Origin of the sequence: Caulobacter sp. DWR1-3-2b1 (genome assembly GCF_049895765.1) — a bacterium.
In the GTDB taxonomy this organism is placed as follows: Bacteria; Pseudomonadota; Alphaproteobacteria; order Caulobacterales; family Caulobacteraceae; genus Caulobacter.
The window spans coordinates 1-57671 of record NZ_JAFCSZ010000018.1 but is presented as its reverse complement, the minus strand read 5'-3'; the positions used below and the strand labels follow the sequence as shown (position 1 = coordinate 57671).

Annotated in this window: 44 protein-coding genes, 1 tRNA gene and 1 pseudogene; 20 read left to right on the top strand and 26 right to left on the bottom strand. The window is 65.9% G+C overall.

Going from position 1 to position 57671, the window contains the following annotated elements:
* Positions 1–730 precede the first annotated feature (730 nt).
* Both ACP69S_RS15340 and ybaK read right to left on the bottom strand, forming a co-directional pair.
* A tRNA-Met gene (locus ACP69S_RS15340) sits at positions 731–807 on the bottom strand.
* 60 nt (positions 808–867) lie between these two features.
* Positions 868–1341: a Cys-tRNA(Pro) deacylase gene (ybaK, locus tag ACP69S_RS15335; RefSeq protein ID WP_425998634.1), complete on the bottom strand. Its 474-nt coding sequence runs from the start codon at positions 1339–1341 to the stop codon at positions 868–870.
* Between the two features lie 48 nt (positions 1342–1389).
* Here ybaK and ACP69S_RS15330 point away from each other — a divergent pair, with 48 nt between their 5' ends.
* Both ACP69S_RS15330 and ACP69S_RS15325 read left to right on the top strand, forming a co-directional pair.
* Complete coding sequence (locus tag ACP69S_RS15330) at positions 1390–3108, top strand: copper resistance system multicopper oxidase (protein WP_425998632.1); 1719 nt, start codon at positions 1390–1392, stop codon at positions 3106–3108.
* A complete protein-coding gene (locus tag ACP69S_RS15325; protein WP_425998630.1) occupies positions 3105–3989 on the top strand; it encodes a copper resistance protein B in 885 nt (294 codons plus the stop codon). Before ACP69S_RS15330 ends, ACP69S_RS15325 begins: the two co-directional genes overlap by 4 nt.
* A 24-nt stretch (positions 3990–4013) precedes the next feature.
* Here the strand turns inward: ACP69S_RS15325 and ACP69S_RS15320 are convergent, their stop codons facing one another.
* From ACP69S_RS15320 to ACP69S_RS15305, 4 genes are all read right to left on the bottom strand, one after another.
* On the bottom strand, positions 4014–4934 hold the full coding sequence (locus ACP69S_RS15320) for a Gfo/Idh/MocA family protein (protein ID WP_425998688.1): 921 nt from the start codon (positions 4932–4934) through the stop codon (positions 4014–4016).
* Positions 4935–5187: 253 nt separating this feature from the next.
* Positions 5188–6048, bottom strand: coding sequence for a fumarylacetoacetate hydrolase family protein (locus ACP69S_RS15315; protein ID WP_425998628.1), 861 nt, complete (start codon positions 6046–6048; stop codon positions 5188–5190).
* 152 nt (positions 6049–6200) lie between these two features.
* Entirely contained in the window at positions 6201–8465 is a 2265-nt protein-coding gene (locus tag ACP69S_RS15310; RefSeq protein ID WP_425998627.1) for a beta-glucosidase, read from the bottom strand.
* Between the two features lie 58 nt (positions 8466–8523).
* Positions 8524–9564, bottom strand: a complete 1041-nt coding sequence (locus ACP69S_RS15305) for a LacI family DNA-binding transcriptional regulator (protein WP_425998625.1) — start codon at positions 9562–9564, stop codon at positions 8524–8526.
* 682 nt (positions 9565–10246) lie between these two features.
* Here ACP69S_RS15305 and ACP69S_RS15300 point away from each other — a divergent pair.
* From ACP69S_RS15300 to ACP69S_RS15290, 3 genes are all read left to right on the top strand, one after another.
* A complete protein-coding gene (locus tag ACP69S_RS15300; protein WP_425998623.1) occupies positions 10247–13360 on the top strand; it encodes a TonB-dependent receptor in 3114 nt (1037 codons plus the stop codon).
* Positions 13361–13500: 140 nt separating this feature from the next.
* Positions 13501–15078, top strand: a complete 1578-nt coding sequence (locus ACP69S_RS15295; protein WP_425998621.1) for a tryptophan halogenase family protein — start codon at positions 13501–13503, stop codon at positions 15076–15078.
* A 156-nt stretch (positions 15079–15234) separates the two neighbouring features.
* On the top strand, positions 15235–16767 hold the full coding sequence (locus tag ACP69S_RS15290; RefSeq protein WP_425998619.1) for a tryptophan halogenase family protein: 1533 nt from the start codon (positions 15235–15237) through the stop codon (positions 16765–16767).
* Positions 16768–16812: 45 nt separating this feature from the next.
* On the opposite strand, the gene ACP69S_RS15285 is transcribed toward ACP69S_RS15290, so the two are convergent.
* Both ACP69S_RS15285 and ACP69S_RS15280 read right to left on the bottom strand, forming a co-directional pair.
* Positions 16813–19629, bottom strand: a complete 2817-nt coding sequence (locus ACP69S_RS15285) for a M14 family metallopeptidase (protein WP_425998686.1) — start codon at positions 19627–19629, stop codon at positions 16813–16815.
* A gap of 136 nt (positions 19630–19765) precedes the next feature.
* Entirely contained in the window at positions 19766–22705 is a 2940-nt protein-coding gene (locus ACP69S_RS15280) for a TonB-dependent receptor domain-containing protein (protein ID WP_425998617.1), read from the bottom strand.
* Between the two features lie 599 nt (positions 22706–23304).
* Here ACP69S_RS15280 and ACP69S_RS15275 point away from each other — a divergent pair.
* The 3 genes from ACP69S_RS15275 (at position 23305) to ACP69S_RS15265 (ending at position 27241) form a co-directional block, all read left to right on the top strand.
* On the top strand, positions 23305–24039 hold the full coding sequence (locus ACP69S_RS15275; RefSeq protein ID WP_425998615.1) for a 2OG-Fe(II) oxygenase family protein: 735 nt from the start codon (positions 23305–23307) through the stop codon (positions 24037–24039).
* A gap of 69 nt (positions 24040–24108) precedes the next feature.
* The gene (locus ACP69S_RS15270) at positions 24109–24642 is read left to right on the top strand and encodes a hypothetical protein (RefSeq protein ID WP_425998613.1); all 534 of its coding nucleotides are present in this window, start codon (positions 24109–24111) and stop codon (positions 24640–24642) included.
* Positions 24643–24799: 157 nt separating this feature from the next.
* On the top strand, positions 24800–27241 hold the full coding sequence (locus ACP69S_RS15265; protein ID WP_425998612.1) for a zinc-dependent metalloprotease: 2442 nt from the start codon (positions 24800–24802) through the stop codon (positions 27239–27241).
* On the opposite strand, the gene ACP69S_RS15260 is transcribed toward ACP69S_RS15265, so the two are convergent.
* Complete coding sequence (locus ACP69S_RS15260) at positions 27238–27840, bottom strand: helix-turn-helix domain-containing protein (protein WP_425998610.1); 603 nt, start codon at positions 27838–27840, stop codon at positions 27238–27240. The genes ACP69S_RS15265 and ACP69S_RS15260 overlap by 4 nt on opposite strands.
* Positions 27841–27986: 146 nt before the next feature.
* On the opposite strand from ACP69S_RS15260, the gene ACP69S_RS15255 reads away from it, so the two are divergent.
* Together ACP69S_RS15255 and ACP69S_RS15250 are read left to right on the top strand one after the other, a co-directional pair.
* Positions 27987–29231, top strand: a complete 1245-nt coding sequence (locus ACP69S_RS15255) for a pentapeptide repeat-containing protein (protein WP_425998608.1) — start codon at positions 27987–27989, stop codon at positions 29229–29231.
* Between the two features lie 127 nt (positions 29232–29358).
* On the top strand, positions 29359–30246 hold the full coding sequence (locus ACP69S_RS15250) for a TauD/TfdA dioxygenase family protein (RefSeq protein WP_425998606.1): 888 nt from the start codon (positions 29359–29361) through the stop codon (positions 30244–30246).
* A 110-nt stretch (positions 30247–30356) separates the two neighbouring features.
* Here the strand turns inward: ACP69S_RS15250 and ACP69S_RS15245 are convergent, their stop codons facing one another.
* The 6 genes and pseudogenes from ACP69S_RS15245 to ACP69S_RS15220 all read right to left on the bottom strand — a co-directional run bounded on the left by ACP69S_RS15245 (position 30357) and on the right by ACP69S_RS15220 (position 36011).
* Positions 30357–32015, bottom strand: a complete 1659-nt coding sequence (locus ACP69S_RS15245; RefSeq protein ID WP_425998604.1) for a M10 family metallopeptidase — start codon at positions 32013–32015, stop codon at positions 30357–30359.
* Between the two features lie 155 nt (positions 32016–32170).
* Positions 32171–33400 (bottom strand): efflux transporter outer membrane subunit, encoded by a 1230-nt coding sequence (locus ACP69S_RS15240; protein WP_425998684.1) that lies wholly within the window; start codon positions 33398–33400, stop codon positions 32171–32173.
* Between the two features lie 27 nt (positions 33401–33427).
* A pseudogene (locus ACP69S_RS15235) lies at positions 33428–34446 on the bottom strand (efflux RND transporter permease subunit); the annotation flags it as partial.
* Positions 34447–34582: 136 nt separating this feature from the next.
* On the bottom strand, positions 34583–35410 hold the full coding sequence (locus tag ACP69S_RS15230) for an efflux RND transporter periplasmic adaptor subunit (protein WP_425998682.1): 828 nt from the start codon (positions 35408–35410) through the stop codon (positions 34583–34585).
* Positions 35411–35422: 12 nt separating this feature from the next.
* On the bottom strand, positions 35423–35764 hold the full coding sequence (locus tag ACP69S_RS15225) for a biotin/lipoyl-binding protein (protein ID WP_425998602.1): 342 nt from the start codon (positions 35762–35764) through the stop codon (positions 35423–35425).
* 64 nt (positions 35765–35828) lie between these two features.
* The gene (locus ACP69S_RS15220) at positions 35829–36011 is read right to left on the bottom strand and encodes a hypothetical protein (protein ID WP_425998600.1); all 183 of its coding nucleotides are present in this window, start codon (positions 36009–36011) and stop codon (positions 35829–35831) included.
* A 165-nt stretch (positions 36012–36176) separates the two neighbouring features.
* Between ACP69S_RS15220 and ACP69S_RS15215 the strand changes: the two genes are divergently transcribed.
* The 6 genes from ACP69S_RS15215 to ACP69S_RS15190 all read left to right on the top strand — a co-directional run bounded on the left by ACP69S_RS15215 (position 36177) and on the right by ACP69S_RS15190 (position 40276).
* Positions 36177–36821 carry a TetR/AcrR family transcriptional regulator gene (locus ACP69S_RS15215; RefSeq protein ID WP_425998599.1) on the top strand — a complete coding sequence of 215 codons (645 nt, stop codon included), beginning with the start codon at positions 36177–36179 and terminating at the stop codon, positions 36819–36821.
* A gap of 314 nt (positions 36822–37135) precedes the next feature.
* Positions 37136–37357, top strand: coding sequence for a hypothetical protein (locus ACP69S_RS15210; RefSeq protein WP_425998598.1), 222 nt, complete (start codon positions 37136–37138; stop codon positions 37355–37357).
* A gap of 101 nt (positions 37358–37458) precedes the next feature.
* Positions 37459–37749 (top strand): PepSY domain-containing protein, encoded by a 291-nt coding sequence (locus ACP69S_RS15205; protein WP_425998680.1) that lies wholly within the window; start codon positions 37459–37461, stop codon positions 37747–37749.
* On the top strand, positions 37750–38415 hold the full coding sequence (locus ACP69S_RS15200; protein ID WP_425998597.1) for a response regulator transcription factor: 666 nt from the start codon (positions 37750–37752) through the stop codon (positions 38413–38415).
* Positions 38416–38426: 11 nt separating this feature from the next.
* Positions 38427–39806: an ATP-binding protein gene (locus ACP69S_RS15195; protein ID WP_425998596.1), complete on the top strand. Its 1380-nt coding sequence runs from the start codon at positions 38427–38429 to the stop codon at positions 39804–39806.
* Positions 39807–40027: 221 nt separating this feature from the next.
* Positions 40028–40276, top strand: coding sequence for a hypothetical protein (locus ACP69S_RS15190; RefSeq protein ID WP_425998595.1), 249 nt, complete (start codon positions 40028–40030; stop codon positions 40274–40276).
* Positions 40277–40416: 140 nt separating this feature from the next.
* Here ACP69S_RS15190 and ACP69S_RS15185 read toward each other — a convergent pair whose 3' ends face one another.
* The 6 genes from ACP69S_RS15185 to ACP69S_RS15160 form a co-directional block, all read right to left on the bottom strand.
* On the bottom strand, positions 40417–41742 hold the full coding sequence (locus ACP69S_RS15185; protein ID WP_425998594.1) for a GntP family permease: 1326 nt from the start codon (positions 41740–41742) through the stop codon (positions 40417–40419).
* Positions 41743–41756: 14 nt separating this feature from the next.
* Complete coding sequence (gene bglX / locus ACP69S_RS15180; RefSeq protein ID WP_425998593.1) at positions 41757–44060, bottom strand: beta-glucosidase BglX; 2304 nt, start codon at positions 44058–44060, stop codon at positions 41757–41759.
* Positions 44061–44223: 163 nt separating this feature from the next.
* Complete coding sequence (locus tag ACP69S_RS15175) at positions 44224–44583, bottom strand: DUF6481 family protein (RefSeq protein WP_425998592.1); 360 nt, start codon at positions 44581–44583, stop codon at positions 44224–44226.
* 104 nt (positions 44584–44687) lie between these two features.
* The gene (locus ACP69S_RS15170; protein WP_062148160.1) at positions 44688–44897 is read right to left on the bottom strand and encodes a cold-shock protein; all 210 of its coding nucleotides are present in this window, start codon (positions 44895–44897) and stop codon (positions 44688–44690) included.
* A 310-nt stretch (positions 44898–45207) separates the two neighbouring features.
* Positions 45208–45543, bottom strand: coding sequence for a hypothetical protein (locus ACP69S_RS15165; protein ID WP_425998590.1), 336 nt, complete (start codon positions 45541–45543; stop codon positions 45208–45210).
* Positions 45544–45911: 368 nt separating this feature from the next.
* Positions 45912–47138, bottom strand: a complete 1227-nt coding sequence (locus ACP69S_RS15160; protein ID WP_425998588.1) for a PQQ-dependent sugar dehydrogenase — start codon at positions 47136–47138, stop codon at positions 45912–45914.
* A gap of 161 nt (positions 47139–47299) precedes the next feature.
* On the opposite strand from ACP69S_RS15160, the gene ACP69S_RS15155 reads away from it, so the two are divergent.
* A complete protein-coding gene (locus tag ACP69S_RS15155; RefSeq protein ID WP_425998586.1) occupies positions 47300–49414 on the top strand; it encodes a PAS domain S-box protein in 2115 nt (704 codons plus the stop codon).
* 44 nt (positions 49415–49458) lie between these two features.
* On the opposite strand, the gene ACP69S_RS15150 is transcribed toward ACP69S_RS15155, so the two are convergent.
* Entirely contained in the window at positions 49459–49791 is a 333-nt protein-coding gene (locus ACP69S_RS15150; protein WP_425998584.1) for a hypothetical protein, read from the bottom strand.
* Positions 49792–49918: 127 nt separating this feature from the next.
* Between ACP69S_RS15150 and ACP69S_RS15145 the strand changes: the two genes are divergently transcribed.
* The gene (locus ACP69S_RS15145; RefSeq protein WP_425998582.1) at positions 49919–50578 is read left to right on the top strand and encodes a TetR/AcrR family transcriptional regulator; all 660 of its coding nucleotides are present in this window, start codon (positions 49919–49921) and stop codon (positions 50576–50578) included.
* A 7-nt stretch (positions 50579–50585) separates the two neighbouring features.
* On the opposite strand, the gene araD1 is transcribed toward ACP69S_RS15145, so the two are convergent.
* A complete protein-coding gene (gene araD1 / locus ACP69S_RS15140; RefSeq protein ID WP_425998678.1) occupies positions 50586–51581 on the bottom strand; it encodes an AraD1 family protein in 996 nt (331 codons plus the stop codon).
* Positions 51582–51874: 293 nt separating this feature from the next.
* Here araD1 and ACP69S_RS15135 point away from each other — a divergent pair, with 293 nt between their 5' ends.
* Together ACP69S_RS15135 and lldD are read left to right on the top strand one after the other, a co-directional pair.
* Positions 51875–53677 (top strand): IlvD/Edd family dehydratase, encoded by a 1803-nt coding sequence (locus tag ACP69S_RS15135; RefSeq protein WP_425998580.1) that lies wholly within the window; start codon positions 51875–51877, stop codon positions 53675–53677.
* 189 nt (positions 53678–53866) lie between these two features.
* Entirely contained in the window at positions 53867–55012 is a 1146-nt protein-coding gene (lldD, locus tag ACP69S_RS15130; RefSeq protein ID WP_425998578.1) for an FMN-dependent L-lactate dehydrogenase LldD, read from the top strand.
* 4 nt (positions 55013–55016) lie between these two features.
* Here the strand turns inward: lldD and folE are convergent, their stop codons facing one another.
* From folE to mmsA, 3 genes are all read right to left on the bottom strand, one after another.
* On the bottom strand, positions 55017–55607 hold the full coding sequence (folE, locus tag ACP69S_RS15125) for a GTP cyclohydrolase I FolE (protein WP_425998576.1): 591 nt from the start codon (positions 55605–55607) through the stop codon (positions 55017–55019).
* Positions 55608–55761: 154 nt separating this feature from the next.
* Positions 55762–56664 (bottom strand): 3-hydroxyisobutyrate dehydrogenase, encoded by a 903-nt coding sequence (mmsB, locus tag ACP69S_RS15120; RefSeq protein WP_425998574.1) that lies wholly within the window; start codon positions 56662–56664, stop codon positions 55762–55764.
* An 11-nt stretch (positions 56665–56675) separates the two neighbouring features.
* The coding region (mmsA, locus tag ACP69S_RS15115) for a CoA-acylating methylmalonate-semialdehyde dehydrogenase (protein WP_425998572.1) at positions 56676–57671 on the bottom strand (996 nt) is incomplete at its 5' end.

The window sequence follows — 57671 nt, the reverse complement described above, 5'->3', positions numbered from 1 at the left end:
CGCGGCGTTCAGGCGTCGGTCCCGGATCTTCGCGCTGCGCGCTCGTCCGGGATGACAACCGCTTTTGGTCTTGTGCGGTAGCACAGCCCTTCAATGAGGATTTCGCGCTCTATCCTCTGCGTTCAGCGAATCGAAATCAGCGAAATCAATGACTTGAAGATTTCTCGCCCTTCTGTATCCCCCGCTCCAAAACCTGATGGATACTGCTTCTTGTCCCCGTCGCAGGGGGAGGGCGCTTGGTACCGGCCTGATGCGGCGACGGGTGATGAAGCTGAGCGGGGCCGCGACGCCCTGGACGGTGGGTCGAGGTGTGCGGGCTGTCTCAGAAGGACGGACCGGATGCTGAGTGGCTTGTCGGCCGAGCGAGCGCGGGTTGAAGAGGGCGGGGGTCAGAAGCCGCCTATCGCACATCGTCGGCGTCGAGACGGATAGCCGATCGACGAGATGCGCGCCCGTCCGGGGGTTAATTGGGAATCAGAGCTGAAACTCACGCTCGTGTGCCCCGATCCTCACGGTCAAGAACAGCTTGGCGAAGCGGACAGGTCGAACCGAAACGCAAAAAACACATCACGGTCATCCGGGGTCGCCCCGGCCGCTTCGCGCCTCCCCGACTAACTCAGCGGTTTTCCGCGTGAGGCTGAGAAGTTATGTCTGCGCCACCGCCGAGCAGACAGCCGCCCGCATTCATCGGCGGAACGACGGCTAAGTCAGGAGCTTGGGAAATCCGTCCTGGTGGTTGGAGGCGGGATCGAACCGCCGACCTGTGGGTTATGAATCCACCGCTCTAACCATCTGAGCTACCCAACCGCACCAGGACGGGAGCGGGGCTTATAGGCGAGAAGCGCGCGGGATTTCAAGCGACCCTGTTCAAGCCACAATAGACGCCGCGTTCGCGTCCAGGGCCGCGACCAGGTCGGCGGGCGTCAGGCGCATCTGCAGGCCGCGCTGGCCGCCGTTCACGAACACGTAGGGCAGGGCGAGGGCGGCTCCCTCGACCGCCGTCGGCATCCGCTTCTTCTGGCCGAACGGGCTGACGCCGCCGACCTTGTAGCCGGTGATCCGCTCGGCGTCGGGCACGGGCATCATCGCCGCCGACTTGCCGCCCAAAGCCGCTGCCAGCTTCTTCATGCTGACCTCCTTGTCCGAGGGCAGCACCACGCAGGCCGGCTTGCCGTCGAGCAGAACGACCAGGGTTTTCAGCACCCGCGCCGGATCCTCGCCCATCGCCTCGGCCGCCTGCAGCCCGACACGTTCCGACCCCGGATCATAGTCATAGGTGCGGAGTTCGAAGGCGACCCCGGCCTTGGCCAGGGCGATTGTAGCGGGCGTGCTTCTGGACATGGGCAGGGTGATATCCCAGATGTACCAAGGTGTGGAGCCGGGCGCGTGATGTTCAGGGTCCGAACCGGAGACGTGACCGTTATGCAGGCCCTCGACCGCCGTCAGATGCTCGCCGCCGCGACGGGACTGGGCCTTTGCGCGCTGCTGCCCGCCTGGGCGCGCGCGGGAACCGGCAAGGCGCCCGAGGTGCTGAGCGGCGAGGACATCCGCCTGTCCATCGGCCATGCGCCGATGACGGTCGATGGCAAGGCGGGCCACGCCATCGCGCTCAATGGAACCGTGCCCGGTCCGCTTATCCGCCTGAAGGAGGGCCAGAACGTTCGCCTGTCGGTGACCAATACGCTGGACGAGGATACCTCGATCCACTGGCACGGCCTGCTGGTGCCGTTCCAGATGGACGGCGTGCCGGGCGTCAGCTTTCCGGGTATCAAGCCGGGCGAGACCTTCGTCTACGAGTTCAAGGTCCGGCAGGCCGGGACCTACTGGTACCACAGCCACTCGGGCATGCAGGAGCAGGAGGGGGTCTATGGCCCCATCGTCATCGACCCAGCGACGCCCGATCCTGTCGCCTATGACCGCGAGCATGTGGTGGTGCTGTCGGACTACAGCTTCCTGCATCCGCACCAGTTGATGCGTAAGCTGAAGGCTCAGGCCGGCTATTTCAATGACCAGAAGCAGACGGTTGCCGGGCTGCTGGCCGGTCGCGACCAGTCGCTGAAGGATCGCGTCGAATGGTCGAAGATGCGGATGGACCCGACCGACATCCTCGATGTCACGGGCTCGACCTATCGCTACCTGATCAACGGCCAGGGTTCGGGCGACAACTGGACGGGCCTGTTCACGCCCGGCGAGCGGGTGCGGCTGCGCTTCGTCAACGCCGGCGGCATGACGATCTTCAATGTCCGCATCCCGGGCCTGACGATGAGCGTGGTCCAGGCCGATGGTCAGAACGTCCGGCCGGTGAGCGTCGAGGAATTCCAGATCGCGCCGGCCGAGACCTATGACGTCATCGTCAAGCCGGCCGAGGACCGCGCCTTCACTCTGGTCGCCGAGGCCTCCGATCGTTCGGGGATGGCGCGCGGAACCTTGGCCCCGCGCCTGGGCATGAGCGCGCCGGTTCCGGCTTTGCGCGCTCGTCCGCTGGCGACGATGAAGGACATGGGCATGGATATGTCCGCCCATGCCGGCCACGACATGTCCGGTATGAGCATGGACATGCGCGATGGCGCCAATGCGCCGGGCGTGAAGCTGGGGCCCGGCGTCCAGACGATCTCGCCCATGCCGATGGACCGCCTGGGCGAGCCGCCGCAGGGGCTTGAGGGCGTCGGCCACAAGGTGCTGGTCTATACCGACCTCGTCGCGCTGGACCCCAATCCCGACCCGCGTCCGCCCGGCCGCACGGTCGAGATTCACCTGACCGGCAATATGGAGCGCTTCATGTGGGCCTTCGACGGCGAGGCGTTTGGCCCGCTGAAGACGCCCATCGCCTTCCGGCGCGACGAGCGGGCGCGGGTGCTGCTGGTCAACGACTCGATGATGGCCCATCCGATTCACCTGCACGGCCACTTCTTCGAGGTGGTGAACGGTCATGAGGGTCGGCAGCCGCGCAAGCACACGGTCAATGTCGCGCCGGGCGGCAAGGTGGCCTTCGACCTGACCGCCGACGAGCCCGGCGACTGGGCCTTCCACTGCCACATGCTGATGCACATGCACGCGGGGATGTTCAACGTCGTCACCGTCCGGCCGCTCGATGAGGCTCCGGCATGAGCGCGGCCCTGCTGTTGGCCCTGGCCCTGATGCAGCACGAGCATCACCAGATGACGCCGCCCCCTCCGGTCGAGCAAGCTGCGCCGGTCGATCCGCATGCGGGTCATCAGATGCCGCCGCCTCCTGCGCCAGTTGATCCGCACGCCGGCCATTCCATGCCGCCGGTCAGTCCCGGCACCGTGGGCGTCGCGCCACCGCCTCCGACCGACCACGCCGCCGAGCGCTTCTATCCAGCGTCGGACATGGCGCGAGCCCGGGCCGTACTGCGTCAGGAGCATGGCGGCGAAAGCTATTGGATGGTGCTGGGCGATCAGGCCGAGCGACGCGCGCGCAAGGGTCCTGACGCGTCGGCCTTCGAGGGCGAAGGCTGGTTCGGCGACGACTTCGGCAAGTGGGTCGTCAAGGCGCGGGGCGAGCACGTCGACGGCCACGGCTGGGAGAGCGCCGAACTTCAGGCGCTGCACGCCAGACCGATCGGTCCCTATTTCGACCTCGAGGCAGGTTTGCGCGTCGATCTCGAGCCCAAGGGCCGCACCTACGCCACCCTGGGCGTTGAGGGACTCGCGCCGTATTGGATCGAGACCAAAGCGGCGGCCTTCCTGTCGGATCGCGGCGACCTGTCAGCCCGGGTCGAGGCCTCGCACGACCTGCGCCTGACGACCCGGCTGATCCTGCAGTCGAAGGTCGAGACCAACCTCGCCGAGGATGGCAGCGACGCGGAGTTGGGCCTGCGCCTGCGCTACGAGATCCGCCGCGAGTTCGCGCCCTATGTCGGCGTGCTGCGCCATCGGACCTTCGGCGAGGCCGCCGACCTGGCCCGCGCGGTCGGCGAACGGACGGGCGAGACCAGCGTGGTGTTCGGGGTGAGGGCGTGGTTCTAGGAGATGTCCCGGTCGCCCGAAACGCTACTCGATAAACGCCTTGACCAGCTCTCGCGTCCCGACGAGAAACGCATCGGCCACCAGGGCTAGCGGCCTCACGTCAGCCTCCGACTTGCCCGCCCCGATCAGCTGGCCGAAACGCTTGTAGAGCCCCGGATACTCCGCGTCCGCCGCCTGGACCACGGGCTTGCCGTCGATTTCGATGATGGCCCCGCCGCTGGACAGTCGCAGCATGCCCTCATCAGCTGTGACTGTGATGTCCCAGGTCTGCGGCCCGGTCTGCAGGAAGTCGAAGTCGGCGGTGATCGCCGTGCCATCGATGTCGGTCATCGCCAGGTGCGCCGCGACGGGCGACTGGACGTTCTCCGGGACCTGCAGGCGCGCATCGGTGACGAACACCTCGCGGGGCATGATCTCGGTCAGGATCGACAGGGCGTTGATGCCGGGGTCGAAGACGCCCAGGCCGCCGGCTTCCCAGATCCAGGTCTGGCCGGGGTGCCAGCGGCGAACGTCCTCGCGCCACTGGATGTCGACTGTGCGGATGGTGTTGGCGGCCAGCCAGGCCTTGGCGGCGGGCACACCGGCGGCGAAGCGGGAATGCCAGCTGGCGAACAGGGTGACGTCCTGCTCGGCGGCCAGGGCCGACAGGTCGCGGACCTCGCCCACGGTGGCACCGGGCGGCTTTTCCAGGAAGACATGCTTGCTGGCCCGCAGGGCGGTCACGGCGGTCTGCCAGCGCACCTGAGGCGGGGTGCAGAGGGCGATGGCGTCCAGCTCGGGACCCTGGTCGAGCATCTCCTCCAGCGATCCGAAGGCCGGGACACCGACATCGGCGTGGCTGCGGCTGGCGACTGCGACCAGTTCCAGGCCCGGATCGGCCGCGATGGCGGGGATGTGCTGATCCCGGGCGATCTTGCCGACGCCGACGATCCCGACCCTGATGATGCTCACTCTGCCACTCCCTGACTCTTGTCGGTCTATTATCGTACAAATGAAAGGCGCCAAGCGATTTCACGCAGGTGCGAGGCTCCCGATCACGGTGGTGGCGTCGAAATTTGAGGGGAATGAGTGCTGGCCGGGGAAAGTAACGCATCCCCGGCCAGCGGGTACCGACGGTGGGGACCTATCGATGGCCCAGCATTGCGGTGCGTCGGCCACGAGGGCAATGGCGTGGATAATATGTCGCACAGGTTGGCGATCATTGGCCTTCCGCAGTCCAGGCGATGACCATCTGGCGTTGCTCGCCCAGCTTGTCGATACCCAGGCGGATCTCGTCGCCGGCCTTCAGATAAACCGCTTCCGGCTTCTGACCCATGCCGACGCCGGGCGGTGTGCCCGTGGTGATCAGGTCGCCGGGCTCCAGGGTGATGAACTCGCTGATATACGCAACGAGCTTGCTGATCGGAAAGATCATGGTGCTGGACGAGCCGTCCTGCTTGCGCTGGCCGTTGACGTCCAGCCACATGGAGAGGTTCTGCGGGTCGCCGACTTCGTCGCGCGTGACGATCCAGGGGCCGACCGGGCCGAACGTGTCGCAGCCCTTGCCCTTGTCCCAGGTGCCGCCGCGTTCGATCTGGAAGGCGCGTTCGGAGACGTCGTTGATCAGCACATAGCCGGCCACATGGTCGAGAGCTCTGGCTTCATCCACGTAGCGGGCGCGCGAGCCGATCACGACGCCCAGTTCGACTTCCCAGTCGGTCTTCACCGAGCCCCTGGGGATCATCACCGGGTCATTGGGGCCGGTCAGGCAGCTGACGGCCTTCGTAAACAGCACCGGCTCTTCCGGGATCGGCAGGTTCGACTCGGCGGCGTGGTCGGCGAAGTTCAAACCGACGGCGATGAACTTGCTCACCCCATCGACCGGCACGCCGTAGCGAGGCGAGCCCTCGACCAGCGGCAGGGTCCCAGGATCGATAGCGGCGAGGGCCTTGAGGCTTTCGGGCGAGAGGACCGCGCCGGTGATGTCGGCGACGTGGCCCGACAGGTCGCGAATATGGCCCTCGGCGTCGAGCAGGCCGGGCTTCTCGGAGCCCTTCGGGCCGTAGCGGAGGAGTTTCATGACTGCGCCTTCGGGAAGTCAGCGGGAGCGGACCCGGCCGCGATGGAGCATGCATCTACTAGAGATTGTGCGGCCAGAGCCAAGAAAAAGGGAGCGCCGTCCGAGGACGACGCTCCCAAGTTTGCACGGGGTAAACTGAGTTTTGGGTGCTGCTACCTGGCGAGCGGTGAGACCGGCAGGGCCCGGGCCTTGAGCGACACGGTGGAGGTCGCCGACTGGGAGCGCGACGAGGCGCCGACCGAGACCGCATAGTCGCCGGCCGCAATGGACCAGCCATGGGCCTTGCCATCCCAGGTCGATAGCAGGCGCGGATCGACGGTGACCGTCACCTTGGTGCTGGCGCCCGGAGCGAGCGAGACCTTCTTGAAGCCGCCCAGGCGCTGCGGCGCTTCCCAGCCGCCGGCCTTGGGCGCGAGATAGACCTGCGGCACGTCCTTGCCGGCCCGGTCGCCCACATTCTTGACGTCGAAGCTGACAGTGACGACGCCGTTCTTCTCCGAGGCCGCCAGGTTCGAATAGGCGAACTTGGTGTAGGACAGGCCGTAGCCGAACGGGAACAGCGGCTCGAGCTTCTTCAGGTCGAACCACTTGTAGCCAACGGCCGCGCCTTCGATCTTGTAATCGACGTCGAACCAGGCGTCCGGCGTCTTGGGATCACCGTCCAGCTTGGGACGCGGCAGTTGCGCTACGCTTTGGGGGAATGTGACGGGCAGGCGGCCGGAAGCATCGACCTCGCCGGTCAGCACGCGGGCGATGGCCTCGCCGCCGTTGGTGCCGGGGTACCAAGCCTGCAGCACAGCCCCGACGTCGTTCAGCCAGGGCATCACGACAGGGCCGCCGGTTTCCAGCACGACCACCGTCCTGGCATTGGCCTTGGCGACAGCCGCGATGGTGGTGTCCTGATTCTTGGGCAGGTTCAGGGTCCAGACGTCTTCCGACTCCGTAGTCCACTGGTCAGCGAAGACGATGGCCAAGTCGCTGGCGGCGGCCAGAGCGGCGGCGACGGCCGGGTCCTTGCCGTCGGCGAAGTTGATCTTGGCGTTCGGGAAGCGCTTCTGCAGCGCCTTCAGCGGCGACGACGGATAATAGATCACCGGGCCTGGCCAGGTTGCGGGCAGCAAACCTTGCACGGCGCGACCCCCGGCCGGATAGACTTGCGACGAGCCACCGCCTGACAGCACGCCGACATCGGCATGGGCGCCGATTACCGCAATGGTTTTCGCGGTCTTGGCCAAAGGCAGAAGATTTTTGTCGTTCTTCAGCAGGACCATCGCCTCTTCAGCGTCGGCCTGGCTGATCAGGCCATTTGCCTTCAGGTTGATCGGGGCGATCTTGACCGGGTGATCGACCGCGCCGCTGGCGAACAGCGAGCGGGTGATCCGGCGGGCCATGTCGTCGAGACGCGCCCCGCTGACGGCGCCGCTGGCCAGATCGGCCTTCAGCACCTCGCCCAGGAAGTCCTGTTTGTCGAAGGCGCGACCGGCCGACTGCTGGTCGAGGCCCGCATTGACTGCCTTGGAGCCGGAATGCACCGCGCCCCAGTCGGACATCACATAGCCCTTGTAACCCCAGTCCTTCTTCAGGACGGTGTTGAGCAGCCAGTCGTTCTCGCAAGCATAGACGGCGTTGATGCGGTTATAGGCGCACATCACCGAGTGCGGATCGGAGGCCTCGATCGCGATCTGGAACGCTAGCAGGTCGGAGGTGCGGGCCTCGGCGTCGCCGATATTGGCGCTGAGCACGAAGCGGCCGGTCTCCTGGTTGTTGATGGCGTAGTGCTTGATGGTCGAGACGATGTGGTTGGACTGGATGCCCTTGATCTGCGCCCCCACCATCATGCCGGCCAGCAGCGGATCTTCGCCGCCATATTCGAAGTTGCGGCCGTTGCGCGGCTCACGAACCAGATTGACGCCGCCGGCCAGCATGACGTTGAAGCCGGAATTGCGGGCCTCCGACCCGATCATCGCGCCGCCCTTATAGGCCAGCTCCGGGTTCCAGGTGGCGGTGGTGGCCATGCCCGAGGGCAGGGCGGTGCGTTCGCGGAATTCCTTGGCGCTGCCTTGCGTAGCCACGCCGACGCCGGCGTCGGTTTCCCATTGCGCGGGGATACCCAGGCGCGGAATGCCCTTCACATAGCCGGCCGAACCGGGGAGCGAGCCGTCGATGCGCTCGTACTTGGGCTTCATGTCGGCGCCGAAATAGCCGAACACCAGCGTCAGCTTCTCGTCCTGCGTCATCGCCTTGACGACCAGGTCGGCGCGGATATCGGGATCGAGCTTGGAGTTCAGCCAGGGCTGGCCGGCCTTGGCGGCTGCAGGCGCGGGCTTCTTCACTGCCTGGGCCTGAGCGTTCAGGGCGGTCGTGGACGCGCCGATCATCAGCGCCAGGGCCAGGCCCTGGAATGTCTGCCGGTTCATGTTTCCTCCGTACTCTTGTAAGGGGCCGCCGGCCGTTATCGGCTCGAAGGCAAGGGGTTCAGGTCTTTCGTTTCGGCGGCCCGGCGCGGGCCGGGCCGGTCGATTCGCGAACGATCAGGCTGTGCTGGGCCAGGAACGGCGCGGCGGCCTTGCCGGCGGCGTCGTTGGCGTTCCAAACGCTGAAGGTCTGCAAGGCTCGCAGCGCCATCTGTTCGAAGGGCTGGCGGATGGTGGTCATGGTCGGCCAGATCACGCCGGCGATCGGAGCGTCGTCGAAACCGACCACAGAGATGTCGTCGGGGATCCGCAAGCCCCGCCGCTGTGCCTCCATGCAGGTTGCGGCGGCCATGTCGTCATTGGCGGCGAAGATGGCGGTGGGCGGCTCGTTGATGTCGAGCAGCGCCTTGGCGGCCTCCACGCCCGTCTTGAAGGTGAACTCGCCGTCGGCGAACAGTTCTGGCGCCGGGCGCGGCAGGCCACGCGCCGCATAGGCCTCAAGGAACCCGTTGCGGCGATGAGTGCTGGCGGCGTGGTCGGGGTGGCCCGAGATGTGGCCGATGCGGGTATGGCCGAGGGCGAACAGGTGCTCGACCACCTCGCGAGCGGCGGCGCGGTCGTCCATGGCGATGGCCGGGAAGTAGGGGTCGGGGCTGGTGGGCGACATCAGCACGCACCGTACCTCGAGCTCGCGCATCAGGGCCTTCAGCGGGCCGAAGTCGCACTCCGGGGGCAACAGGACCATCTCACGGATCCCGCCATCGGTGACGAAGGCCCGGATTCGGTCCTGCCAACCGGCCACCGGGCCGTCGAACAGATCGACCGTCAGATGTCGGCCGGTTTCGACGCAGGCCAGCAGCAGGGCGTGGTGGATCTTGGTGTGATAGCCGCCGCTGGGATCACCCATCAGCACGCCGACCGACGACGAGGTCTGGGAGCGCAGGCTGCGGGCCACGGCGCTGGGCTGATAGCCCAGTTCCTTCATGGCCGCGCGAACGCGGTCGCGCGTCTTGGTGCTGACGCTGTCGTGATCGTTGAGCACGCGAGAGACCGTCTTGGGCGAGACATCCGCCCGCTCGGCCACATCGTGGATCGTCGCCATTACGTTCCTACACCCGGTTTCGCGTTCTCTCTCGTCTGACTCCACCATGGTGAAGGTGGCGAGGGCAAGGCGACGCGTCACCTAAGCCATAGCTCACGATGTCCAGTCTGTCATGTGTAAGGACAAAATCAGGTCAAATAATGTCATTTTTTGAGACATTTGTCAGACAGAAGGTGGCGTTTGGGTCATGCAATCGCGCCCGGATCGGACCTGTTTCACGAAGGGAAGGCAGGGCGGCCGCAGAGGAATGGCGGATTTGGCGCTCCTGACAGAAAGCGCCCTCAGACGATGAGAAGGGATGCGAACCGGCGATTTCCCCCGAAGAACTCATATTTTGCGCAAATCAGAAGGCGATTTCTGCTGGTGTCCGTGGCTTTGGTTGGGGCAGGCCGCGACGTCGCAGGCCTTGTCTGGCTGAAATGACAACGTTGACATTCTTGTTGACTTGGCCGGGACATTTGATGATGTTGCAGCCAACCGATAACGGCGTTGGGCCGGAATCGACAGCCCGGGCGCTGGGGGTCGCCGTCAAGGACGGACATTGCGGACAAGCCGACCGTAAAGGGGGCGGTTCGCCGGGCTTCAAAAGCGCTCGATCGGTTCTGGAGCGCGTCGCGTAGACGGCGCGCCTGGGGACGGGGCAAACAATCAAATAAAAACGTTTAGTTGGGGAGCTAGGAATTTGACTAATCAACATCGGAAAGCCGTGCTGACGCGCGGTCTGGCGGTGGCCTTGCTGGCCGGCGCTTCTCAGGTGGCTCTGGCCACCAGCGCATTCGCCCAGGACGCCACCACTGTCGAAGAAGTGGTCGTCACCGGGGTTCGCGGATCCCAGATCAAATCGGTGGACGTAAAGCGCTCGCAGGCCTCGATCGTCGACGCCATTTCGGCGGAAGACATCGGCAAGCTGCCCGACGTCACCATCGCCGACTCGCTGCAGCGTATCTCGGGCATCCAGATCCAGCGCAACGCCGGCGAGGGCACCACGGTCAACATCCGCGGTCTGGCCCAAGTCATCACCCTGCTGAACGGCGAACAATATCTCAGCGCCGGCAATATGGGCGCGGCCCAACCGAACCTGCTGGACGTACCTTCGCAGCTGATGAACCAGGTGCTGGTTTACAAGTCGACCGATCCGAAGAACGCTCTGTCGGGCATTTCGGGCACCATCGACCTGCGGACCCGCCGTCCCTTCCAGCTGCCTGAAGGTTTCACCTTGGCTGGCGGCGTCGAAGCCCAGCGCGGCGAGCGCACCAAGGAAAACGACTACCTGCTCAACGGTGTCCTCAACTGGCGCAACGACCGCGTCGGCCTGATGGTCTCAGCCGCCAAGAGCAAGTCGAACCTGGGCAACAACTTTTCGGGCACCATCGGCCTGTCGGGCAACAACGATTGGGGCGGCGGCAACCCGAACAACTTCATTTCGCCGCATGGCTTCGAAAGCTTCAACCGCGTCGTCGAACGTGATCGCCTCGGCGTCAATGTCGCCTTCGAGGCCGATCTAGGCGAAGGCTTCACCCTGATTGCCGAAGGCTTCTACGCGGAACTCGAAGAGTATAACCGTGCTGTCGGTCTCAATATCTCCAACCGTTGGGATGGCGGAGCTTTTGGTAACTGGACGACCCCGACGATGTCCGAGGCCACGGGCGTTAACAGCCCGGCCCAAGGCGGGAACGGCCGTCCCTGGCTAGCCGTCGATGAGTACAACATCGACGCGTGGTGGATTAATTCCTTCACGGTCAACCGCACCACCAAGTCCAAAACCAAGAACTACAACCTCGAACTGAACTACGACAATGGCGGTCCCTTCACCTTTGAGACCCGCGCCATTCGCGCGGATGGCGAACGCCTGAGCATGAACGGCCAAGCCCAGGGCGACCTGAGCAACTGGCGCTACGCGCCGGGCCGCTTCAACCTGTTCCGCGACGGCGCCGACCGCACCCGCGGCACCTTCTATCCCAAGGCGGTCTGCGACAAGTTCCCGGCCTCGCGCCGTACTAACGCCGTCGCTGGCAGCGCTGGCGGTTGCTACCTGGATCCGAACCCCCAGGGCTACGGCGCCAACCCGCAGCTGAACTACAACATCAGCGGCGACAAGGCGGTCTGGTCTGGCTTCGACAAGCCCTTGGTCGGTGGCTTGGGCGCGGGCAAGACCCTCAAAGACTACATGGCCAACAAGGATAGCTATGCGATCGGGGCCTTCTCGTCGGAAGGCAACAACGAAGTCGAGTCGGACATGAACGTGTTCCGCGCCGATGGTCACTACGCCTTCGACGACAAGTTCCTGGGCTTCATCACCAAGATCGACGCCGGTGTTCGCCAGAGCAAGCGTTCAGTCGAGGTCGAGCAGTTCCACCTGTTCTCGGGCTTCTACGGCGGCTCGCCCGGCGCGGTGCAGGCCAATGGCACGCCGGTTCCGGCCGGCGGCTGCGAGGCTCAGTGGAAGGCCATCGACGTCGTCATGAACCAGAACCAGTGCCAGGCGGGCGAATTCGTGCCCGATCCGGTCACCGGCCTGCAAGTGTTCCAAGGCTATACGGTCAATGCGCCGACCCGTCTGGAAACCTATAACAAAACCGTCTGGGTCGATGACCTGGGTGGCGTGACCGCTGGCATCCCGGGCTTCTGGGCGATCGACCCGCGCGACTTCGACGATGCGGAAGCCTTCCACAAGAAGGTCTTCGGCGGCGCCATCCGCGTTCAGGTCCCCGGCCAGACCTATGACGTCAGCCTCAGCGAACAGAGCGCCTTCGGCGCCGCCAACTTCGCGATGGGCGGCCTGTCGGGCAATGTGGGCCTGCGCGTCATCGAGACTGAACTGACGGTGAAGCAGAACCTCACCGGCGACACCCGCAACTACGGCGACACCAATGCCGACGCGGGCGACAACGTCACCAAGCGCAAATACACCGACTGGCTGCCGTCGGTGAACCTGACCTACGACCTGGGCGAGCACTTCAAGATCCGCGCCGCCTACTCCAAGACCATGCAGCCTCTCGACCTGGGCAGCTATGGCGGCGGTCTGAAGATCAACACCGCCGACTGTGGCGCGGTTCTGCCGAACGTGCGTTGCGTCACCAGCGCCAACGCCGACGGTAACCCGAATCTGGATCCGTGGCGCTCGCAGAACTTCGACGGCGCGATCGAGTACTATTTCGGCCGCGCTTCGATGTTGAACGTCTCGGCCTTCAAGCTGAAAATCGACAGCTTCGTGACGGGCGGCAACACCACCGGCCGCTTCCCTGACCAGGACGGCGTGATCCGTCGCACCGTCAATGTCACTCTGCCCATCCAAGGCGATGGCGGCGAGGTTGAAGGGCTGGAAGTTGGCGCAAAGCTGGCGATGAGCGACATCCTGCCGGATGCCGGGTTGCTGTCTAACTTCGGCGTCGACAGCAACTACACCTACTCGCCTAGCGAAGAGTCTCGCCTGGATCTGTCTGGCGAAAAACTGCCCTTCCTTGACAACTCCAAACACCAGTTCAACCTAGTCGGCTGGTATCAGGACGAGAAGCTGCAGGCGCGCGTCGCCTACAACTATCGCACTGAACGCCTGTCAGGAACGATGGGCGCGGGCGGCAACCGCGTGAACCCCGTCTTCCAAGACAAGACGGGATATGTGGACGTCAATGTCAGCTATAACGTGCGTGACAATGTCACCGTTTACTTCAACGGCTCGAACGTGACTGGAGAGATCGAGGATTATTACGTGCAGTTTGCCAAGGGCAAGACACAGTACGATCACCAGAACGAATTCGAACCCCGCTACACCGTCGGCCTTCGGGCCCGCTGGTAAACTCTAGGCTCACCTCCTGCGGCCGCCGTGACCCCCTCGTCACGGCGGCCTTTTTTTGGAGGCGGCCCTGTCCGAGCCGAGCCCCAGGCAGTAGCCTCTGATCAGCCGGATCTATCTGAGAGCGCTTCGGGAGGGCGATTTTGGACCAGCCCACGCAAGACAACCGCATTCGCAATGTCGTCATCGTTGGCGGCGGAACGGCTGGCTGGATGGCGGCCGCCAGTCTGCAGCGTCACTTCCAGGGCTCGCCCCTGAACATCACCCTGATCGAAAGTTCCGAGATCGGGACCATCGGGGTGGGCGAGGCGACGATCCCGACCATCCGCAATTTCTACCAGAACCTGGGCCTGAGCGACCTGGACGTGATGCGGGCCACCGGCGCTACCTGCAAGCTGGGCATCCGCTTCAACGACTGGCTAAGGCCCGGATCGTCCTTCATCCATCCGTTCGGCCTCTTCGGCCAGGATCTGAGGGGCGTGCCGTTCCATCACTACTGGCAGCGGCTCAAGGCTCTGGGCGAGACAGCCGGGATCGGCGAATATTCCCTCGGCGCTTCGCTGGCCAAGGGCGGCAAGTTCACCCAGCCATCGCGCAATCCGCCGTCCAGCATGTCGGTGTTCGACTGGGCCCTGCACTTCGACGCCAGCCTGTTCGCCAAGCTGATGCGCCAGGTCGCCGAGACCGCTGGCGTCACCCGGATCGACGCCCGCATCACCAAGGTCAATCTGCGTTCCGAGGACGGGTTCATCGCTTCGGTGAATCTCGACAATGGCTCAACGGTAGCGGGCGAGTTCTTCATCGACTGCTCGGGCTTCCGGGGACTGTTGATCGAGGAGGCTCTGCAGACCGGTTACGAGGACTGGTCGCAGTGGCTGCTGTGCGACCGCGCCCTGGCCGTGCAGAGCGAAGGCAGCGGAGAGCCACCGCCCTATACCGACGTCACCGCTCAGACGGCCGGCTGGCGCTGGCGGATCCCGCTGCAGCACCGCTATGGCAACGGCTATGTCTATTCGAGCCGCCACATCAGCGACGACGAGGCCATGGTCGAGCTGAAGCGCGCCGTGCCTGATCCGCTGCTGCACGAGCCGCGTCAGATCCGCTTCACCCCGGGCCGCCGTCTGAAGGCCTGGAACAAGAACTGCGTCGCCCTGGGCCTGGCGGCGGGATTTCTCGAGCCGCTGGAGAGCACGAGCATCGCCCTGATTGAAACCGGCATCGAGAAGATCAAGCAGCTCTTCCCGGACCGGACCTTCAATCAGGGCGTGATCGACGAGTTCAACGACATGTCGAGGCTGGAGATGGAGCGCGTGCGCGACTTCATCATCCTGCACTACAAGGCCAATCAGCGGGACGACACGGCGTTCTGGCGCGACTGCCAGGCCGTGGAAATTCCCGATACCCTCAAGCACAAGATCGAACTGTTCCGCGAACGCGGCCACTTCATCCGCTACCGCTGGGAAATGTTTCAGCCGGCCAGCTGGCTGGCGATCTATACGGGCTTCGATATCCTGCCCAGGACCTGGGATCCCAGCATCGACGGCCTCGACGTCGAGTCGCTGCGCCGGGGCATGGCGGAGATGCGCAAGGCCGTGAAGGCGGCGGTCGACGCTGCGCCGACGCATGGCGACTTCCTCGACAAATACGCCAAGCCGGCCCTTTCTCCGCTCTCCCCGGCGAAAGCCGGGGGCCAGATCGAACCCGAAGCGATGCGGGTATGAGCTGGGGCAGAAGGCGCAACACCCTCAAACGCTCAGGCTGAGTCTGGGTCCCGGCTTTCGCCGGGGAGAGTGGATCTAGGTTGGATTTTCTATAGGTCGCGACGCTCCGATGGAGGCGCGACAGAATAAAATCAAGGCCGGGGAGGCCGGATTAGAATGACGACGGACGCCAATCAGAACGGGATCCGCAAGGTCGTGATCGTCGGCGGCGGCAGCGCCGGCTGGATCTGCGCGGCCATGGCCAGCCACTACTTCCACAAGACCGGTGTCGAGGTCGAGCTGATCGAGTCCGAAGAGATCGGCACCATCGGCGTGGGCGAGTCGACCATCCCGCCGTTCCTGCAACTGATCCACAGCCTCGGCATCGACGAGCAGGATTTCATTCAGAAGACCCAAGCCAGTTTCAAGCTGGCCATCCGCTTCGAGAACTGGCGCAACAAGGGCGAGACCTATTACCACCCCTTCGGCCAGATTGGCGGCCCCATCGGGCGGCACGAATTCTACCAGTGCTGGCTGCGGGCCAAGGCCAACGGCCATCCTTCGAACCTGCAGGACTTCGCCCCGGCCACGGTGATGGCCGACCAAGGGAAGTTCATCCCGCCGTTCCGCGCCCAAAAGACCCTGCTGAGCGGCGCCAGCTACGCCCTGCATATCGACGCCAAGCTGGTCGCCCAGTACCTGCGCGACTTCGCCGAAGCCCGGGGCGTCAAGCGCACCGAGGGCATCGTCACCGACGTGGTCTCCCATCCTGATGGTTTCGTCGAGAAGGTGATCATGAAGAACGGGACCGAGGTCTCAGGCGACCTCTTCATCGACTGCTCGGGCTTCCGCGCGCTGCTGATCGGCAAGACCCTGAACGAGGAATATCTCGACTGGTCGGACGTGCTGATGTGCGACCGCGCCGTCGTCGCCCAGACCGAGAACGTCAAGGACCCGCATCCCTACACCCTGGCCCAGGCCCAGGACGCCGGCTGGCGCTGGCGCATTCCGCTGCAGCACCGGGCGGGCAATGGCTATGTGTTCTGCAGCAAGTACATCAGCGACGACGAAGCCACCGCTACTCTGATGGCTCAGATCGAAGGCGATGTGCTGTTGGGTCCCAACATCATTCCGTTCAAGACCGGGATGCGTAAGCGCTTGTTCCGGAACAATGTGGTGGCCATCGGTCTGGCCGGAGGTTTCATCGAGCCGTTGGAATCTACCGCCCTGCACCTGATCTATCGCGGCATGGACTTCCTGCTGCGCTACTTCCCGGACAAGGATTTCGATCCTGGCCTGGCGGCCGAATACAATCGGCGCATGGCGATGGACTATGAAGAGATCCGCGACTTCATCGTGCTGCACTATTACACGACCCAGCGCGACGACACCGCGTTCTGGCGCGACTACCAGAAGGTCAAACCGCCGGAGAGCCTTCGCGAGCGGGTGGCGCTGTTCAAGTCCAGCGCGGTGCTGCGCGACGGTGTCGACGACATGTTCCGGTCGCCCAGCTGGCAGTCGATCATGGAAGGCATGGGCATTCGCCCCGACCGCTATCAGCAGCTGGTCGACGCTGCGCCCTATTCAGTGATCCAGCAGACGCTCGACCAGTCCGCGCCGATCCTGAAAGCCCAGGTCGCCGGCCTGCCCAGCCATGGCGAGTTCCTGGCCCAGCATTGCCCCGCCGCGCCGTTCAAGCGCACTGCCTGATCCGGGCGGCGACGGACGCTTTGATGCGTCTGTCGCCTTTCACGGTCAGCGGGTGGCGGCGATGGCCGGGCCGTAGAGCAGACCGTTGAACAGGAACTTGAAGGTTCCGTAGGACTGGGCTCGCTGGGTGACCTCGGGTCCCATGGCGAACAGCTTGCCCTTGCCCACATCGATATCGAGGATCGCGGTCGAGCCTTTCAGCTTCTCCTGGCCGACGGCCCAGCCGCTGCGCAGCGGCGCTTCGCTGTCGAACCACGAGACCCTCGACACTCCCGTCGCGTCCGACTTGAGGGTAAAGGTCGGGCTGCGGTCGAAGAACACGTCCACCTGATCGGGCAGGCCATAGGCCAGCGGCTGGCGGTTATCGACCCGTGCGCGCAGCACCGAGCCGGGGATGTAGAGCTCCTTGGTCGGTAGGGCCTTGAGCTCGCCATTCTCGACCCGGGCTGTGGCGACCTCGACCGGCGCGCCCAGAGCTGTGGCCAGGCGGGTCGAGCCGCCGATGGCGATCACCGTGCCGCCGGCCTTGGCGAAGGCCGCGACCTGCGGGAGCGTCCTGGTGTCGGTCACCTGGCCGAGCCACGCGCGGTACTCCTCGGGGATGTCCTCGGCCCTGGGCTGGGGACCGCCGCGACCGGCGCGAAACGGTCCGCCGGTGGGAGCCGGGAACACGCCGTCGGCGAAGACCAGGACGTCGAAGTCCTTGTTCAGGTCGCCGGCGTTCAGGCGCTGCGGATAGACGACCTGGAAGGGCGCCTCGAACTTCTCGAACATCCAGCGGTTCCAGCCCGAGGGCATCGAGCCGCCATAGACGTCGATCAGGCCGATCCGCACGGGCTTGAGGGGCAGGGCCGCGCCGTTGGGCTTGGAGCTCACGGCATGGGCGTCGATCCCCAAGTCCTTGACGCTGGCGGTCAGCACGGCTTGGGCGGCGGGTGAGGCGGGGACCCAGATCGCGCCGGGGCCAAAGCTGGTCTTGCCGGCCTTGCCGCCGTCCCTCAGCCACTGGACGCTGGCCCCGGCCTTCAGCAGGCGGTTGGTCAGGGTGAAGCTGTTGTTGGTCTCATGGCTGATCAACCAGCCGGCCTTGCCCGAGCCGTTGCCCAAAACCCTGATCTGGCCGGGCTTGACGGTGATCAGATCGGGCACGCGCGTGGTCGGCGCCTCGAAGCCGTCGAGGATGCGGTCGAACTTGACGCCCATCTGATAAGCCAGGGTATAGCCGGTGACATCGTAGGGAGCCTTGGGCGGACCGCCGGGATATTCGGTGTCGTGCGGGTGATCCTGCGGCTCGAACATGTCCATGACGTGCGGGCGATAGGCCTGGGCGGTCTTCACCACATAGGAGCCGGCCGGATAGGTCTTGCCCGCCACGGTGAAGGCCTCGTCGGCCTGCTCGACATCGACACCTGCCTTGATCAGGGCGTTCAGGAACGCCACGACCGTGGGCATGTCGGCCTGGTCGCCGGGCAAGATATAGCCGCGCGGATCGCGCAGGGCGGGAGCCTGCAACACAGTCTTGTAGAGGGTGGGATCGACCGACCCACCGCGTCCCTCGAAGGGCTTGTCCTTGGCGGCGTCCTTCAAGGCGTCGATCTTGCTGGGGCTCAGCGTCCAGCTGTCGCGGCTGCCCTTGGCGATGCCGTTGGAGCCCATCTTCCAGATGTTGAACAGCAGCCGCTCGCGATTGCGCGAGGCGTAGTCCAGCACTGCGCGGTTCAGGCTCCACTGGTAGTCCAGGGTCTGCTGCAGATGCCACATCTGCGGCGGGGCGGGCATGGGCCGGTCGTTGCTGGGCAGCTGGGCGTCGGGAACCAGATTGAGCGGCATGGGCGTGGGGCCACCGGTGATCTCGGTCAGCAGGCCCACCGAATTGTGGAAATAGGCGATCGAGCGCTCCATCCCGTTGTGCCAGGTGGAGTAGGGCGCCGCGCTGCGGGCGCTGGAGCCAGGCTTGTCCTCGGCCACCAGACGGCTGTGCATGGCCATGCCCACCTCCTGCAAGGTGGTCATGACCAGCGGGTCGTAATTATAGTTGGCCGGGTCGCGGAACGGCGGCACGAACACCACCATGCCGTTGGGCGCGGTCTGGTGCTGGTTGTAGACGATTTGCGGGAACCACTCGCGGAACAGCTGGCGGTTGACGTTGGTCGTCTCGGCCATCTGCGCCATGAAGCTGTCGCGGTTGTTATCGTGGCCGATGTACTTCTGGTACAGGCGCGGGATTGAGTTGAACTCGCGCTTGGTCGGGTCTGGGTTGCGCATATACCAGTCCGAGATCAGCTCCATGCCGTCCGGATTGTCATGGGCGAACAGGATGATGACGTCATCCAGCAGACGCATGGTTTCCGGATCGGTCTGGGTCAGCATCTTGTGCAAGACCTGGATCTGACCCTGCGAGGTCACGGTCTCGTTGGCGTGCATGCCGGCATCGATCCAGACGACAGCCTTGCCCTCGGCGGCCAGCTTGACGGCCTCGTCCCTAGAGACGCCTTCGGCCTTGGCCATGCGGCGGGCGATGGTCTGGTAGTGGTCCAGCTTGGCCAGATTGGCAGGCGACGAGACGATCGCCATCCACTGGGAGCGGCCCTCCTCGGACTTGCCGATATCGACCAGCTTCATGCGGTCCGACTGCCCGGCCAGAGTCTTGAGATAGGCTTCATAGGCGGTGTAGTCGGCGAGGAAGTAGTCGCTGCCGACTGGCTGGGCGAAGGCCTTGGCGGGCGGAGTGATCTCGGCAAAGGCGAACGTCGCGCCGTTGACGGCCATCACCAGCGCCAAAGCCGCGCTGGCCATCACTTTATGTCGGGTCATCGAAAAGGCTTCCCATCCAGAACAGGCGGCGAAACACGCCGGCCCCATGATGTCTGACACAGCGCGGCCGCGAAACCGCCGTTCGCGCCAAGAAAAAGCCCGCCCCGGAAATGCCGAGACGGGCCTGATCTTCGTTCTCCAGCGACTTCCCCTTCGAGCGCGAACGCTCGAAGGGGTTTAGCTTCTAGTAGCGCAGGCGTGCGTTCAGGAAGAACGTCCGGCCCAGCACGTCGTAGGTGGCCGGGTAGCCGCTGTTCGACGGCGAGGCGTTGCCGCCCAGGATCGGATAGGACTCCTGGGTCAGGTTCTTGACGCCGCCGGTGAAGGCGACGTTGTCGCTGACTTCCCAGTCAGCCGACAGATCCCAGTAGTTCTTGGCGCCGATACGTTCGACCGTGTAACGGGTCGCCGGGGCGTCGTCATTGACGTCGTCCAGGTGGTTCCAGACCAGGTTCAGGCCGAACTGGTTCATCTTCCAGTTTGCGGCCGTCCGCAGCTTGTGGCGCGGGGTCGGATTGCCGCAACGGGTGCCGAACTTGTCAGCGCACTTGATCGGCGTCGAGATTTCGTCCGGCGTCGTCGTGCTTTCCCAAGTGTTGGTATAGAGCGAGCGGATCGACAGCGAGCCCCAATCTGGCAGACCGAGGTCTTCCAGGGTGGTGCGATAGGTGACGCCGACATCGAAGCCCTCGGTCTTCACCGTCGCGACGTTTTGGTTGGTCAGCGAGATGAAGTCGATCGAGCCGTTGGCGAGGCGGTTGATGGCTTGGCAGTAGGGCGAGCTCGGGTTGCCGTTCACGAGTGCGCCGTAGCAGACGTTCATGACGTTCGAGGCGCTACCGCCGAAGCTGGCGATGGCGTCGGTGATTTCGATCGAGAAGTAGTCACCCGTGATCGAGAAGTTCGGCAGCCATGACGGCGTGTAGGCGAAACCATAGGTAATGGTCTTGCCTTCTTCCGGCGCCAGGTTCGGGTTACCACCTGTGAGGGTCTGGGTCTGCTGGTTGGCGTTGATCACGCCGACTGCGCTGGCCGAGACACCCGAGTTGATACAGGCCTGACGCGTGGCGGCGTTCGGCGCGGCGCGAGCCGAGCAGTTGTCCGTCGAGGTCGGGAAACCGTTGCTTTGCGGAGCGTACAGTTCGCCGACCGACGGTGCGCGGATCGCCTTGTTGTATGAGGCGCGCAGCAGCAGGTCGTCGAAGGGCTTCCAGGTGCCGGCCACCTTATAGGTCTCAACCGGCGAAGGCTGGGTGGTGTAGTCCGACACGCGGCCGGCCAGTTCCAGGTCCAAGGACTGGATGAACGGCAGGTCCTTCAACAGGGGAACCAACAGTTCGGCATAGGCTTCGTAGACGTCGAAGCGACCGCTGACGGCCGGGCTGGCGTTGAAGCCCGTCAGGTTACCCGTGGCCAGATCCTGGCTGGGGTTGAAGGCGAAGTCTTCAGCGCGGTATTCGCCGCCGACGGCGAAGCCGATAGCGCCGGCGGGCAGCGAGAACATGTTGGCCGTGTCACCGCTGAAGGTGAAGCCGGCGTACAACTGCTCGTAGTCTTGCGACGAGTTGATGCGGGTCTTGATGAAGTTGACCGCAGCCGCAGACATCGTGCCCTGACCGAAGATATTGACCGGAACGCAGCCACCCGACGGATCGGCGCAGCCGGTGCCTGCGGCGTTCAGCAGAAGGCCCTGCTGGATACGGACCAGGCTGGTGTCGCCCAGCAGCGAATTGCTGCCGGCGGTGTTGCCGTACTGGAAGTAGGAGTCAAAGCCGCCGTTGATGGCTTCGATATCACCCTTCAAGCCCAGCTGGACTTGGAAGCCGGTGAAGTTGAAGGACGAGACGCGCGGGCCAACATCGCTGAGGCGCTTGTTGAACACGCCGGTCACGGTCTCGAACAGGCCGTCCCCGTCGCTGTCGATATCCGTATAGGTGCCGGTAGCCCAGGGGCTGCTGGCCGGAACCGAATAGGCCGCGCTCGAACCCAGGCTGTTCAGTGCGGTCTTGGCCGCAGCGGTCAGGAAGGGGTTGTTGTCGAGGCTGAAGCGGAAGATCCGGTTGCCGACGGGCGTCGGGGCCAGCTGGGTCGTAACCCGGCTGCTGACGAAGTTGCCCCTGGCATAGGCGGTCAGGCCCGGCTTGATTTCGTAGCTGGCCAGCGAGGTGACCGAGAAACGCTCTTGCGGGGTCTGGACATAGTTGACCGGGGCGAAGTTGTAGGTGTCATTCGCCGAATTATAGAGGCGGATGCCGCCATCATTCAGGAAGAAGCCCGAATTGGCGGCGAGGTTGGCGACGCCCGGCAGGGTGATGAACCGGCCAGCCACGAATGGGTCGACACGGCCTGGCTCGATCGAGCCAGAACCCGAAGGCACCAGCCCGGTGCGCGTGGCATTATCGCCCCAGGCGCGGCCTAGCATGCCGCCGCGCACGCCCTGGGTCAGGGCTTCGCGTTTATTGTAGCCGAGGCTCAGGACGACATTGCCCTTGCGATCGGCGAAGTTGGCGCCGAAGGTCACGTCGCCTGAATAGATGGGGGCTTCGCCGTCATCTGTGGCCTGATACCCGGCCGAGACTTCCATGCCTTCGAAGTCGGTCTTCAGGATGAAGTTGACGACGCCGGCCACGGCGTCAGAGCCATAAACGGCCGAGCCGCCGCCCGACACCACTTCGATGCGCTTGATCAGCGCCGGCGGGATCAGGTTGAGGTCGACGCTGCCGGTCGAGGTGGTCGGGGTCTGGCGCTTGCCGTCCACCAGCACCAGGGTGCGGTTCGAGCCCAGGCCACGCAGGTTGACCGTGGCGGTGCCGTTGTTGCCGTTGTTAACCGTCGAGGTGATGCCGGGCACGGCCTGCGGCAGGGTGTTGAGCAGGTTCTCGGTGTTGACGACGCCTGATTGCTCGAGCTCCTTTTCACCGACCGTCGCGACGGGGCTGGATGAAATCAGGTCAGGACGCGCGATGCGCGAACCGGTGACGACGATTTCTTCGACCTGCGCGACTTCTTCAGCGGCGGGCGCGGTCTGCGCGAAAGCGGGCATTGCCATGGCGAGCGGTGCGATCGCGCCGCAGAGCACGGTGGACGCCAGCAGGCGCTTCCGGGTGGACAAACGGTTAAACATCAAACCTCCAACATATTTTTTGCGCCGTCTCGGCTTGATCCAAGTCGTAACGCCCCCAACCCGCGCCGTTGCCGACGCGAATTGGTTGCGAGAGTGACGGCTGATGAACTGGGGTCAATGTTTCCGAGAGGCCTCCGGCAACAATTGGCCGGCTGTGTAGCAAAAGTGACGCATGCGATTGCTGCGAATGGGCGTCCTGCCTGATTTTCTACCGGAATGATCGGAAAAAGGGGAATAGTATACTTGTTGCTATTGTATAATATTACACCTTTGTAACACTGAAAAGCCGCCCATATTTCGACACCTTTCGAGGAATCGAACGCGTGTTTCATGTCGAAGGCTTCATGAGTTTGTAAAAATTCATTAATCTTTGCGTCAGGAATGGAGCTGGTTGCTGAGAGGGGATTTCGGCTAACTTCGATTTGCGGCCCATTTGAACAGGCTCAATAGCGCTGTTCTCATCGTTGCTAAGTTTGATGGATCAAACTTTTTGATCTCCCCTCGTTCCGGTCCCGGGTTGAACCGCCGAAGGGCGATCTGTTACGAAACGGGCGTGAGGCCCGCTTCGGCGCCGGAGATCCGCTGTGCCGGTCCATTCCATGACGATTTCCCCCGGGGTCCGGATCAACCCGGCGCTCGATCCCGCGCCATTCGCGGCGGTCTATCAGCGGGATGGAATAGTTCAGATCCCGGTGTTCCTCGACCCAGTCGATGCGGAGGGGATCGCCGGGATCATGGCCGGCCTGACCTGGAACGTCGTGGCGCCGGACGAAACCTCCGACACCCTGGTGATCAGTCCACAGGTCATCCAGAAGTTTGGCGAGGCCCAGGTGCGGCAGTTTCTTCAGGGGGCGTTGAAGCGCGCCTCGAAGGGGTTTTCCTTCATCCACCTGTCCTACCCGCTGCAAGACGAATACGGCCGCGATCCCACCGCGCCCATTCATCGGGCAACCGAGTTCCTGCAGAGCCGGGCCTTCCTGGACTTCGGCCAGGCGGTGATCGGCGGCGACCAGGTCGATGGCGTCCGCGTCCAGGCGTCCAACTATCGGCCCGGCGACTTCTTGACCCTGCATGACGACAGCCACAAGCGCGACGATCGCCTGGCCGCCTTCACCCTGGCCTTTACGCGCGACTGGCGGCCCGACTGGGGCGGGCAATTGCTGTTCCATGACACGGACGGCCAGATCGAGCGCGGTTTCACTCCGGGCTTCAACCTGCTGACCCTGTTCCGGGTGCCCCGCGCCCATTCAGTGGCGCAGGTGGCGTCCTACGCCGCCGCAAAGCGCCTGTCCCTGACCGGCTGGCTGGTGCGCGAACCAGCGGCGACGGCCTGAAAGGCAGACGCCCTCTTGCGGGGCGCCTCGCCTGCGCTTCCAATGCAGCAGTTCAAATCGTGGGGTCGTATGAAAACCTGGTTCAATCTCGCCTTGGTTGCGGCCTTGGCCGTTCCGCTGGCGGCAACGGCTGCCGATGCGCCCAAGTCGGCTACGCCTGCGGTGTTGAAGGCCCTCTTCGACTGCCGCGCCATCACCACCGACGCCGAGCGGCTGGCCTGCTACGACGCGGCGGTCGGTCAGGTGAACAAAGCTGAAAAGACCGGCGAGGTGATCATCGTCGACCGCCAGGAAGCCCGCGCCGCGCGCCGTCAGGCGTTTGGCCTGGATCTGTCGGCCCTGTCGATCCTCGACCGCAGCGAAGTGAAGACCGAGGTCGATCGGGTGATCGGCGAAGTCGCCAGTGCTCGCCGGGGCGGCGACGGCCGCTGGACGGTTGTGCTGGCCGACGGCGCGGTCTGGAAGCAGGTCGACGACCAGTCGTTGTCCAAGGATCCGAAGAAGGGCTCCAAGGTCGAGATCCGCAAGGCGTCGATTGGCAGCTATTTCATGAACGTTGACGGTCAGCGCGCGATGCGGGCGCGTCGGGCCGACACCCAATAGGCCGTCCGCCTCGACAACTGGCGAAGTCCGGGAACGGCCGTAAAAAAATCCGCGCGAAGCTATGGCGTTCAGCCAAGGCCGATGAAAAGGTCGCGGCCGCCGAGAGATGGCGCGGGCGTCGCCCGCGCGACCGGCCAGTTCGTTGGGGGCGTCTCACATGCTTGGATCCATCAGTCGCGCCGCGCTAGCGGCGGCTCTGCTTCTGTCCGCCGCAGCGCCCGTTCTGGCCGCGCCCAAGGACAAGGCTCCAGCGTCCGAAGCAGCCCTGGTTGGCACGACCCGTCAGGACGGCTTGCTGCCCGTCCATGTCGACAAGACCAAGGGTCGCATCCTGCTGTCTCTTCCCAAGGCTGACGCCGATGGCGTCAGCGGCCGGTTCCTCTATGTGGCGGCGCTGAAGACCGGTCTGGGCTCGGCCCCGGTGGGTCTGGACCGCGCCGCTCTGGCCGACACCCAGGTTCTGGTCTTCCGCCGCATCGGCAAGAAGGTGATCGCCGAGTACGAGAACCCCAAGTTCACCGCCGTCGGGGCCCCCATCGCCGAACAGATCGCCGCCCGCGAATCCTTCGCCGTCTCGACGGTATGGGCAGGGGAGGTGGTTGCGGAGACGCCGGACGGCCGCATCCTGGTCGATATCGGGAGCTTCCTCATACGCGACGTGATCGGCGCGGCGGACGCCCTGAAGTCGGCCGGCGAAAACGGCTTCAAGCTGGTCTCCGACCTTTCCATCGCCGATCCGTCGGCCGTGAAGGTGTTCCCCGAGAATATCGAGTTCGAGGCCCGCCAGACCTTCGCCTCGGATACGCCCGGTCCCGAGACCCGCAACATTGCGCCGGACGCCAAGCAGATCACCCTGATCGTCCGTCACTCGCTGGTGAAGCTGCCCGAGCCGGGCTTTGTCCCGCGCGCCTTCGATCCGCGCGCCGGGACCTGGGGCGTCGTCGGTCTCGACTATGCGGTGCCGCTGGGCGACGACATAGTCGGCCGCTGGGCGCGCCGGTTCCGGTTGGAAAAGACCGATCCGACGGCGGCGGTCTCGGCGGTCAAGAAGCCCATCGTCTTCTATGTCGATCGCGCCGCGCCCGAGCCGATCCGCACCGCCTTGGTCGAGGGCGCGGCTTGGTGGGCCAAGGCTTTCGAGGCGGCAGGCTTCAAGGACGCCTACCGTGTCGAGGTTCTGCCCGAGGGTATCGATCCGTTGGACGTGCGCTACAGCGTCATCAACTGGGTCGATCGCGCCACGCGGGGCTGGTCGATGGGCCAGTCGGTTTCCGATCCGCGCACGGGCGAGATCCTCAAGGGCTCGGTGATCCTGGGCGCGCTGCGCGTGCGTCAGGACATGCTGATCTTCGAAGGTCTGGTCGGCGCCGACCAGAACGGCAAGGGCGGTCCCAACGATCCGATCCTGGTCTCGCTGGCCCGGCTGCGGCAACTGTCGGCGCACGAGGTCGGCCACTCGCTGGGCTTCGCGCACAACTTCGCCGCCTCGACCCAGGATCGCGCCTCTGTGATGGATTACCCCGCCCCCCGAGTGAAGGTGACGGAAGGCAAGATCGATCTCTCCGACGCCTACGGCGTGGGCGTCGGCGCGTGGGACATGTTCACGGTCGACTGGCTGTATGGCGAGGCGCCGAAGGCGACCCTGGCGGCCAAGGCGGCGGCTACCAAGCTGCGCTACATCACCGACGGCGACGCGCGGGGCGCAAATTCCGGCCAGCCGTGGGGCGGGCTGTGGGACGACGGCGCGGACTCGGTCGCCGAGCTCCGGCGGATGATCGCCGTGCGGCGGGTCGCCATCGACCAGTTCGGCCTCGGCGCCCTGAAGACCGGCGAGACGGTCGAGACCCTCAAGCGCAAATATGTGCCGGTCTATCTGCTGCATCGCTACCAGGTCGAGGCCACGGTCAAGCAGGTGGCGGGCGTCGAGTTCACCTATGCGGTCAAGGGCGACGCGGGTCAGGTCGCGCTGCTGGTCGCGCCCGACCGGCAACGCGCGGCGCTGGCGGCCCTGATGGCGACCCTGGCGCCGGCCGAGCTGGACACGCCCGAAAAGCTGCTGCCCTTGCTGTCGGGCGGACAGTCGGGCGAGGCCGACCGCCAGCACGTGATTGAGGTGTTCGCGGGCATGGGCGGCCCCGTCTTCGATCCGTTGGTGGCTGCCGATGTGGCTGCGGGCGTGACCCTCGACCCGCTGCTCGCGCCGGACCGCCTGGCCCGGCTGGTCGATCAGCATCGCCGTGATCCGGCCCAGCCAAGTGTGGGCGAGGTGGTCGATACGCTGCTGGTGACGGTCTTTGCGCCAGCCTCCGGGCGTCAGGCCGAAATTGCCCGCCGCGTGCGCTGGCGCACGGTGCTGAACCTGGCCGCCGCCGCGCGCGACGTGAAGCGCTCGCCCCAGGCCGCGTCGGAGATCGATCAGAAACTGTCGGACCTGGCCGCCCGCCTGAAGGCCGCGCCGGGCGGCGATGCATCCGACCGCGCGCTCAACCTGCGTCTGGCCGCCCTGCTGAAAGACGGCGATGAACTGACCCGGGTGTTGGGCGAGACCAAGCTGAAGCCCGAAACGCCGCCCGGCATGCCCATCGGCGATATCGACTAGGCGGGCTCGGCCGGCGCGCCCCGCTGAAGGACGCTGGGCGTGCCGACATAAAGCAATATCGCTTCCCGGTCGGTGCGGTTCTCCACCGTGTGCGGCGCGCGGGCGTCGAAGTGCATGCTGTCGCCGGCCTTGAGCACGGTGTGAATGTCGCCGGCCCGGGCATAGAGCTCGCCTTCCAGCACATAGCGGAAGTGCTCGCCATTGCGGGTGTCGACGGGAAAGCAGTGGCCGGGCGGAATGCGCATCAGGACCGCGTCCAGCTTGCGATCGGGCAGGGCTGAGGCGAGGTCGAAATAGGTCACCGGAGAGTCCACGGCGATCTCCGCCGGCGCGTCGGCGCGTCGCACCATGTCCCGGGCCTGGGGGATCTCCATGAAATAGGAGATCTCGACTTGCAGCCCCTTGGCCAGGCCCAGCATCGACATAAGCGACGGCGTGGTCAGATCGCGCTCGACCTGGGACAGAAAGGGCTTGGAGAGGCCGGATCGGTCGGCCAGTTCCTGCAGGGTCAGGCCCAGCGCCTTGCGACGCGACTTGATGCGCGCCCCGATGGGCGGACGGCGCTTCTTCTGGGGCTCATTTTCTGCAGCGAGAATCATGACGCTATGTTTCCCGCTTGGGCCGGCGGGACGCCAGTTGATTCGTCGTAATGCGCGCAGTCGTGAGATCGACTGAAAATAAACGCTTTAGGCTTAAATATAGGGTTCGGACGAGCCGGCAGTCGCTGGTCGCGGAGCTCCACGACGTGCCATTGAAGCGGTCGCAAACGCCAGAACGCATCCGCATCCACCAGCGCGAAGCCGACCTGCTGGTCGCCGCGCACGAGCGGTTTGTCGCGCGCCGGCCCGGCGGCAAGCGGCTGGTGTTGCGGTTCGCCATTCTGGAAGGCGTCGATCTTTGCGGGCGAGATCTGGCTGACGCCGACCTGACCGGCTCGGCCCTGACCAGTTGCAGGTTCGACCATGCGCGCCTGGCCCGGGCCTGCCTGTTCGGCGCCGACCTTCAGGCCAGCAGCTTCATCGGCGCCTCGCTGGTGCGCGCCGACTTGCGCGGCGCGCGGTTGAAGGGGGCCAATCTCTCGCACGCCGACCTCACCCAAGCCGACCTGCGGGCCGGCCGTATCGCTATTTCCGACGGGGACACCAAATTCGCCGTCATCCGCCACAAGGTCTCGGCCGGTCAGCTGGATGGGGCCAATGTCTCGGGCGCTGTGCTCGACAAGTCCCGGCTGGACGACGTGTCGGCGACCGCGGCGGACTTTTCCGAATGCTCGATGCGCGGTGCCAGGCTGGTCGGCGCCAACCTCAAGAACGCCAGCCTGCGCGGAGCGGTGATCGACAATGTCGATGTGCGCGGGGCCAATCTGGAGAGCGCCGACTTCAGCGACGCGGTGGTGACGCGAGTCGATCTGACCCGGGCCAGGATGATGGGAGCCGTCCTCGACCGCTGCCTGTGCGACCCTCAGGCCGAGGCTGGCGAACGGGCGGCGCTCCTCGTCGTCAAGCTGGCGGCGCATCGCGAATGGGTGATCAGCGGCGGCAAGTCGGGCGAGCCCGCCGTGCTGGATGGCGAGGACCTGCGACCCATCGCCGACATGGCCGGCGCCTTTCTGACGGCCGTGAGCGCCAAAAACGCCTGCCTGGCCGGTATGGACCTCCGCCGGATTTCGCTGCAGGGCGCGCTGCTGGATGGCGCGGATCTGCGCGGCGCCATTCTGCGCGAAGCCGACCTGCGCGGCGCCAGCCTGTCTGGGGCGAACCTCAAACAGGCCGATCTGCGCCGGACTTTGCTGAGCGCGCTGCCGTTCAAGATCGACCGTGAGAAGCCCACGGACCTGACCGAGGCCAGCCTGCGCTACGCCGATCTTCGCGGAGCCGAACTGGGCGATACGAATTTGTCTGAGGCCGACCTGCACGGCGCCAGGCGCTCGGCGGTCCAGGCCATGATGGACGATGCGGACGACGACGGCGCGTTCATGCTGGACATGTGATCGGGCGGCGCCGTGGGCCTTGGAGAAAAACTCGTTGAGCCCGAGAAACTCGCGCGTAGGGTAGGGGCTATGGAAAGCTGCTCGCGCAGGCGGACGGCGCCCATACCGGTCTAACGGGAGGAACGTCATGAACGCCCACGCGCCGATTTCAGCGGCTGATGCGCCGGACTATGCTGGCCTGACCGTCACTCCCGTAAGCACGGTGCTCGGAGCCGAGATCTCGGGTCTGGATCTGCGCCAGCCCCTGACGAACGAGGTCGTTGCGGCCATCCGCGCGGCCCTGCTGCGCCACAAGGTGGTGTTCTTCCGCGACCAGGACATCAGTCACGAAGACCACGTCCGCTTCGGCAAGTATTTCGGCGACCTCGAAGGCCATCCGGTCACCAGCCATGTGCCGGGCTTTCCGGAGATTCTGCACATAGAGGCCGCCGACGGCATGAAGCTGCGCGAGGAGATCGTGCCGCTGGTCCGTGTGGCCAACAAGTGGCACACCGACGTCACCTTCCGTGCGGCGCCCTCGATGGGCGGGGTGCTGCGGATGCGCGATATGCCCCCGCTGGGCGGCGACACCCTGTTCGCCGACACCGCCGCCATCTATCGTGACCTTCCTCAGGCGCTGAAAGATAAATTGGCGAGCCTGACGGCCGAGCACGACATCATCCAGAGCTATGGCTATCGCGTCGACCAGGCCAAGCGCGACGAACTGCGCGCCGCCTATCCACTGATGGTTCACCCGGTGATCCGCACCCACCCGGAGACTGGCGACAAGCACCTGTTCGTCAACAAGGTCTTCACCACCCGCATCCTCGGCCTGCCCGAGGACGAGGCCAAGACCCTGCTGGCCGATCTTCTGGATCGTGTGAAGACGCCGGAATATCAGGTGCGCTTCCGCTGGACGCCGAACGCCATTGTCTTCTGGGACAACCGCGCCACGCAGCATTACGCCACCCTGGACTACTGGCCGCTGGAACGCATTGTCGAGCGGGTCACCATCATGGGCGACGCTCCCTACTAGAGCCCTTTCCGACCTAATGCCTTCATCAAGGGCGGGCGAAAAGGGCTCTAAATCAAAAGTTTAGAGCATTTTTCGATCCGATAACCGTTTCACACTTATCGGAAAATGCTCTAGCCGCCGATCAGCCAGTCGCCGGTCAGGGCCGAGATGTCGACGCCAACCAGTATGACCTGATCGCCACCGCCCAGGTCGATGATGGCGTTGGCTCCGCTCTGATAGATGCTGCGCGCCTGGCCGGCGTCCAGCTGGATTCGGTCGCCCTGAGCGCGGTTGAAGTCGGTGACCAGATCGGAGCCGGAGCCGGCGAAGCTGTAGAAGATATCTGCGCCGAGCCCGCCGGTGATGTTGTCGGCGCCTCGGTCGCCCGCCAGCCAGTCATTGCCGTCGTCGCCCGACAACACGTCGTCGCCCTGACCGCCGCGCACGATGTCGCTGCCCATGCCGCCGTAACAGATGTCATTTCCAAGGTTGCCGTAGACGATGTCATCGCCGGCCTCGCCAAACAGCTGGTCGTTGTTCTGGCCACCAACGACCCAGTCCACGCCCTCGCCGCCATAGGCGAAGTCGTTGCCGATATTGCCATTGATCCGGTCGAACCCGTCACCGCCCGTGATCGTGTCGTTACCATCATTGCCATCGAGCCGGTCGTCGCCCGCCAGACCGTTGATGGTGTCGTCACCGGCCTCGCCGCGCAGCCAGTTGGCCAGGGCGTTCCCGTCGATGGTGTCAACGCCTGAGCCGCCGCGCGCGTCTTCTATCTTGGCGCCAGCGGCCACGGCCACGTTGCCGACCAGACCGCCGACGTCCGAGAAATGACCCTCACGCAGGTCGATCTTCTGGCCGTTGCTGTAGCCGGAGAAATCCAGGGTGTCGGTTCCCCCAGCGTCCCAGACGGCGAAGACCACCTTGGTGGAGGCGGTAGCCTCGAACCAGGATCGACCGGCGTTGGAACCAAAGCCGTATGTGGTGTCGCCGGTTCGGGTCGTGGTGTTGACCCCGTATTCCGCTTGCGCAGCCGCTATGTCGTCGAGCTGCGGCGCCGAGGCGTAGCGACCGCTATAGCTGGCGCCTGTATTGCCCTCGTTGAAATAGCTCATTACCGTGTACTGCCGAGAGTCCTGGTAATATTCAGCGTTGGCCGCATAGGTGAAGGTCTGGCCCGCCACCGCGTCGTAGTTGGAGGGGTGGCTTAGACCGATAGCGTGGCCCAGTTCGTGGACAATGACCGCCCCGCCGTAGTTGTTGGCTGTGGGCGTGGCGTTGTAGCCGAGCGACACGTTGAGCCAGACATCGCCTGAACGCGCCGAGATCGCCGGATTGCCCGGAAGGAAAGCGAACGCGCTCGCCCCCTCCACGCCGCTGGAATAGTTGCTGAACAGGATGGAGGCCTGGTTCGAATAGGCTGCCTCGTCGCTCGAGCCTGAACCGACGCGGACGAAGGTGATGTTGGCGACATCCGACCACGAGGTCAGGGCCAGTTCCGCCTGCTGAATCTGGGCGGGATTGAACCGCGAGAACCCGGCGCTGTCGTCGGGCATGGCGTCCGGCTGGGTGGAGCGAAACCCGTAGGTGATGGTGTAGGGCTCGCCGAGGGCCGATGACCAACCGCGGTCGAAGCCCACCAGGGTCAGCCCCGCGGTTTCGACCGACAGGCTGGGCTTGCCGTTGACCGTCGCGCCGGTCCGCTCGTCCCCGTTCAGATAGAACTGCGGATCTTCTGACCTGGGCTGGGCCAGGACTTCAGGGTGGGAGAAGACATCGAACGCCATGGCGCAAAACTCACGCAGAGGGTCCCCCGACCGGGCCTGAACCTAGTCCGCCCGACTGGCGGCTACAATCTGCAACCGTTGCGGCGGATGGACGCGCGGCCAGTGAGCGCCCACGGCGGTGAACGGGTCGTTACCATCCACCACCTTGAGCCGTCCTATGCGACCGGCGGGCTCCAGCCGCCGCCCAGCGCCTTGTAGATGGCCACGACATTGGTGTTCACGCCGGTTTCGGCAACGCTGAGGGCGTCCTCGGCCGCCAGCAGGGTGCGCTCGGCGTCCAGCAGGACCAGAAAGTCGATGCCGCCCTCGCGGTACTGGATACGGGCCAGTTCAGCGGCGCGGCGCGAGGCGGCGGACTGCTCGGCCAGGCTCTTCAGCTGGGCCTGCTGCTGGCGATAGGAGACCAGGGCGTTCTCCAGGTCTTCCAAAGCGCGCAGCACGGTCTGGTCGTAGGCCGCGAGGGAGGCGTCGCCGCGCGCCTCGGCCGCCTTCAGGCGGGCATGGGCGCCGCCGAGGTCGAGGGCCGGCCAGCTGACGCTTGGGGCGACCGACCAGGCCTGGCTGGCGCTGTTGCCGAAAGAGGAAAACGAGCCCGACAGGAAGCCAACGAAGCCGGTCACCCGCACGCGCGGGAAGAGGTCGGCCGTGGCCACCCCCACCTCGGCGGTCTGGGCTGCCAGGCGGCGCTCGGCGGCCTGGACGTCGGGCCGGCGGCGCAGGAGGCCCCCGGCGTCACCGATCGGCAGGGCTGCCACCCGGGGGCGGATCTCGGTTTTGCGGGCGACCAGCATGGCGTCGAGCGCGCCGGGGCGTTGTCCGGTCAGCACCGAGAGGCGATGGTTGGCGCGTTTCTCGGCCGTGATCAGGGCGGGGATCACCGCCTCTGTGGCGTTGAGGCGAGCCTGGGCGCTGGCGACGTCGATGGGATTGCCCGCCCCGGCGTCGAACCGCACGCGGGTCAGGCGCACCGTCTCGCGCTGGGTTCCGAGGTTGCGCTCGGCCACCGCCAGCCGAGCCTGGGCGCCGCGTAGTTCGAGATAATTTCGAGCGACTTCCGCAGCGATAGTCACCTGGACGTTGCGCAGGTCGGCCTGGGCCGCGCCGCGCTCCGCCCGGGCCGCCTCGACGCCGCGTCGGACGCGGCCGAACAGGTCGATCTCCCAGCCGGCGTCAAAGCCGGCCTGGTAGGTATCGCTCTCGACCCGCTGGCCGCCGGAGCCCGGCTGCTGCTGATCGCTGGTCTGGTAGGTCCCGGTGGCGGTGACCCGGGGCAGCTGGTCAAGGCGCGCGTCCTTGAACAGGGCGCGAGCCTCGTCCACGCGGGCGACGGCGATCCTGATGTCGAGATTGTCGCCGAGCGCCTTGGTGATCAGGTCGTCCAGCACCGGATCGCCAAACCCCTTCCACCATTCCTCGATCAGGGTGTGAACCACCGAGTCTATACTCTCCTGCACGAAGGCGGTGGTGTCGTAGATGATCTCGTAGTCGACGCCCTCGGGGAATTCCTTCTTCAGCTCTTCCATCGTCTTCTTGACGTTGGCGGCCATCTTCAAAGCGTTGGCGACGGCCGACTTGTTGTCGAGCAAGGAGCGCAGGGCGTAGTTGTTGGAGCCGAGCTCCACCCGGGCCACGTCGCCCAGGCGGGTGATTTGGCCATCGCTGCCGGCGCGGATAATCACGTCGCGGAACTGCTCCTCGTCCGTCAGGCGGCCGGGAGCGTTGATTGACAGCTGAAAGTCCGAACCCAGGCTGGCGGGCGGCGCGCCCAGCTGGCCGGCGGCCACCTGAACGTTCTGCTCGCGCAGGGCTCGCACGACGTCGCCGGCGGTCATGCCCAGGGCGGCGACCTTTTCAGGATCCAGCCACACCCGCATGGAATAGGCGCCCGCGCCGAAGATCTGCACGTCGCCCACGCCGTCGATGCGCTTGAGCGTGTCGCGGACGTTCAGCTGCGCGTAGTTGCTGAGGTACAGCATGTCGTAGCGGTTATTGGGCGAGGTCATGTGCACGACCAGGGTCAGGTCGGCGAGGCCTTGTTGGTGGTCACGCCGATGCGCTGCACCTCTTGCGGCAGTTTCGGCAGGGCCTGGGCGACGCGGTTCAGCACCTGTACCTGGGCCTTATCGAGGTCGGTCCCGAGGGCGAAGGTGACGGTCAGCTGCATGGCCCCGTCCGAGTCCGAGGCGGAGGACTGGTAGATCATCCCCTCGACGCCGTTGATGGCCTGTTCGAGCGGCGCGGCCACGGTTTCGCCGATGACCGACGGGTTGGCGCCGGGATAGGCGGCGCGCACGACGACGGTGGGCGGCGCCACCTCAGGATATTCGCTGATCGGCAGGCGCGGCAGCGCCACCAGTCCCGCGATGAAGATGACGATGGAGAGCACGGCGGCGAAGCGCGGCCGGGTCACGAAGAATTTCGAGAAGTTCATGGGTGGCGCCTTTACGGGCGGGTAGGGGGGAGGAGGCGAAGAGGGGGCGTCGATGCCGACCGCTGGGGTCGACGCCTTGATTCAAGCCTTGGAAATCCGCGCATCCGGCCTTGGCCGGCGCGCGGCTACTGTCGGATCAGAACTGCTGGGTGGTCTGGACCTGGGCGACGCGCTGGGCGCCGCCTTCCGGCTGTCCCAGATTGGCGTCCAGGTTGGTCTTGATGAGCACCGGATTGACCGTATCGCCCGGCTTGACCTTCTGCAGGCCGCCGACGATCACTCGGTCGCCGGGCTTCAGGCCCGTGCGGATGATGCGCAGATTGCCGGCCAACGGACCGATCTCGACCGTGCGGTACTCGGCCTTGTTGTCCTTGCCGACCACCACGACGAAGCGCTTGCCCAGGTCCGTCGCCACCGCGCGGTCAGGCGCGAGAGCGACGGTGGTCGAGGTGTCGCTGACCAGACGGATGCGAGCGAACAGACCCGGCGTGAACTGGCCATCGCCATTGGCGAAGATCGCCCGGCCCCCGATGGTGCCGCTCTTGGCGTCCAGGGCGTTGTCGATGAAGGCGAGCTTGCCCTGGTGCGGGTAACCGGTCTCGGTCATCAGGCCCATATAGACCGGGCTCTCCTTGCCGCGTTCGGCGGCAGCGTATTTCAGGAAGGTCTGCTCGTCGGCGCTGAAGGCCGCGTAGATGGGTGTGTCGGACACGACAGTGGTCAGCAGGTCGGCCTGGGTCACCAGGTTGCCCCGGGTGATCAGGGCCTTGGAGACGCGCCCGTCGATGGGCGAGACCACGCGGGTGAATTCGAGGTTCAGGCGAGCGGTCTGATAGGCGGCGCTGGCGCCGGCCAGATTGGCCTGAGCGGCCTTCTCCTCCGAGGCTAGTCGGTCGAATTCGCTCTGGGCCAGGGCGTTTTGGTCGATCAGCCGGCGGCCGCGCTCGCGATTGACGACGGTCAGATCCAGCTGGGCCTAGGCGCGGGCGACCTCGGCATTGGCGCGGTTGGCCTCGGCCTGGAAGGGGCGGGGGTCGATCTCGAACAGCACCTGGCCCTTGCGGACCCGGGAGCCTTCCTGGAAGCGGGCGCCGTCGACATAGCCGCCGACGCGGGGGCGGATCTCGACGGTGTCGATGGCTTCAAGCCGGCCGGTGAAGTCGTCCCACTGGCGCAGCGACTTGAAGGCGACGTCGGTGATGGTGACCTGGACCGGCGGCGGAGAGGTCTGCTCCTGCCTGGCCTGGGCGCCGCAGGCGGCCAGCACGGCGGTGGCGGCCAGGGCGGTCAGCGAGGTGAGGATGGGTTGGATACGCATGGGATGTCCTGCCAGAAGGCGTGATGACGTAATGGCGTGAAGAGGGGGAGGCGCCTGGCCGGAGCTATTCCCAGACCGGGCGGCGGCTGGATCGGCTGGACTTCGGCGTGGTCCAATCCTGGCTGGCCGCGCCATTCGAGGCTTGACCGATCCAGTTGCGAATTGGACGTGCGTGAAGGCGGGCGGCGGTCAGCCAGCCCTTTGCCCGCGTCGGGGCGATAGCGTGGTCGTTCGTGTCCTGAGACATGGCTCGCGCTCCGAATGGGCGTTATGGGGATGAGATGTCGCAGAGCGGGCCACTTGACCTTCATCCCTGCGAGGACGATGTAGGATGCGACGAGACCGTTCGGTATCATCTCCTGAGTGAGAGATACTGACCGGTCGCTCTCACGTCAAGATAAGGTAGTTGAAAATGGCCGCGAGAAATTCTGATGGGGGCAATTCAGCCGAGGCGGACGCCACGGTCTGTGCGCCCGCGTCGAAGCGCCCGGCCCGCGACCGCATCTTTGAAACCGCCAGAGAGCTGTTCTACCAGCACGGCATTCGCGCGGTGGGTGTCGACACCATCGCGTCGGAAGCCGACGCCACCAAGATGACGCTCTATCGAAACTTCCCATCCAAGGACGAACTGGTGGCCGAGATCCTGCGCGAGCAGGAGAAGGACTACTGGATCTGGTGGGATCAGGTGACGGCCTGCTGCTGCGACGATCCGCGTGGCCAACTGGAGGCGATCTTCGACGCCTTCGAGACCAAGGCCTGCGACAAGGACGTCCATGGCTGTCCGCTATCGAACGCCGCCATCGAGCTGCATGAGGTGGATCACCCGGCCCAGAAGGTCTCGATGGCCTACAAGCAGACCCTGCACACGCGGCTGGTTGACCTGTGCAAGCGCGCCGGCGCGCCTGACGACGACCTGGCCGATGGCCTGATGCTGCTGATGGAGGGCTCCTACACGGCGCGGGTTACGCTGGGCGCCGAAGGTCCGGTGCGCGTGGTGGCGCGGGCGGGCAGGGCGCTGATCCGCTGTGCGCTGGGCGAGCGGGCCAATCCAATTTGACCACTACATCTGGCCACTACATCTGGCCAACAGCTTCGCCACCCTGATCTCCGGTTGACGAAACCATGCGCCCCCGAAAACGGGATCGGCGATCTGGGTCTCGCCCCCAGCTTTGATCCCTGGCGAAAGGGGATGTCGGCTCTGACACATTCGGCAAACCGGTTGTCACAATGGGATGGTAGTCAGCCGGCGGGGACGGCGCCGGTTCCAGCGCCCGTCGAGCCTTCCAGGCGCTCTCGTCGTTGCTGAAACACCCTGACGATCCGCCAGCCGGCCGGATCGTGCTCCCGCGCGCGCCAAAGGACGCCTCGCCAATGCCCGATCTTGTGACCGTTACCTGCGAGGAGTTCGCCGACCTCCGCGCCAGCCTGCCGGCCATTACCGACCGCTATCTGTTCGACGTGCTGGGCATCAGCGAAACCACCTGGGTCAAGATGCGCAAGGGACTGCCGGTCAAGCGCATCACCCTGGAGCGCGCCCTGGTCAAGCGCGAGCGCTGGCGCGCCATGGGCGGCGCCAGCAGGATCGCCGCCTGACCGCCTGATGCCAGGCGTTGCGGTGCGTCAGCGGCGTGTCAGGATGGCCGTGGAATCGTAGGCCCATGACCCAGACCCTGATCAGATCTCGTCTCGCCTTCATGGCGCTGCCGCTCGTCCTGGCGCTCGCCGCTGGCCCGGTCCAGGCGGGCGACAAGAAGCGCGACCACGACGCCGCCCGCGCCGCCCTGGCGCGTGGCGAAGTCCTGCCACTGACCAGGATACTTGCCATCGCCGAGCAGCGCGCGCCCGGAGAGGTGATCGAGGTCGAGCTGGAAGAGGATCACGGGCGGCTGAAATACGATCTGAAGATCCTGGCCAGGAGCGGCCGGGTCCTGGAACTGGAGCTGGACGCCAAGACCGGCGCGACCCTAAAGCTTGAGGAAGACTGATTGCGCGCGCTGGTCGTCGAGGATGATCCGGTCGTCGGCCCCGACCTGGCGCGGGCGCTAAGCGCGAGCGGTTTCGTGGTGGATCTGGCCCGGGACGGCGAGGAGGCCTCGTTCAAGGGCAGCGTCGAGGACTATGCGGTGGTGGTGTTGGATCTCGGCCTGCCGCGCCTGGATGGCCTGTCGGTGCTGCGCCGCTGGCGGGCCGAGGGTCTGGCCTTCCCGGTGCTGATCCTGTCGGCGCGCGGCGACTGGATCGAGAAGGTCGAGGGCATCGAAGCCGGCGCTGACGACTATCTGGCCAAGCCTTTCGAGATGGGCGAACTGCTGGCGCGAACGCGGGGCCTGGTGCGCCGCGCCGCCGGCCGTGTCTCGCCGCTGATCGAGATCGGCCGACTGGCCCTCGACACCCGCCGCATGTCGGCCACCCTGGACGGTTCGCCGATCCGTCTGTCGCCGCTGGAGTTTCGTCTGCTGGACTGCCTGGCCCACCATCCCGACCGCGCGGTGTCGGCCGGCGAGCTGGCCGAGCAGCTCTATGGCGCGGCCGAGAGTGGCGACGCCAACGCCATCGAGGCCCTCGTCACCCGCCTTCGCCGCAAGGTCGGGGCCGACGTGATCGAGACGCGACGTGGCTTCGGCTACGTCCTGGCCGGCGCGCCCGCATGAGGAGGGGGGGCGTGACGGGCGGCTCGCTCCGCTGGCGGCTGATGGCCGGCGGCATGCTGGCCATTCTGGCGGCGTTGGCGGTGTCGTGGCTGGCCATGACCTGGCTGTTCGAGCGGCACATCGAGCGCCGCGAAACCGTAGAGCTGACCCGGCTGGGCCAGACGCTGGCCGCCAGTCTGAGTGTCTCTCCAGATGGCGCGCCTCTGATCGACACGGCTCCGGGCGATGCTCGATCAAGGAAGGCCGCCGGCGGTCTCTACTGGCAAGTCTCGGCGCCCCGAGGCGCGGAGCGCTCCATGTCGCTGTGGGATCAAACCCTGAAGCCGCCGCCGCGCCCGCAGTCCGAGGCCTGGTCGACGCGCATCGCCGCCGGCCCGTTCGACGACCGCATCCTGCTGGTCGAGCGCAGCATCCGACCGGATCGCAACGGCCCGTCGGTTCTGATCCAGGTGGCCAGCGACGAGAAAGCCCTGGGCTCGGCGCGGCGCGAGTTCGGTCGTGATCTGGCGCTGTTCCTTGCCGGCCTGTGGGTCGTTCTGTCGGCCGCGGCCGCTGTTCAGGTGAGCCTTGGCCTGGCCCCGCTTGCATGGATGAAGGATGATCTGGCCCGCCTGCGTCGCAGTCCCTCGGCCCGGATGTCGGGCGGTCATCCACGCGAAATCGCACCCCTGGTCGAGGCGATCAACGCCCTGGCCGAGGCGCGCGAAGCCGACCTGGCGAGGGCGCGCCGCCGGGCTGGCGACCTGGCCCACAGCCTCAAGACCCCGCTCTCTGCGCTGTCGGCCCAGAGCCGACGGGCGCGAGAAGCCGGCGCGGCCGAAGCGGCAGATGGTCTCGACAGCGCCATCGCCGCCGTCGGGGCGGCGCTGGAAGCCGAGCTTGCCCGCGCGCGCGCCGCCGCCGCTCGCGAGACGTCCTTCACCGCGCAGTCCTCGCCCCTGGACGTGGTCGAGCGTCTGGTCGACGTGCTTGAGCGCACCGCCGAGGGCGAGCGGCTGATGTTCGACATCGAGATCGACGCCGACCTGCGTGTTCCAGCCTCCGAGGACATGCTCACCGAAATGATGGGCGCCCTGATCGAAAACGCCGCCCGCTTCGGACGCCGTCAGGTGCGCGTCAGCGGGGCGGCGACGGCCCACGGCGTGGCGCTGGGCGTCGAGGACGACGGTCCCGGGATAGACGACGGCCGCGCCGGGGCCGCGCTGGCGCGGGGCGGCAGGCTGGACGAGGCCGGACCCGGACATGGCCTTGGTCTGGCTATCGCCCGTGACCTGGCCGAGGCCTCAGGCGGCATCCTGCGCATGGATCGCTCGGTGCTTGGCGGCTTGCGAGCCGAGTTGGTCTGGCCCGCCGGCGCTCGCTCGGCTCCGAAAGCCATGGGCCAGTCGTGATCGCCTGATCGCGCGCCGGGGATCGAGCAAACCTCGCCGAGGTCACGCCAACAGCGAGATCAAGCCGGACGAGGCCGAGAGATCTTCTCACGCGGCTGCCCCTTTTGCTTTTCAGCTGTGACGCGATCTTTGTAACGCATTGTAAAAACGCACGCTCCACCTCTGGCAGCACCGCTGTTCACGCTCTTTAAGGGTTGCATAACGCGGGGTAGGGACAGGGCATGAAGCAAGCGAGCACGGGCGCGCGGATCGATGAGGGCAGGGCCGCCAACGTGGCCATCCTCAATCCGCTGGTCCAGGAAATCACCGGCGCGCTGCTCGATCTGGGCGGCGCGGCGCATCGCGACCTCGTCGTGGCCTATGTCAGGCCAGCCAGGGCCAGGCTGGTCAGGGTCGCCACCAGCAGCCAGATCGCAATCGGCGGCGTGGCGAAGCGGGCGCTTGGCCAAGCAGTCGCCCTTGGGGAATAGCTTGTTCGCCCTTGCCTCGCGCTAGGCCAGGCAAGGATTTTACAATGGTTTACAGTCCGGTTCGAGCCATTTGCTGCCCATCACGGTCAAGGCCAGCCGCTAAAGCCCCGCCCGGCCTGGCTGGATCGTCGCTCAACCTCTCATAGCAAGGTCGAAGCGATCACCGCCATGACCAGGGTCGTCAGGCCAGCCAGGGTCGATCCGATGGTCCAGGCCTTGAAGGTTTGTGATTCGGTCAGGCCCAGATACTGGCTGACCAGCCAGAAACCTGTGTCGTTGACGTGTGAGACGATGGTCGCTCCCGCGCCGATCCCGACCAGCACCAGGGCCACTTGGGCTGGCGGCAGTCCGGCGGCGGCGACCATCGGCGCGGCGAGGCCCGCCGCGGTCACCATGGCCACCGTGGCCGAGCCCTGGGCGATGCGAACGATGGCGGCGACCAGGAAGGCGAAGATCAGCGGCGTCACCTGGGCGGCGGTGATCACGGCGGTGATGTGAGCGCCGGCCCCGGAATCGATCAGCACCTGCTTGAAGGCCGCCCCGGCGCCGACGACCAGGCTGATCGCGCCGGCGGGCTCGAGGGCGCGGCCGGTGATCTTCAGCAAGGTGGCGCGAGGCGTCTTGTAGCGCAAACCCAGCAGCAGCCAGACTCCCACGCACGCCAGGATCAGTGCTGTGAACGGATGGCCGAAGAACACCACCAGGTCGCGCAGCCTGCCTTCGGGCCAGCCGCGCGCCAGGGCGCCGACCATGATCAGGGCCAGCGGCGCCAGCATGGCGGTCAGGGCGACGCCAAAGCCGATACTGGCCTGCCGAGGCATGTCGGCGTCCATGCTGGCCGGCAGGACGTATCCCTCCTGACCCTGTTTGCGATAGGCGATCCAGGCGTAGAACGGCCCGGCGACCAGCACAGCGGGCAGGCCGCAAACGAAACCCCACAGGGCGATCTGGCCATAGTCGGCCTTGAGCAGTTCGGCGGCGGCAACCGGGCCGGGATGGGGCGGCAGCAGGGCGTGCATGACCGCCAGGCCGGCAAGGGTGGGCAAGGCGAACCAGACGATGGGGCGTTTGGACCTCAGCGTCAGTGCGCACAGCAGCGGCGCCAGGATGATCAGGGCGACATCGAAGAACAGCGGGACGCCTACCACCACGCCGATAACGGTCAGAGCCCAGGGCGCGCGCTTTTCGCCAAAGCGGGCCAGCAGCTTGTTGGCTATGGCCTCGACCCCGCCGCCGGCCTCAAGCAGAGCCCCGAACATCGCGCCGAGGCCTACGACGACGGCGACGAAGCCGAGGGCATCGCCCAGGCCCTTGCGGACCGAGTCGATCACGTCGTCGGGATTGCCGCCGAACGCCAAACCCGCGCCGAGTGCCACGATCAGCAGGGCCAGAAAGGCAGGGAACCGCGCCTTCAGCACGAGCAAAACCGCCGTCGCCACCGAGGCGACGACGATCAGCAGCGACATCCCCGGTCCGTCCATCAGGACACCGTCACGCGGGTCAGCAGCGAGGCGGCGGGCTCCATCGTGGTGGCCGCGCCCGTGATGGTGAAGCTACCCCGTAGCCGGATGTCGTCGGACGAAGCGCCGACCATCACATCGATGCGCCCCGCCTCGACCCGCCAGCGGTCGGCCGTCGTCCAGAGGGCGGTCTGCATGGCGTGGAGATGGAAGGTGACGCGACGGGTCTCGCCGGGCTTCAAGGCCACACGGACAAAGCCGCGTAGTTCCTTGACCGGACGGGCGACCGAGGCGACCGGGTCGCGCATATAGAGCTGCACCACCTCGTCGCCGGCGACCTTGCTGGTATTGGTCACTGACAGGGTGATGGCCACAGCCTGGTCAGGTCCGATGCGGGGCTTGTCGATGACCAGGTCCGCATAGGCGAAGCTGGCATAGCTGAGGCCGTGGCCGAACGGATAGAGCGGGCCGATCTCCACGTCGTGGTAGCGGGCGCTGTCCTTGGCGAGGTCGGGGTCGGCCGGACGTCCCGAAGGCATGTGAGCGTAGAAGCTCGGGCTGGTCCCGGCATTGCGCGGCAGGCCGGCGGGCAGGCGGCCGGCAGGCGAGACCTTGCCAGTCAGTATGTCGACGATGGCCGGGCCGCTCTCGACGCCCAGGAACCAGGTCTCCAGCGCCGCGTCGGCCTTGCCCAGGATGTCGGCCAGGGCGAGGGGGCGTCCGTTCATCAGCACCACGACGACCGGCTTTCCAGTCGCCAGAACGGCCTGCGCCAGCTGTGACTGCACACCAGGCAGGGTGATGTCCGAGCGACTGCGGGCCTCGGCGCTGTGGTCGAAATCCTCGCCGATGACCAGCAGCACCACGTCGGAGGCCTTGGCGGCGGCCACGGCGGCGGGGATGCCCGAGGCGTCGTCCCCGCGTGGCGCAGCGCCGGGCTGGTAATCGATGGTCGCGCCGGACTGCTCGCGCAGAGCGGCCAGCAAGGTCTTCACATCGCCGACCTGGCCCCGCGCCCGCCAGGAGCCCAGGGCCGAGGAGGCGTCACCGGCCAGGGCGCCGATCACCGCGATGCGCTTGCCGGCCGGCGACAGCGGCAGCAGGCCGCCCTCGTTCTTCAACAGGACGATGGCCTTGCGCGCCGCCTCGCCGGCGATGGTGCGGTGGGCGGGGGAGTTTAGCTCTGTCTTTTCTCGCGCCGAGTCGCCGAAGCGGAAGGGACCGTCGAACAGACCGAGGCGCGCCTTGGTCGCCAGCACCCGACCGACCGCCTGGTCGAGATAGGGCATGAGCGACGGATCGGCGCTGACCGCTTCCTTGAGGTGGCCGGCATAGACGCCGCCGGCCATGTCCATGTCGACGCCGGCCTTCAGGGCCAGGGCGGCGGCCTGGGCCGGGGTCTCGGCTATGCCGTGATTGATCAGTTCCAGGATGGCGTTCCAGTCGCTGACCACCAGGCCCTGATAGCCCCACTGGTCGCGCAACTGGCCGCGCACCAGGGCTTGGTTGGCGGTGGTCGGGACGCCGGCGATGTCGTTGAAAGCGGTCATGAAGCTGCCCGCGCCCGCCCGCACTGACGCATGGAAGGGCGGCAGATAGACCTCCTGCAATGTGCGCTCGGAGAGGTCGGCGCTGTCATAGTCGCGCCCGCCATTGGCCGCGCCATACGCTCCGAAGTGCTTGGCGCAGGCCAGGATGACGTCCTTGCCCGCCAGATTGTCGCCCTGCAGGCCGGTGATCTGCGCCTCGGCGATTCGCGAGCCCAGATAGGGATCTTCGCCCGCGCCTTCGACGATCCGGCCCCAGCGCGGGTCGCGGGCGATGTCGACCATCGGCGTGAAGGTCCAGTGCAGGCCGCTGACCGAGGTCTCGATGGCCGCCACGCGTGAGCAGGCCCGGACGATATCCGGGTCGAAGGTTGCAGCCATGCCCAGCGGCACGGGGAAGATGGTCCGGAAGCCGTGGATCACGTCGATGCCGAACAGCAGCGGGATCTTCAGCCGGCTTTCCTCGACCGCCACGCGCTGCAGCTCGCGCAGGAAGTCCGCGCCGGCCACGTGCAGGTACGAGCCGATGCCGCCCTTGCGCACCAGATCCAGCTGGGCCGCGTCGATTCGGGAGTTCAGCGCCCTTTGACGGCCGCCGGGGGCCTGGTTCAGCTGGCCGATCTTCTCGTCCAGGGTCATCTGGCCGATCAGCGTCCTGATCAGCACCGCGTGCCGCGCAGGCGTAGCCACCGCCGCGCGCGCGGCGCCGGCGAAGGCCAGGGCTGTTACGCCCGCCAGCAAGGCGCGGCGATGGGGTCCTGTAGCGGTGGCCGACATTCCTGGTCTCCCGTAGCGGCTCCGTAGGCGGAGCTCTTTGCGTCCATTCGGCCAAGGCCGTGGCGGCACACTACAGAAGTTCGTCATTCTGACAACGCTGTCAAACGGTCGTCGTAAAAAGGCCGGTATGACCCGGCCTTCATCGCGCTGTGTGGGCGGTAGGCTAGTTGCGCGCCTTGCGGGCGGCATACTTGCTGTCGCGCTTGGCCTTGGCTTCGGCGGCGGACAGGGCCTTGCGTTCCTTGGTGGCGCCGCGCTTGAGGCTGAGCACTGCTGCGGCGCTGTCGGCGATGGCTTGCTCGGCGGCTGCGACCTTGTCGGCTGCGACTTGGCGGGCAGCGGCGCGTTCTTCGGCGCGATCAGCGCGGACTTGCTGGAGCTCGGCGGCCTTGACGGCTTCGCGGCTCTCGAAGTTGGGATCGACGACGGCTTGCTTGGGCTTGAACTTTTCCAACAGCGCCTTCTTGGCGTCAGCGGCGGTCTGGAGACGGTTCGAGAAGTTGGTGCGTAGCGTTTCGTTCATAGGGCCTCGGATTACAAAGGGGGGATAACCCCGCGTGTCATTCGAGGTCGAAAGTCAGGAAAGCCAGGCTGGAGCGCGGGGCGAGCCCCGCGCTCCGATCAGGCTTAGGCAGCTTGGAGCTGGCCGGCCGACATCTTGCCGCTGCGCTGGTCGCGCTCGAGTTCGTAGGACAGCTTCTGGCCTTCGTTCAGCGAGCCCAGGGTCGAACGCTCGACCGCCGAGATGTGCACGAACACGTCGGCGCCGCCGTCGTCAGGTTGAATGAAGCCAAAGCCCTTGGTGGAGTTAAACCACTTCACGGTACCGGTCGTCATGATGGTCACCTTTCAGGTGAAAAGGGACGCGCGGCTCGAATGTGAGCCGCGTGATCAAATTTTCGGAGAGGATCGTGATGGGCTCGAAGCTCGATCCTAAGATAAAGCATTGGAGAGCAATCGAACCAAATCGTCATTTAATGAGGACACCATATCCGAGAAATATCGGGAGCGCAATGTCTGTAAAATTCACTGAAGGCGGGGTTGATATGATCTTCTCATAAATAGCTATTTTCAGATGTGTCCAAGAACTCGTGTCAGTGAACCTTGAGCGGTGATGCGCTCACTAGAATATTATGGTGAAGCTCGCTCAGTTAAGCTGTTTGGCGACCACTGCGGCGCGCAAGGCCTTTGCCTGTTCCGGCGCGACCTGTTCGAAGATCACGGCCAGGTGCTGTTCCTTGGCGTGATCGTTGTGCAGGTCCCAGGCCAGGGAGATCGGCAGGCGCAGGCGCGAGCCGCCGTCCAGGCGCACGACCAGCACGCGCCAGCTGAAGCCTTCGCCAGCGTCGCCAAGTGGTTCCTTGAACTCTAGCGGGGCAGGATCGCGCAGCATGAAGTCGCGCTCGGGCTTGGCGTCGAACCAGGCCTTGTCAGCCAGGGCGGTGACGTCGGCGACGACCTTGCCGGAGAGTTTGCGGGCCATGTCTTCGAGAGTTCCTTGGCGAGAGGGCTCTGTAACAACCTCGTTCGGGTTTTGCCATCCGGGGCTCGGACGTTGAGATTTGTTCGCGACCGCTTTCCATCCATTTCTTGAAACGATGTCGGTCATCGGCCCCGTATCCGCGCCTCTTGATCAAGTTGCCGCAGCGGCCAGCGCTGTCAGAAACCCATCAAGCCAATTCCCGCATCGGTCCATAGCGCCTTTGGCTTAGACCCCGCGCGCCTCGCCCTCTAGAGCCCTTTCCGACCTGATGGCTTCATCAGGGTCGGGCGAAAAGGGCTCTAAATCAGAAGTTTATAGCATTTTTCGATCCGATAACCGTTTCACACTTATCGGAAAATGCTCTAGGACTAGGGCTTGGGAACCACGCGCAGCAGCTTGCCGTCGTCCTCGTCAGTCAGCAGATAGACCGCGCCGTCCGGGCCGACGCGGACGTCGCGGATGCGCAGGCCGACGTCCTCGAACAGGCGCTCCTCGCCGATCACCTTATCGCCTTTCAGCGTCAGGCGGGCGACATGCTGTCCGCGCAGTGCGCCGACCAGCAGGCTGCCCTTCCAGGCCGGGAAGAGGTCGGCCTGATAGAAGGCCATGCCCGAGGGCGCGATGACCGGATCCCAATAATAGACCGGCTGCTCCATGCCAGCTTTGGCGGTGGTCCCGTCGCCGATCGGCTTGCCTGAATATTCCTCGCCATAGGTGGCGGTCGGCCAGCCATAGTCCTTGCCGGGCTCGGGACGATTCAGTTCGTCGCCGCCCTTGGCGCCGTGCTCCACGGTCCACAGCCGGCCCGACGGATCCAGAGCGGCGGCCTGCAGGTTGCGGTGGCCGGCCGACCAGATCTCCGGCTTGGCGCCAGCCTTGCCGACATGGGGATTGTCCGAAGGGATCGAGCCGTCGGCGTTGATGCGGATAACCTTGCCCAGGCCGCCATCCAGGCGCTGGGCCTGCATGCGGCCTTCCAGGATCGAGCGGTCGCCGGTGGTGACGAACAGCTTGCCGTCCCGGGCAAAGACCAGGCGGCCGCCGAAGTGCAGGCTGGAATTCAGCTTGGGCGTCTGGCTCCAGATGACCTGAACGCCTTCGACACGCGGGGAGGGTCCGGAGACCAGCTTGCCGCGGGCCACCGCCGTGCCGTTGCCGCCGTCGCCGGCCTGGGCGTAGGTCCAGTAGATCAGGCCGTTGCTGGCGAAGTTCGGATCGATGGCCACGTCGAGCAGCCCGCCTTGGCCGCTGGCGTCGACCGCCGGCAGGCCGGCCACGGGCGTCGACAGCTTGCCGTCGGCGCCCAGCACGCGCAGCCGTCCGGCGCGCTCGGTGATCAGCCGGGTGCCGTCCGGCAGGAAGGCCAGGCCCCACGGGTGGTCCAGTCCGCCAACGACAGTCTCGACAGTATAGGCCACGCCCAGCGCCTGACCGGGCGCGCGGGTCTGGCCGGTGAAGTCGGGCTTCTGGTCGGGCGCGTTGGCGGGCCGGGTTTCGACCGGCGGGCTCGACCCGTCCGGGGCGGCCGGAGCTTCGGAAGCGGGACCGCAGGCGCACAGGGCCAGGGCGACGAGGGGGAGGAGGCGGATACGCATGGGCCGGACCTTAGACGAGCCATCGGGCGCGGCAATGCCTTCCTCGACCGGAGACGCGCCTTGGTGTCCTTTGCTTTGTGTGCTGCGCGGGGTGACGCCCGACCCCGGTTCGTCCATCATCCGATTTAAACGAGCGTGACGCCGGAAGCCACCAGAGCCGCATGAGCGATAGCGAAACCAGGCCGGAAATCACCACCCGCGCCGCCGAGATCGGCATATGGGAGTGGGACCTGCTGACGGACCGGATGGTCTATTCGCCGGCCGCGCGCGCGATCAGCGGTTTTGGACCGGACCAGCCTATCACCCTCGAGGACGTCCTCGCCGTAACCCACGGCGACGACCGTCCCCACACGACTGCCATGGCGGGCAGGGCCCTGGATCCGGCAATCCGCGAGCGAGCGGCCTATGAATACCGGATCGTGCGACCCGATGGCGTCGTGCGCGAGGTGGTCGCTCACGGCGAAGCGATCTTCGCAAAGGTAGACGGCGTCGAACGGGCGGTGCGCTACATCGGCGCCCTGCAGGACATCACCGATCGCAGGCGGCTCGAAGAGGCCGGGCGCCGGGCTGACGATCGCCTGCGCCTGGCGCTCGACGCCGGGCGCATGGCGGTGGGAGAATATGACTTCATCACCGAGGTGCTGTCCGGCTCGCCAGAGCTCTATCGACTGCTCGGGCTTGCCGACGGGACGCGCCCGACGCTGCAGCAGTTGCGCGCCGAAATGGCGCCGGAGGACCTGGGGTGCATCGCCCGCGCGGTCCAGGCCGCGGTGAAAGGCGGCGACCGTTTTCTGGAAGTGGAGTTTCGCTATCGAGGGCGCGACCGGCCCTGGCGGTGGATCTTGCTGCGGGCCGAGCTCAAGGTGGGCGACGACGGACAGCCCCGCTCCCTGCTGGGCATTCTCGTCGACATCACCGAGCGCAAATCCGCCGAGGACCGCCTGCGCGACAGTGAGGCGCGCTTCCGGGCCATGGCCGATTCCGCCCCGGCTCCGGTATGGATCACCGGGATCGACGGCGGCATCGAATTCGTCAACCAGGCCTTCATCGAGATCACCGGCCTGTCGGGCGAAGATCTGCTGGGCAATGTCTGGATAGACCTGATCCATGCCGATGATCTGACCCAGGTCGGCATGGCGCGCATGGCCGCCCGGGCGACCTTGTCGGCCTATACCTTTGAGGCGCGGTTCAGGCGGGCCGACGGCGAGTATCGCTGGATGTTCGCCAGCGCCAAGCCGCGTTTCGACCGCGCGGGTGGCTTCCTGGGCTATATCGGCCTGGCCATCGACCTGACCGAAACCCGTCGCGCCCAGGACGCCTTGCGAGAGAGCGAGGAACGCTTCCGACTGATCGCCGAGACCGCGCCCGTGATGCTGTGGATGAGCGACGAGCAGGGCGCCTGCACCTATATCAACTCCGCCCTGCGCCAGTTCTGGGGCGTCGGCGGGGATGTGTCGGACCTTGCCTGGGGCGACACCGTGCTCGCCGAGGATCGACCGGCCCTGTTGGAGGCGCTGGGTCGCAGCATGGCCTGTCAGGGACCCTTCGAGGGCGACGCCCGCTACTACCGCGCCGATGGCCAGGTCAGGGACGTCCACACCGTGGCTCAGCCTCGACTGGACGCCTCAGGCCGTTTCATCGGCATGATCGGCGTCAATATCGACCTGACCGACCTGCGCGCAGCCGAGACCCGCCAGCGCCTGCTGATCAACGAGCTCAATCACCGGGTCAAGAACACCCTGGCCTCGGTGCAGTCGATCGCTCGCCAGACCCTGCGCGAGGGCGAAACAACCGGCGCGGCGCGCGAACGGCTGCTCGACCGGATCATGGCGATGTCGGTGGCCCACGACATTCTCACTCGGGAAAGCTGGGAGGGGGCGGCCGTGCACGACATCGTCTCTGGCGCGATCCAGCCTTTCGTCAGCCCCGAGTCCCCGCGCATCCATGTCAGCGGACCCGCCGCCCGCCTGGGACCGTCCGCTGCCCTGGCGCTCGCCCTGGCCCTGCACGAACTGAGCACCAACGCCGTCAAGTATGGCGCGCTCTCCACAAGCGAGGGGCGCGTCGATATCGTCTGGACGCCCAGCGAGGATGGTCGGAGCATCAGGCTGCGCTGGAAGGAGCAGGGCGGCCCGCCGGTCGCGCCGCCGACCCGCAAGGGCTTTGGCTCGCGCCTGCTGGACGGCGGCCTGGCCGCCGACCTGGGCGGCCGGCCAACCCTGCTGTTCAGCCCGGCCGGCGTCGAAGCCGTCGTGCCACTCACCCTGGCCCACTGAGAGCGGCGAAGCCGTCCAGGTGCGCGATGCTCGAATCGCGACGCTTAAGGTTTCGGCTCGGGAATGACGGCCAGGTCCTTGTCGATCGCCACCAGCTTGTCGTCGGTGATCCCACCGTTCGAATAGGGTTTGATGGCCACCAGGGTCATGCCCCGCGCGCGCTCGGTGCTCGCATTGCCGACAAGGCCGGGTACGTGCTTGGTCAGCACGACCTTGGTCGCCGGATTGTCGAGCAGATCGCCGATGGAGGAGTCTTCGGTGGTGTAGAACGGAGCCGCGGGAGCGGGGGCCTGCGCTGTGGGCGCGGTTTGGGCGATGGCGGCCGAGGAGATGGCGAGAACGCCGCAGCCCATCAGGGCGATCAGGAGCTTCTTCATGGCGTCGTTTATCTCGTTCGCTGTCAGCAATCAAATATGATACGAATCCGTTCGATTGAGTGTCAATCCCAGGTTTGGCGACATCGACGGCGCGCGCTGCGGCGCCCCCAATTCGAGCTCGTTTTCAATGCCCGTAAAGAAGCAGACAGACCTCGAGATCCAGCCCCGCCGCCCCCGCGGCCGGCCCAAGGCGCAGGATCTAGCCGAGCTGGAGGGACGCTTGATCTCGGTCGGGCGTCAGATCTTTTTCCGCGAAGGCTACGGGGCCACGACAATGGACGCCGTGGCGACGGCCGCCCGGGTTTCCAAGGGCACGCTCTACACCCGCTTCCCGTCCAAGGAGGCGCTGTTTCGGGCCATCGCCCAGGAGCAAATGACCCGCTGGGGCGAAGGCGATAGCGCCCAGCCCCTGGCGCTCAGTGAAACCCTGCAAGTGACGCTGGGACGCTACGGAGATCTTTGGCTGCGGGCCGCCCTCAGTGAGGACTTCGTCCATATGTCGCGCTTGAGGTTCAGTGAATCCGCGCGCTTCCCCGAGTTGGGCGAAGCCTACCAAATGGCGTTCGACCAGGGTGTTGACGCGATCACCGAGGTGATCCGGCGCTTCGCCGAGAAAGACGCCATTCCATGCAACGACCCGCAGGCGGCGGCCAGGGTCTTCCAGCTGACGATTGGCGGCCGGGTCTACAACGCGATCCTGAGCAATGCGCCGTTCAAGCCGGCCGTCGCCAAGGTCTGGCTGGACAATACGGTGCGGATTTTTGTGGCGGGTCGCGCTGCCTGGTAGGCCTGGGTTACAGGCTTTTGACCGCAACGGGCTGGGCAGCCGCGAGGCCCAGGGGGTTGCGCGCTGGATAGTGGAAGGGCGCAGCGGAGATCTCGAACACGTCGCCGACGCGCGGCACGATCCCATGGCTGAACGACAGGGTCGCGGTCCCGAAGAAGTGGACGTGCAGATCGCCGGGCCGGCGGAAGACGCCGTATTTGAAATGGTGATGTTCGAGATTGGCGATGGTGTGGCTCATATTGGCCTCGCCCGAGAGGAAATCGTCCTGCCAGAGCACGGCGCCATCGCGAAGGATGCGGCTGGTCCCGCGCACGTCCTGGGGCAGGGGACCGGTCAGCAGTTCGGGGCCAAGCGCGGCCGGGCGTAGCTTGGAATGCGCCAGCCACAGATAGTTGCCGCGCTCGGTGACATGGTCCGAGAATTCGTTGGCCAGGCAAAAGCCCAGGCGATGAGGCGTTCCGTCGGGACCAATCAGATAGATGCCGGCGATCTCGGGTTCCTCGCCGCCATCCAGCGCGAAGGCTGGCGAGTCCAGGGGCTCGCCATAGGCGCGGAGGTGAGAGCCATCGCCCTTGTAGAACCACTCGGGCTGGACGCCGGTCTCGCCCTGCGCCGGCTTGCCGCTTTCCACGCCCATCAGGAACATGCGCATCGAGTCGGTCGGCGTGTCGGTCGCCTGAGCGGCCTTGTGCATCTTGTCGCGACCTTCGGCGGAGCCCAGGTGCGTCAGGCCCGTACCGGTCAGGATCAGGTGGGCAGGATCGGGATGATCGACTGGCGTCAGAACGCGGCCTTCCGCGAGGGCGGCGGCGATATCGATCTCGTCTCCCCACGGATTGGCCTGCGCCGCCTCGGCAAGGGTGGCCCCGGCCTTCAGCGCGGCGTTGGCCAGGTCGAGCAGGGTGTTGGCGCCCTGGACACGCCGCGCCAGGCCAGCGTCATTGACCGCCGCCAGCAGGCGCGCGCCGTCCGGTTCCTTCAGCTGCACGAACCGCAACACCATGGCTTTCATCTGTTTCCCGAGCGCCGATATATAGTCGGACAAATAGCAACACGAGATCGACTGTCAAAGGGATTGGCTCGCTTCAAGCCGTCGTGTTTCGATTCGACGGGGCGATCACGGGCTCGGCGGCCACGCTGGCTATGCGCGCCAGGCGCGCGTCGGCCGTGGCATGCATGGGCGCCGTGTTGACCATGGCTAGCGCCGGATATAGTCAGACAATTAAACTACAAGCACATCTCAGCCGTTCAGGATTCCACACCTCCGAACGACTCGCCGTCGATCCAAGGACTGCCATGAGCACTGCTCCCGTTCCGCCCCGCACCCTTCGTTCGCGCGCCTGGTTCGATAATCCGGACAATGTGGACATGACCGCGCTCTATCTGGAGCGCTACCTGAACTTCGGTCTGTCCCTGGACGAACTGCAATCGGGCAAGCCGATCATCGGCATCGCCCAGACCGGCAGCGACCTGTCGCCCTGCAACCGCCACCACCTGGTCCTGGCCGAGCGGGTCCGAGAGGGCATCCGCACGGCTGGCGGCATCGCGCTGGAATTTCCGGTCCACCCCATCCAGGAAACCGGCAAACGCCCGACGGCAGGCCTGGACCGCAACCTGGCCTATCTTGGCTTGGTCGAGACCCTTTACGGCTATCCCATCGATGGCGTGGTGCTGACCATCGGCTGCGACAAGACCACTCCGGCTTGCCTGATGGCCGCGGCCACGGTGAACATCCCCGCCATCGCCCTGTCGGTCGGTCCGATGCTGAACGGCTGGCACAAGGGGCAGCGAACCGGCTCGGGGACCATCGTCTGGAAGGCGCGCGAGTTGCTGGCGGCGGGCGAGATCGATCGCGCCGGCTTCATCAAGCTGGTCGCCAGCTCCGCCCCCTCGACCGGCTATTGCAACACCATGGGCACGGCCACGACCATGAATTCGTTGACCGAGGCGATGGGCATGTCGCTGACCGGATCGGCGGCCATTCCGGCGCCCTATCGCGACCGTCAACAGAACGCCTATGAGACCGGCCTGCGGATCGTCGATCTGGTCCGCGACGACATCAAGCCGTCCGATATCCTGACCCGCGACGCCTTCCTCAACGCCGTGGTGGTGAACTCCGCCATCGGCGGTTCGACCAACGCGCCGATCCATCTGAACGCCCTGGCCCGTCACATCGGCGTCGAGCTGACGGTCGATGACTGGCAAGCCCATGGCGAGAACGTGCCGCTGCTGGTCAACCTGCAGCCAGCCGGCGAATATCTGGGCGAGGACTACTATCACGCCGGCGGCGTGCCGGCCGTGGTCGCCCAGCTGATGGGGCAGGGCCTGATCCGCGAGGACGCCCTGACAGTCTCCGGTCAGACCCTGGGCGACGCCTGTCGCGACGCGACGATCGAGGACGAGGCGGTGATCCGCCCGTTCGAGCGGCCGCTGGTCGAGCGAGCCGGGTTCGTGGTCATGCGCGGCAACCTGTTCAACTCGGCGATCATGAAGACCAGCGTGATCAATGCCGAGTTCCGCGAACGCTATCTGTCCGACCCCGCCGATCCAGACGCCTTCGAGGGCAAGGCGGTCGTATTCGATGGTCCCGAGGACTATCACGCCCGCATCGACGATCCGGCGGTCGGCATCACCGAGCGCAGCGTGCTGTTCATGCGCGGGGCGGGTCCGATCGGCTATCCCGGCGCCGCCGAGGTCGTGAACATGCGAGCCCCCGACTACCTGATCAAGCAAGGCGTCTATCAGTTGCCGTGCCTGGGCGACGGGCGTCAGTCAGGGACCTCCGGTTCGCCATCGATCCTCAACGCCTCGCCCGAGGCGGCGGCCGGCGGTGGGCTGGCGCTCCTGAAATCTGGCGACCGGGTTCGCGTCGATCTGCGCAAGGCGCGTGTCGATGTGCTGATCACCCCGCAGGAGATCGCCGCGCGCCGCGCCGCGCTGCAGGCGGCCGGCGGTTATGCCTATCCCGAAAGCCAGACGCCCTGGCAAGAGATCCAGCGCGGTCTCGTCGGCCAGTTGGAGACCGGGGCGGTGCTGGAGCCGGCGGTCAAGTACCAGCGCATCGCCCAGACCAAGGGCCTGCCCCGGGACAACCACTAGAGCCCTTTCCGACCTGATGAATTCATCAGGGTCGGGCGAAAAGGGCTCTAAATCAGAAGTTTAGAGCATTTTTAGATCCGATAACCGTTTCACACTTATCGGAAAATGCTCTAGCTGTCGCTCCCCACCAGATCGCCCGAAGCTGCGAAATCGCTGGCGGCGAGAGGCCGATCGTGCGGAATTGGCGGCATGAAGGCGGCTTCTGTACTCGACTATCGTGAACTGGCGCGCCGACGCCTGCCGCATTTCCTGTTCGAATATATCGACGGCGGTTCTTACGCTGAGGTCACCCTGCGGCGGAACATCGCCGAGTTGGAGAAGATCGCTCTTCGTCAACGCGTCCTGCGCGACGTCTCTTGCCTCGACCTGACGACAACGCTCTTTGGTCGGAAACAGGGCCTGCCGGTGGCGCTGGCGCCGATCGGGCTGGCGGGCCTCAATGCGCGTCGCGGCGAGGTGCAGGCCCTGCGCGCCGCCGAGGCCGCCGGCGTCCCGTTCTGCCTGTCCACCGTCTCGGCATGCTCCCTCGACGAGGTGGCGGAGGCGGCGGCGCAACCCTTCTGGTTCCAGCTCTACATGATCCGTGACCGGGGCTTCATGCGCGAACTGCTCGCGAGGGCGTGCGAGCGGGGCTGTTCAGCCCTGGTCTTCACGGTCGATATGCCGGTTCCCGGCTCGCGCTATCGCGACTACCGCTCTGGCCTTGCGGGCGCGCCGGGATTGGGCGGCGCCGCGCGGCGGTTCTGGCAGGCGGCGCAGCGTCCGGCTTGGGCCTGGGACGTCGGTCTGCACGGTCGACCCCACAGCCTTGGCAATGTCGCCTCCGTGCTGGGCGCCAAGAGTGGCATCGAGGACTTCTTCGCCTGGATGCGCAACAATTTCGATCCGACCATCACCTGGAAGGACCTGGAGTTCATCCGCGGCGAATGGGCGGGGCCACTGATCCTCAAGGGCGTGCTTGACGTCGAGGACGCGCGCGATGCGGTGAGGCTCGGCGCCGACGGCCTGATCGTCTCCAACCATGGCGGCCGGCAACTGGACGGGGTCCTCTCGACTGCCGAGGCCCTGCCGCCGATCGCCGACGCCGTGGGCGACGCCCTGACCGTGTTGGTGGACGGGGGCGTGCGCTCCGGGCTCGACGTGGTTCGCATGCTGGCCCTTGGCGCCAAGGGCGTCCTGCTGGGCCGGGCCTGGGCCTACGCCCTGTCCGGTGGCGGGCAAGCGGGCGTGGCGCACATGCTCGCCCTGATCGAGGCCGAGATGCGCGTGGCGATGGCGCTGACAGGCGTCACCCGCGTGGCCGATCTGGATCGTTCGGTCCTGGCGACGCGCTGACGGCTTAGAAGCCCATCAAGGCCAGGACTTCGCGTCGCGAGCGCTCGTCGTCGCGGAAGACGCCCATCATTCGGCTGGTCTTCATCGCCACGCCGGGGGTGCGCACGCCACGCCCGCTCATGCAGGCGTGATTGGCCTCGATCACCACGGCGACGCCCAGCGGTTTGAGGTTGTCCCACAGGCAGCCGGCGACTTCGGCGGTCAGGCGCTCCTGCACCTGAAGCCGCCGCGCATAGCCGTGCAGCACCCGGGCCAGCTTGGAGATTCCCACCACCTTGTCGCGCGGCAGATAGGCGATGTGCGCCTTGCCGATGATCGGGGCCATGTGATGCTCGCAGTGCGACTGGAACGGGATGTCCTTGAGCAGGACGATCTCGTCATAGCCGCCGACCTCCTCGAACACCCGGGCCAGATGAACGCCGGGATCCTCGCCGTAACCCTCGCAATATTCCTTCCAGGCGCGGGCCACGCGCGAGGGCGTGTCAACCAGGCCTTCGCGCTCGGGGTCTTCGCCGGTCCAGCGGATCAGGGTGCGGATGGCGTCCTGCACCTCATCGGGCACCAGCGGCTTGGCCGCGCCTGAAGCATCGCTCATCTGTCGTCTCCATCGGCGCAGCAACAGGCTGGCCGGCGATCCCATCGCTTAAACGCGCCGGAGCGGCTTCGCGCAACATGCGCACCCGGACCTTTTCAGCGCTTGCGCCGGCTAAACCGTCAATCAGCGGGGAGGCGATGGGTGAGGGTAGTCATCACCCCTTTCGCAAGCCGTCGAGGCGTCCCCGCATCAGTTCGATGATCGCCGAGAAGTCCTTGCCACCGAAACCATTGGCGTCGAACAGGGCGTAGAGGGCCTCGGCTTGGGCCCCCATCGGCGTCGTGGCGCCGGCCCTGGCGGCGGCCTCCTGCGCCAGCTTCAGGTCCTTGAGCATCATGGCGGAGGCGAAGCCGCCTTCGTAGTCGCGGTCGGCCGGTGTCGAGGGGCCGACGCCGGGGACCGGGCAATAGGTCGAGACCGACCAGCACTGGCCCGACGACTTGCTGGCGATTTCGAAGAACCGGTCGGCCGCCAGCCCAAGCTTCTCGGCCAGGGCGAAGGCCTCGCAGGTCCCGATCATGGAAATGCCGAGCAGCATGTTGTTGCAGATCTTGGCCGCCTGTCCGGCGCCGTGATCGCCCGCGTGGATGGTCACGCGCGACATCGGCTCCAGCGCCGCCTCGACGGCGGGGAAATCCGCCGCGTCGCAGCCGACCATGAAGGCCAGGGTCCCGGCCTCGGCGGCCATGATGCCGCCAGACACCGGGGCGTCAGCGAAACGGTAGCCCGCCGCCTTGGCCTGGGTGGCTACCGCGCGGGCGCTTTCGACATCGATGGTCGAGCAGTCCAGCAGCAGGGCCGATTTGGGCGCCGCGCCAAGGATCTGCTCGCCATAGACGCTGCGCACATGCGGGCCGGCGGGCAGCATGGTGATCACCACATCCGCCTCGCGCACCGCTTCGGCGACGGAACCCGCCGCATGGCAGCCCGCCGCCACGGCCCGTTCGACCGCCTGGGCCGACAGGTCGAAGGCCGTCACATGGCGCCCGGCTTTTGCCTGATTGGCGGCCATGCCGCCGCCCATATTGCCCAGGCCGATGAAGGCGATGCCGGTCATGGTGGTGGTCCTTACTTCATCGTCGGTATGACGAAGGCGGAGTCCTCGACCTCGCCTTCGGGCCAGCGGGCGGTGACGGTCTTGAGCTTGGTGTAGAACCGCACGCCTTCGGAGCCGTACTGGTTGGTGTCGCCAAAGCCTGAACGCTTCCAGCCGCCGAAGCTGTGATAGGCCACCGGCACCGGGATGGGCACATTGATGCCGACCATGCCGACGTTCACTCTGGAGGCGAACTCGCGGGCGGCGCGGCCGTTGCGGGTGAAGATCGCCACCCCGTTGCCGTACTGGTGCTCGGAGGGCAGGGCGATGGCCTCGTCGAAGCTCTCGGCGCGGACGAGCTGCAGGACGGGACCGAAGATCTCTTCCTGATAGGTCTTCATGCCCTTGGTGACGCCGTCGAACAGCGACGGGCCGATGAAAAAGCCCTTCTCGAAGCCCTGCAGGGAGAAGTCGCGGCCGTCGACGACCAGTTCGGCACCCTCTTCAACACCAATACGGATGTAATCGGCGATCTTGTCGCGGTGGGCGGCACTGACCACCGGGCCGTAGTGGGCGGCCGGGTCGGTGGAGATGCCGACCTTCAGGCTCTCGATCTCGGCGACCATGCGCTCGCGCAGCTCATCGGCGGTCTTCTTGCCGACGACCACGGCCACCGGCAGGGCCATGCAGCGCTCGCCGGCCGAGCCGAAGGCCGCGCCCGACAGGTCCTTGACCACCTGGTCCAGGTCGGCGTCAGGCAGGACGATGCCGTGGTTCTTGGCCCCGCCCATGGCCTGGACGCGCTTACCGTGGGCCGTGCCGGTCTGGTAGACGTAAGAGGCGATGTCGGAGGAGCCGACGAAGCTGACGGCCTTGATTAGCGGGTGGGACAGGATGGCGTCGACGACGCTCTTGTCGCCGTGGACCACGTTCAGAACGCCGGCCGGCGCGCCGGCCTCCATCATCAGCTCTGCCAGCTTGACCGGCACGGTCGGATCCTTCTCCGACGGCTTGAGGATGAAGGTGTT

What these genes read in the sequence shown, in the direction of transcription:
- ACP69S_RS15275 (WP_425998615.1), top strand. Translation starts at nt 23,305, where the DNA reads ATGACGATTTCCCCCGGGGTCCGGATCAACCCGGCGCTCGATCCCGCG.
- ACP69S_RS15310 (WP_425998627.1), bottom strand. Translation starts at nt 8,465, where the DNA reads ATGAACCGGCAGACATTCCAGGGCCTGGCCCTGGCGCTGATGATCGGC.
- ACP69S_RS15215 (WP_425998599.1), top strand. Translation starts at nt 36,177, where the DNA reads ATGGCCGCGAGAAATTCTGATGGGGGCAATTCAGCCGAGGCGGACGCC.
- ACP69S_RS15135 (WP_425998580.1), top strand. Translation starts at nt 51,875, where the DNA reads ATGAGCACTGCTCCCGTTCCGCCCCGCACCCTTCGTTCGCGCGCCTGG.
- ACP69S_RS15190 (WP_425998595.1), top strand. Translation starts at nt 40,028, where the DNA reads ATGAAGCAAGCGAGCACGGGCGCGCGGATCGATGAGGGCAGGGCCGCC.
- ACP69S_RS15260 (WP_425998610.1), bottom strand. Translation starts at nt 27,840, where the DNA reads ATGATTCTCGCTGCAGAAAATGAGCCCCAGAAGAAGCGCCGTCCGCCC.
- ACP69S_RS15270 (WP_425998613.1), top strand. Translation starts at nt 24,109, where the DNA reads ATGAAAACCTGGTTCAATCTCGCCTTGGTTGCGGCCTTGGCCGTTCCG.
- ACP69S_RS15265 (WP_425998612.1), top strand. Translation starts at nt 24,800, where the DNA reads ATGCTTGGATCCATCAGTCGCGCCGCGCTAGCGGCGGCTCTGCTTCTG.
- ACP69S_RS15305 (WP_425998625.1), bottom strand. Translation starts at nt 9,564, where the DNA reads ATGGCGACGATCCACGATGTGGCCGAGCGGGCGGATGTCTCGCCCAAG.
- ACP69S_RS15325 (WP_425998630.1), top strand. Translation starts at nt 3,105, where the DNA reads ATGAGCGCGGCCCTGCTGTTGGCCCTGGCCCTGATGCAGCACGAGCAT.
- lldD (WP_425998578.1), top strand. Translation starts at nt 53,867, where the DNA reads ATGAAGGCGGCTTCTGTACTCGACTATCGTGAACTGGCGCGCCGACGC.
- ACP69S_RS15250 (WP_425998606.1), top strand. Translation starts at nt 29,359, where the DNA reads ATGAACGCCCACGCGCCGATTTCAGCGGCTGATGCGCCGGACTATGCT.
- ACP69S_RS15225 (WP_425998602.1), bottom strand. Translation starts at nt 35,764, where the DNA reads ATGCGTATCCAACCCATCCTCACCTCGCTGACCGCCCTGGCCGCCACC.
- ACP69S_RS15175 (WP_425998592.1), bottom strand. Translation starts at nt 44,583, where the DNA reads ATGAACGAAACGCTACGCACCAACTTCTCGAACCGTCTCCAGACCGCC.
- ACP69S_RS15170 (WP_062148160.1), bottom strand. Translation starts at nt 44,897, where the DNA reads ATGACGACCGGTACCGTGAAGTGGTTTAACTCCACCAAGGGCTTTGGC.
- ACP69S_RS15330 (WP_425998632.1), top strand. Translation starts at nt 1,390, where the DNA reads ATGTTCAGGGTCCGAACCGGAGACGTGACCGTTATGCAGGCCCTCGAC.
- ACP69S_RS15220 (WP_425998600.1), bottom strand. Translation starts at nt 36,011, where the DNA reads ATGTCTCAGGACACGAACGACCACGCTATCGCCCCGACGCGGGCAAAG.
- ACP69S_RS15280 (WP_425998617.1), bottom strand. Translation starts at nt 22,705, where the DNA reads ATGTTTAACCGTTTGTCCACCCGGAAGCGCCTGCTGGCGTCCACCGTG.
- ACP69S_RS15290 (WP_425998619.1), top strand. Translation starts at nt 15,235, where the DNA reads ATGACGACGGACGCCAATCAGAACGGGATCCGCAAGGTCGTGATCGTC.
- folE (WP_425998576.1), bottom strand. Translation starts at nt 55,607, where the DNA reads ATGAGCGATGCTTCAGGCGCGGCCAAGCCGCTGGTGCCCGATGAGGTG.
- ACP69S_RS15145 (WP_425998582.1), top strand. Translation starts at nt 49,919, where the DNA reads ATGCCCGTAAAGAAGCAGACAGACCTCGAGATCCAGCCCCGCCGCCCC.
- ybaK (WP_425998634.1), bottom strand. Translation starts at nt 1,341, where the DNA reads ATGTCCAGAAGCACGCCCGCTACAATCGCCCTGGCCAAGGCCGGGGTC.
- ACP69S_RS15185 (WP_425998594.1), bottom strand. Translation starts at nt 41,742, where the DNA reads ATGTCGCTGCTGATCGTCGTCGCCTCGGTGGCGACGGCGGTTTTGCTC.
- ACP69S_RS15210 (WP_425998598.1), top strand. Translation starts at nt 37,136, where the DNA reads ATGCCCGATCTTGTGACCGTTACCTGCGAGGAGTTCGCCGACCTCCGC.
- ACP69S_RS15150 (WP_425998584.1), bottom strand. Translation starts at nt 49,791, where the DNA reads ATGAAGAAGCTCCTGATCGCCCTGATGGGCTGCGGCGTTCTCGCCATC.
- araD1 (WP_425998678.1), bottom strand. Translation starts at nt 51,581, where the DNA reads ATGGTGTTGCGGTTCGTGCAGCTGAAGGAACCGGACGGCGCGCGCCTG.
- ACP69S_RS15285 (WP_425998686.1), bottom strand. Translation starts at nt 19,629, where the DNA reads ATGGGGCCGGCGTGTTTCGCCGCCTGTTCTGGATGGGAAGCCTTTTCG.
- ACP69S_RS15245 (WP_425998604.1), bottom strand. Translation starts at nt 32,015, where the DNA reads ATGGCGTTCGATGTCTTCTCCCACCCTGAAGTCCTGGCCCAGCCCAGG.
- bglX (WP_425998593.1), bottom strand. Translation starts at nt 44,060, where the DNA reads ATGTCGGCCACCGCTACAGGACCCCATCGCCGCGCCTTGCTGGCGGGC.
- mmsB (WP_425998574.1), bottom strand. Translation starts at nt 56,664, where the DNA reads ATGACCGGCATCGCCTTCATCGGCCTGGGCAATATGGGCGGCGGCATG.
- ACP69S_RS15165 (WP_425998590.1), bottom strand. Translation starts at nt 45,543, where the DNA reads ATGGCCCGCAAACTCTCCGGCAAGGTCGTCGCCGACGTCACCGCCCTG.
- ACP69S_RS15155 (WP_425998586.1), top strand. Translation starts at nt 47,300, where the DNA reads ATGAGCGATAGCGAAACCAGGCCGGAAATCACCACCCGCGCCGCCGAG.
- ACP69S_RS15205 (WP_425998680.1), top strand. Translation starts at nt 37,459, where the DNA reads ATGGCGCTGCCGCTCGTCCTGGCGCTCGCCGCTGGCCCGGTCCAGGCG.
- ACP69S_RS15160 (WP_425998588.1), bottom strand. Translation starts at nt 47,138, where the DNA reads ATGCGTATCCGCCTCCTCCCCCTCGTCGCCCTGGCCCTGTGCGCCTGC.
- ACP69S_RS15315 (WP_425998628.1), bottom strand. Translation starts at nt 6,048, where the DNA reads ATGAAACTCCTCCGCTACGGCCCGAAGGGCTCCGAGAAGCCCGGCCTG.